The organism is Curtobacterium citri (genome assembly GCF_030362955.1).
Taxonomy (GTDB): Bacteria; Actinomycetota; Actinomycetes; order Actinomycetales; family Microbacteriaceae; genus Curtobacterium; species Curtobacterium citri.
The window spans coordinates 1-57,281 of record NZ_JAUCML010000003.1; the positions used below are offsets into that span (position 1 = coordinate 1).

Consider the following 57,281-nt stretch of genomic DNA (forward strand, 5'->3'; position numbering starts at 1 on the left):
CCCCCCCCGGCGCCCGCCCCCCCGCCCCGCCCACCCCACCCCCCGGCGGCCCCCCCGCCCCCCACCCCCGGGGCCGCCCCCCGCTTCTCGTTGTGCGGGGTCAGGACGGTCTGCGGCGAGCGCTGCACGGCCACGAGCGGCCGACCGGCCCGCCGGTCAGCCTCCGTAGTCGGCGTACCGCGTCGTCTCGACGACGTTCCCGAGCACGAACGGGTGCGTCCGACCGTGCTCGACTGCCCACTGCACCCACGCCGTCTGCACGGGCATGAGCAGCCACACGGCCGCGGTGACACCGAGCACGCCGGCGAGGGTGAGTCCCATCACGGTGTGCTCGTCGACGCGGCTCGCGCCTCGACGGGCGACCGCGACGGCGAACCCGACGAGGGCGATGCCGACGGTCAGGAGCGTCGTCCCGAGGGCCGGCGACGACCGGAAGTCGAACTCCTGCCCGGCGTGGACGAAGGTCGTGCTCCAGCTCGAGCCGGGCTGCTGGAACAGGACGCAGAGCACCACGATGAGGACCAGCCAGCGGGCGTCCTTCGTGAGCTGCGACGGCTCGGGCCGCGGGCGCAGCACCGGTTCGGTCAGCTGTCGTTCGTCCCCCATGACGTGACCGTAGCACCGCGGGAGGCGCACGGCGGGGGTGATCCGCGCCTCCCGTCCGAAGCCGCACACCGAGACTCGGCCGAGCGGACAGTCCCGTCCTGCACAGGGGACGGAAGTGTCCGCCTGGCCGAGTCTCGGTCGACCGGGCTCGCGCTACCGCAGGTGGCGCTCGGCCGCCTCGACGACGTTCTTCATGAGCATCGCGCGGGTCATCGGGCCGACGCCGCCTGGCGTGGGCGACAGGAAGCCGGCGACCGACGCGACCGACGGGTCGACGTCACCACGGAGCTTCGCCTTGCCGGTCGTCTCGTCGACGATCCGGCTGATGCCCACGTCGATGACCGCTGCCCCGGGCTTGACCCAGTCCGGGCGCACGAGTCCCGCGACCCCGGCCGCCGCGACGATGATGTCGGCGCGACGGCACTCGGCGGCGACGTCCTCGGTGAGGGAATGGGTGAGGGTTGCGGTGGCCTCGAGCCGGGTGAGCAGCAGGCCGAGCGGACGCCCGACCGTCAGGCCCTGGCCGATGATCGTGACGTGCCGACCCCGGATCGGGACCTCGTACGCCTCGAGCATCGCGACGATGCCCCGCGGGGTGCACGGCAGCGGCGCGTCGATCGTGCCGGCACCACCGGGGACGGCGAGCACGAGCTCACCGAGGTTGGTCGGGTGCAGGCCGTCGGCGTCCTTCGCCGGGTTCATCAGCTCGAGCATCGGGATCGGGTCGATGCCCTGCGGCAGCGGGAGCTGCACGATGAACGCGGTGACCCGGGGGTCGTCGTTCATCTGCAGGATCGCCGCGCGGATGTCCGCTGCACTGGCCGACTCCGGCAGGTCGATGCGGATCGAGTCGAGCCCGATCAGCGCCGAGTCCCGGTGCTTGCCCGCGACGTACGACACCGAACCCGGGTTCTGCCCGACCATGATCGTGCCGAGGCCGGGCCGGAAGCCGTGGTCGTGCAACCGGTCGATGCGGACCTTCAGGTCGTCGAGCGTGCGGGCGGCGAGGGCGGTGCCGTCGATGCGGACGGCACTGCCCTCCCCCGCCCAGAGCGCCCGCGGCAGGTCTGCCACGGCGCCGCTCACGCGTAGAGCGGGAACGCGTCGGTGAGGGCCTTCACCCGGGCCGAGAGCGCGGCGATGTCCGGCTCCGGCATGAGGGTCAGCGCGATGACGTCCGCCACCTCGGTGAACTCGGCGTCGCCGAAGCCGCGGGTCGCCAGCGCCGAGGTGCCGATGCGGACACCCGAGGTGACCATCGGCGGCCGCGGGTCGAACGGCACCGAGTTGCGGTTCACGGTGATGCCGACCTCGTGCAGGAGGTCCTCGGCCTGCTTGCCGTCGACCTCGGACTCGCGCAGGTCGACGAGCACCAGGTGCACGTCGGTGCCACCGGTGAGGACGTCGATGCCGGCGGCCTTCGCGTCGTCCTGCGTGAGCCGGTCCGCCAACGCCTTCGCGCCACGGAGCGTGCGCTCCTGGCGGTCCTTGAACTCGGGCGTCGCCGCGAGCAGGAACGCGGTGGCCTTGGCGGCGATCACGTGCATGAGCGGGCCGCCCTGCTGGCCCGGGAACACCGCGGAGTTCAGCTTCTTGAAGAGCGACTCCTCGTTGGACAGGATGATGCCCGAACGGGGACCGGCGAGCGTCTTGTGCACCGTCGACGACACCACGTGGGCGTGCGGCAGCGGCGACGGGTGCAGGCCCGCGGCGACGAGCCCGGCGAAGTGCGCCATGTCGACCCAGAGCGTGGCGCCGACCTCGTCGGCGATCTCGCGGAACTTCGCGAAGTCGAGCTGACGCGGGTACGCCGACCAGCCGGCGATGAGCACCTTCGGCTGGTGCTCGATCGCCTTCGCGCGGATGTCGTCGTAGTCGACCTCGAAGGTGTCCGGGTCGACGCCGTAGGACACGGCGTTGTAGATGCGGCCGGAGAAGTTCAGCTTCATGCCGTGGGTCAGGTGGCCGCCGTGGGCGAGCTCGAGACCGAGGATGGTGTCGCCGGCGGAGGCGATGGCGTGCAGGACGGCGGCGTTCGCACTGGCGCCGGAGTGCGGCTGCACGTTCGCGTACGCAGCGCCGAACAGGGCCTTCGCGCGGTCGATGGCGAGCTGCTCGGCGACGTCGACGAACTCGCAGCCGCCGTAGTAACGCTTGCCCGGGTAGCCCTCGGCGTACTTGTTCGTCAGGACGGAGCCCTGCGACTCGAGGACGGCGCGCGGCACGAAGTTCTCGGACGCGATCATCTCGAGGGTGTCGCGCTGGCGACCGAGCTCGTTCTGCAGGACCGCGGCGATCTCGGGGTCGACCTCGGCGAGGGGGGCGTTGAAGCTGGTCGGCGTGGCGTTCGTGGGCTGCGTGGACGCAGCGGGCAGATCGGTGATGGACACGGGACTCCTCGTTGTCTGATCGCCGCGCGGACGCGACGAGGTGGACGGATGGGCACTGCCCAGGCGTACGGCAGCGCTCCGTGTCAGGTGTCGCTCCCCGATGGTGACCCATCCAACGCCAGTCGCGACCCGTCGATCGTACCGAGCGTGCCGGTTCGTGTCACCCTTGGTGCATGACCCTGAGCAGCCCGGAGCTCGACGAGCGCACCGATCTCCGCGCCCGGTACGACGTCCCGTGGACCACGGTGGTCTGGGACGACCCGGTCAACCTCATGTCCTACGTGACGTACGTCTTCCAGAGCTACTTCGGCTTCGGGCGCGAGCACGCGGACCGCCTCATGCGCCAGGTGCACGTCGACGGTCGGGCGATCGTCGCGACCGGGGCCCGTGAGGCGATGGAGCGGCACGTCGAGGCGATGCACGGGTTCGGCCTGCAGGCGACCGTCGAGCGTGCCCCCGGAGCGGACGCGTGATCCCGTTCGTGCGGCGTCGGGACGGCGTGCACCTCGGGCTGTCCTCCGGCGAGCGCTCCGTGCTGGCGAGCCTGGTCGAACAGCTGCAGCAGGTGCTCGGCGGCGACCTCGACGAGGACCCGGTCGCGACGCGCATGTTCCCGGTCGCCTACCCGGAGGACGCCGAGGCGAGCGAGGAGTTCGCGCGGTACACCCGCTCGGACCTCCTGACGCAGAAGACCACGAACGCGGGCGTCGTCCTCGCGTGGCTGACGGGCGCCCGTGACGGCGCGCTCGAGCCCGAGGACGAGCAGGCGTGGCTCCGCTGCCTCACCGACCTGCGGCTCACCATCGCGGAGCGGCTCGGCATCGTGGACGCCGAGACCGAGGAGTCGTCGTCCGGCGGGTCGACCGGCGTCGGACTCCGCGACGTCTACGACTGGCTCGGGTACGTGCAGGAGCACCTGGTCACGACGCTCACGTCCGCACGGTGACCGTCAGCGTCCGGGCGTCCACGGCAGCCGATCTGGAGGCCCTGCTCGCGTTCTCGACATCGGCTCCGGTCTCGTGGACCCGTCCGGACCGGTACCGGCAGGAGTCGCTGACGGGCAACCACCGACCGGAGTGGTCGTTCCTCGCGGTGCGCGACGGCCGTCCCGTGGGTCGGGCGCTCTGGTGGGGCGGCGCCGACGCCGGTGCTCCGTCGACCCTGGACGACCTCCTGGTGGCACCGTCGGACGACGACGACCGGGTGACGATCGCGGCGGCCCTGATCCGGGTGGGTACCGCGTCGTTCGGCGCCGTGCCCGAGTGGATCGTCGACCTGGCGGTGGACTGGCACGACGACCCGGAGGCGGTCGCGGCGGTGGCCTGGCGCACCGAGGCGGCGCGGCAGGCGGGGCTCGCCCGGTCGACCGAGCGGGTCAGCGTCGCTTGGGAGCACCCCACGGCCGCCGTCGCGCCCACGACGCCGCGCCTCCGGTTCCGCGGCGGCGACGACGACGAGTTCACCGACCTGTTCGCGCGGGTGACCGTCGGATCGCTCGACGCCCACACCCGCGCGACCGTCGCGGAGCTCGGGGTGCGCGGCACCGCGCTCGACGACCTCGACTTCTACCGCTGCCTGCCCGGTCGGCGCGAGGACTGGCGCATCGCCGAGGACGACGACGGCCTCGTCGTCGGCTTCGTGCTCGCGACCCGGACCGCCTACGACGCAGCGGTCAGCTCCATCGGCGTCCTGCCGCAGCACCGCGGGAAGGGCATCGTCGACGGGCTCCTCGCCGAGGCGCTCCGCATCCACACCGCCGCCGGGGAGCCGCGGGTCGTGGCGACGACCGACGCGGACAACGCCCCGATGCGGCGGGCGTTCGAGCGCGCGGGCGCCACCGTCACGAAGCGGCGGATGGTGTTCGAGCGCTGAGGATCGCTTTCAGAAGGCAACCTTGCAAGTTGCCCTGCTGAGGCGTACCGTACCGGTGTGGAACCGGACTTCGCGCTCGCCGACGACCTGCTGACCCTGCACGGCCGCATCCGTCGCACGCTCCTGACGGGCAAGGCCGACGAGGTCACCGCATCGCAGACCGCAGCGCTCGGTCGGCTGCTCCGCCACGGCGAGAGCACGGTCGCCGACCTCGCCCGGGCCGAGGGCGTCCGCCCGCAGTCGATGGGTGCGACCGTGCAGGCGCTCGTCGACCTCGGCCTGGTCGACCGCCGACCGGACCCCGCCGACGGCCGCCGCACGCTCGTCCGCGCGACCGAGACCGGGTCCCGCGCGCGTGAGGACGCCTGGACCACCCGCACGCGCGTGCTCGCCGACCGGCTGTCCGCGCTGCCCGAGGACGACCGCGCGGCCGTCGCCCGGGCCCTCGCGATCCTCCTGCCGCTGACCGACGACTGACCCACACCCACGACCGACCTGCACCGTTCCGACCCCGGGAAGAAGCCCACCACGTCCACCTCGACCTCCCCCTCGCCCACCGTCGCCCCCGGGGACACCGGCAGCGGCTTCGGCCCGAAGCTCCTCGTCCCCGTCCTGGTCGGTCCGCTCCTCAACCCCATCAACACGACGATGGTGTCGGTGGCCCTCGCGCCGATCTCCCGTGACCTCGGCATCGGTGCCTCCCAGGCGATCTGGCTCGTCGCCGCGCTGTACCTGGCGAGCGCGATCGCACAGCCGACGATGGGCAAGCTCGCCGACCGGTTCGGCCCGAAGAAGGTCTTCCTCACCGGACTCGTCATCGTCGGGGTCGCCGGCCTCGTCCCCGAGTTCCTGACCGGCTTCGGCGGGGCGGTCACCGCGCGGGTGCTCATCGGCATCGGGACCTCGTCGGCGTACCCGGCGGCGCTCACGACGCTGCGGCAGCACTCGGCACGCATCGGGAAGCCGACACCGCCCCTAGTCCTCGGGGCCCTCTCGATCACCTCGCTCGTGTCCGCGGCAGCCGGACCGCCCCTCGGCGGCGCCCTCATCGCGGCGTTCGGGTGGCACGCGATCTTCCTGGTGAACGTCCCCCTCGCGGTGTTCGGCATCGTCGTCGCGGCGCTCTGGCTGCCGTCCGACCGGCTCCGCCCGCGCGACGCCGACCGGCTCCCGGTCCGCACCGCGCTCGACCCGCTCGGCATGGTCCTGATGACCGGGGCCGTCTCGGCGCTCCTGGTGTTCCTGCTCGACCTGTCCGCCGGGCTCTGGTGGCTGCTCGCGACCGCGATCGTGCTCCTCGTCGCGCTCGTACTGTGGGAGCTCCGGGCGACGAAGCCGTTCGTCGACGTGCGGCTGCTCGTCCGGAACGGGGCGCTGTCACGCACGTACGGCCGGCTCTTCCTGACGTACCTGCTCGCCTACACGATGACCTACGGGTTCTCGCAGTGGGTGCAGGACGTCGCGGGCTACTCGAGCGACGTCGCCGGGTACCTGCAGCTGCCGGCCGCCGTCGTCGCCGGGGTCGTCTCGTTCCTGGTGGCCCGGAAGACCGCGGTCCGCCGGCCCCTCGTCGTCGCAGCGCTCACGCCGCTCCTCGGCGCCGGGCTCCTCCTGCTCCTGCACGCGGGGTCGCCGCTCGTGCTGCTGATCGTCGTCCCGGCGCTGTTCGGGGTGCCGCAGGCCCTCGCCTCGGTGTCGAACCAGGCGGCGCTCTACAAGGTCGTACCGTCCGAGTACATCGGCACGGCTGCGGGCCTGTCCCGCACGAGCATCTACATCGGGGCGATCGCGGCGTCGTCGCTCATCGGCGGGGTGTTCGGCCAGGCCCCGACGACCCCGGACCTGCACGTGCTCGGCTGGGTGATGCTCGGCATCGCCGTGCTCCTCAGCGTCCTGACGCTCGCCGACCGGGCGCTCGCCCGGGCGGACGCCGCCTGACGCAGCCCGCTGAGCAGGCGGACGCCGGCGCCGTGCGCCGGTAGCGTGACGGGCATGACGCACGGCGGCGGGTTCGACAGCAGCACCAGGGCCGGCGCGGTCTGGAACGTCGTGATCTGCGGGATCATCTGCATCGCCGCCCCGGTCTTCGCGGTGGTGAACGCCGGACGCGGTGCGACGTACGTCGGCATGGCGGTGGCCGTCACGGTGCTCGCGGTCTGCCTCGAGGTGTACTTCGTGCGCCGGCTCCTCGCGCACCGACGCTGACGACACCGGCCACGCTCCGAAGCGACCGGCGGCCGGCGCACCGGACGCACCCCGCGCCTCCCGTCCGCCCGACGCCCGCCGGAACGTGCCGACCCGGGCCGGTACCCTGATGCCGTGACCGACCCGATCCCCACGCACTGGACCCTCACGCTCGTCTGCGACGACCAGCCCGGGATCGTGCACGCCGTGTCCGGAGCCGTCGTCGCGGCACACGGCAACATCACCGAGTCGCAGCAGTTCTCGAGCGCCGACACGAACTCGTTCTTCATGCGGCTGCAGGTCATGGCACCCGTCGACCGCGAGACCTTCGAGCAGGCGCTGGCGCCCGTGGTCGAGCGCTACGACGCCCGGGTGCAGCTCGACGTCGTGGGTCGCCCGATGCGCACGCTCGTGCTCGTGTCGAAGGCGGGGCACTGCCTGAACGACCTGCTGTACCGCCAGCGCGGCGGGCAGCTGCCGATCGAGGTCCCGCTCGTCCTGTCGAACCACGGCGACCTGGCCGGCCTGGCGGCGTTCCACTCCGTGCCGTTCGAGCACCGGCCGGTCACCGACGCGGCCTCGAAGCAGGCCATGGAGCAGCGCATCCTCGAGGCGGTCGAGGAGCACGACATCGAGCTCGTCGTCCTCGCCCGCTACATGCAGATCCTGTCGCCGGAGCTGTGCGCCGCGCTCGCGGGCCGCGCGGTCAACATCCACCACTCGTTCCTGCCCGGCTTCAAGGGCGCGAACCCGTACCGGCAGGCGCACGCGCGCGGTGTGAAGCTCATCGGGGCGACGGCGCACTTCGTCACGAGCGACCTCGACGAGGGGCCGATCATCGAGCAGAACGTCGTCCGCGTGGACCACACGAAGGACCCCGCCGAGCTGGTCTCCATCGGCCAGGACGAGGAGTCCCGCACGCTCACCCAGGCGGTGCGCTGGATCGCCGAGGACCGCGTGCTCCTCGACGGCGCCCGCACGATCATCTTCAAGTAGGCACAGCGCATGACGAACGCACCGCAGAGCCCGGTCGACTGGGGCGAGGTCCCGCCGCCGGTCGACGCCGACCGTCCCCGCCGTCGTGTGTCCGGGTGGACGGTGCTGCGGATCGTCGTGTGCGCGTTCGGCCTGTTCTCGCTGGCGTTCTGGGGGTACTGGTCGTGGATCCTGCCGTGGCCGGGCTACCTCTTCGCGATCGGGACGCCGCTGTTCGCGGCCGTCGTGTGGTACCTGTTCCGGTCGCCGCGGTCGCCGATCGACACGGACGTGGTGGGCAAGGTCATCGTCGAGACCGCCCTGGTGATCGCAGCCGGCGCGTGCTGGGTCTCGATCGGCCTGCCGCTCGTGGGCCTCGTGTTCGTCCTGGTCGCGGCGCTGTCCGGGGTGGTCGCGTTCCGTCGGGAGACGGCGTGAGCTCGGGCTCCGGTCTGGAGGCGCGGCGCACGCTGGTCCGCGCCCGTCACCTCGTCGACGTGTCCGGCACCACGACCGACGGCTGGGTCCTGCTCGCCGGTGACGTGATCGACGCGGTCGGGTCCGGCACCAGCGCGGTGCCCGCGGCGGACGAGGTCGTCGACCTCGGCGACGCGGTGCTGACGCCCGGCTTCGTCGACCTGCACGGGCACGGCGGGGGCGGAGCGGCCTACGAGGACGAGGCGTTCGACGCCGCCCTCGCGGTGCACCGGGCACACGGCACGACCCGCTCGGTCCTCTCCCTCGTCGCGAACCCCGTGCCGGCACTCGCCGCGTCGCTCGAGCACATCCGCGCCGTCGCTGCGGGCGACCCGCTCGTGCTCGGCGTGCACCTCGAGGGACCGTTCCTCTCCCCGCACAACAAGGGCGCGCACAACGAGTCGTTCCTGGTCGACCCGACCCCGACCGCGGTGGACGCCCTGCTCGAGGCCGGCGCGGGGCTCCTCCGCCAGGTGACGATTGCGCCCGAACTGCCGGGAGCGCTCGGCGCCGTGCGCCGGTTCGTCGACGCCGGGGTCACGGTCGCCGTGGGGCACACCGTCTGCTCGTCCGACCATGCCCGGGCCGCGTTCGACGCCGGCGCGACGGTCCTGACGCACGCGTTCAACGCGATGCCGGGGATCCACCACCGGGCGCCGGGGCCGATCGTCGCCGCCGTGGCCGACGAGCGGGTGACCCTCGAGCTCATCCTCGACGGCGTGCACGTGGACCCGTCCGTGGCCGCGATGCTGTTCGACGCCGCACCGGGCCGGGTGGCGCTGATCACCGATGCGATGGGCGCGGCCGGCTCGGCGGACGGCTCCTACCTGCTCGGGTCCCTCGCCGTGACCGTCTCCGACGGTGTCGCCCTCGTCGCGGGCACGGACACGATCGCGGGGTCGACGCTGACCCAGGACACCGCGCTCCGGAACGCCGTCGACGGCGCGGGCCGGACCCTGCCGCAGGCCGTCGCGGCCCTGACCAGCGTGCCCGCCGCCGCGCTCGGGCTCGGCGACCGCCTGGGTCGACTCGCCCCCGGGTACGCCGCCGACCTCGTCGCGCTGTCCCCGTCGCTCGACGTGCGTCGGGTGTGGGGCGCCGGACGCGAGCTGACTCCACCCGACGCTTGACCACTGGGTTCGTGCGGCGGGACCATCACCGCATGAGCCTCTACATCGCCTGTCCGGTCGAGAGCGTCGAACGTGCGACCGCCTTCTACACCGCGCTCGGCTGGTCCCTGGTCGAGTCGATGTCGCGCGACGACGTCTCGTGCATCGCGTTCGGCACCGACCAGTTCCTCATGCTCAGCAGCCGCGAGGTGTACGCCAGCGTCGGGGGCACCGAGGACCTGGTCGGCGGACCGGACACCCCGTCGAAGGTCACGCTGTCGTTCGACCTCGACAGCCGCGAGGCCGTCGACGAGCTGGTCGAGCGTGCCCGTGTGGCCGGTGGGCGGATCGGCGACACCGACGAGTACCCGTTCATGTACCAGCGGCAGTTCGACGATCCGGACGGGTACCACTGGTCGCCGTTCTGGATGGACCCCGCCGCGACCCCGGGCTCCTGAGGCCGGCACGCACCGGGGGCTGCACGGCGTCACTGGTGCAGGAAGTCCTGCCGGGGCTGCGTCGGCACCGGGGTGAGCGAGATCCGCAGCACGGGTCCGCTGTCCTCGGCCGTCGATCCCTCGACGACGACCTCGAGCGCGTCCGGAGTCCGGGTCCACCGCGTCACGGTGCCGGAGCCGAGCACCTCGACGTCGCTGACCGCCCGGTCCAGCAGCGCGCTCGCAGACCGCAGTGACCGCAGTCGCACGACCCCGTCACCGGGCTGCGCGAGCACGACCGCGTAGAGGTGGTCACCGGTCACGTCGTGCCGCACCGTGAACCGCACGTCCTCCGCCGTGTACACCGGAGCGGCCTCGTCGACGAACGAACCCGCGGTGACCTCGGTCGGCCCCTCCGACGGCACGACCCACGGCCGCGTGCCGTAGACGGCTTCGCCGTGCAGTGCGAGCCACCGACCCATGCCCTCGAGCAGGCGCTGCTCCTCGACCGGGATCGTGCCGTCCGGCTTCGGCCCGACGTTGAGCAGCAGCACCCCGCGCTTGGACACGACGTCGACGAGCTCGGCGACGAGTTCCCGCACGCTCTTGTAGTCGTGCCCCTCCACCCAGCACCACGAGGTCCGGGACACCGACGTGTCGTTCTGCCACACCACGGGCTCGATCCTCGCCGTCGCTCCGCGTTCGATGTCGTACACGGCCGTCCCCGGTGCGAAGGCGTCCCACTTGTGGTTGATGACGACCTCGCGGCCCCACTCGGCCGCCCGGTTGTAGTAGTAGGCGGCCAGCGTCCGGAGCACCGGCGCGAACGCGGGCTGTTCGATCCACCAGTCGAACCAGAGCACCTGCGGCCGGTAGCGATCGATGACCTCGACGGTGCGGAGCAGCCAGTCCTCGAGGAACCGCTCGGTCGGGGCGGTCTCCTCGCGCTGCGCCGGCCCGTAGAAGTCGTTCCACCGGGGGTCGAGCACGTCGGACTCGAACCGCGCACCGCCGTTCATGAAGAACCAGTGCTCGGCGCGGTGCGACGACGCGCCACGCACCATCCAGGCGTCGTCGACGGCGCGCGAGAGGTCCCCGAACACGTCGCGCTCCGGGCCCATCCGCGCGGCGCTCCACCGCGAGCGGGCGGTGTCGTACATCGCGAACCCGTCGTGGTGCTCGGCCACGGGCACGACGAACTGCGCTCCTGCCCGTCGGAAGAGCGCTGCCCAGGCGGTCGGGTCGAAGTGCTCCATCGTGAACGACGGGATGAAGTCCTTGTACCCGAAGTCGCGCTGCGGTCCGTACGTCGCGACGTGGTGCTCGTACGCCGCGGTGCCCTCCCGGTACATCTCGCGGGAGTACCACTCGTTGCCGAAGGCCGGGACGGAGTACACGCCCCAGTGCAGGAAGACGCCGAACTTCGCGTCCTCGTACCAGCGAGGCGGCTCGTAGGCGGCGAGGGACTCCCACGTCGCGTCGAACGGACCGGCGTCGACGACGGCCCGGACGGCGCGGAGGGCCTCGGTGTTGTCGCTGACGTCGACCGGGTCGGGGAGCGACTCCGGGTCGAGGCGGGCGGGGCGGTCCGGCATGGGGCACTCCTTCGTGCGTCGGATGCTGCACCCCCTGCCTACCCGACGCGGTCGGGAGCCGGTCGGCTCAGCCCCGCGGACCGGTCAGGGGAGCTCGACGGTGACCGATGCCGTGGACGGTCCGCCGCACTGCTCGGAGCCGCCCGTCCGGACCCACCGCAGGTCGACGCTCCGCTCCACGAGCACCCGGTCGTCGGCGCCGAACAGGGCAACGCGGCCGCGTTCCGCCGTCGCCATCGACGTCGACACGATCCAGACGTCCCCCTCGTGCGTGGTCGACGGCAGCAGGGTCGAGGTCGGCGCGGGTGGTGCGTCTGCTGGACCGGCAGGGGTCGCGTCCCCCGGCTCGTCCGGCTGCACCGGCGCAGCCCGGACCACGAGTCCGGGGGTGCAACCGCGCTCCTGGCAGAAGCCGACGCCCTCCACACCCGATGCCGGCTCCGCGGATCCCGGCACGCGCACCTCCACCGTGTCGGTCCAGCCGACGGCGGTGCACGCCACCGGGAAGAACCCCGAGCAGCCGCTCAGCGCCACCGCGAGCACGACTCCGGGCACGACCATCCCGGCCGCCAGCCCGGTCCCCGCTCGCCGTCGCACGCCTCCATGGTCGCCGATGCCGCGGCGGCGCGTGGTCACGATCACGCAACCGTCCTCAGGCGGCGACCACCGAGAGCAGGCGGAGCCGGTCGTGGCTCTCGGTGCCGGGGACCGCGGTGTAGACGAGCAGCACGTGCGCCTGCTCCGGGTCGAGCAGCACCTGGCAGTGCAGCTCGAGCCGGCCGACGACCGGGTGGTCGTACCGCTTCACGGTGCCGGGCCGGAGTCCGACCTCGTGCCGGTCCCAGAGCGCGCGGAACTCGTCGGAGCGATCGAGCAGGTCGTCCGCGAGCCGGGCAGCGGCGGAGTCCGGACCGCGCCGTGCGACGACCTCGCGGAGCGACGACGTGTACAGCCGGGAGGTTGCCTCGCGGTCCTCGACCGGGAACAGGTCGCGCGCGCCCGGCTCGGTGAACCAGCGCCACCCGCTCGACCGCTCGTGGCCGGTGCGCTGGCTCGCGTCGCCGAACAGGGCGGTGGCGAGCGGCGTCTGCTGCAGGGTCTCGCCGAGCTCCGAGACGACCTCGGCCGGGGTGTCGACCAGCCGGTCGAAGATGCGCATCATGCCCGGGCCGACGTGGTCGGTGCCGACGCCGGACTCGGGCGGACGGTGTCCGGCGAGGCGGAAGAGGTGGTCGCGCTCCTGCCGCGTCAGGTGGAACCCCTGCGCGATCGCGGCGACCATCTGCTCGGACGGCTGCGGTCCGGTCCCCCGCTCGAGCCGGGCGTAGTAGTCGGCGGACATGTGGCAGAGCGAGGCGACCTCCTCGCGCCGGAGGCCCGCGGTCCGGCGCCGCTGCCCGGGCGGGAGGCCGACGTCGGACGGTTGCAGCGCCTCCCGTCGGCCGCGCAGGAAGGCGCCGAACTCCGATCGATCCGTCATGCGTCCATCCTCCGGGTCCGCGGCCCCCGCAGCCACGGTTCGTCAGGTCCTGGTTCACGGTGCGGCGGCGTCGCAGGCTGAGACCGGCCCGGTCCGCGGGCGACGACGACGAGGAGACCACCGTGCCGAGACGACCCATCGAGATCACCCTCCCCCGCCTGGACGGCACCCGTGCCGTCGTGACGGGCGGCAGCGACGGCATCGGACTCGGCATCGCGACCGCACTGGCCGGCGCCGGCGCCGAGGTCGTGCTGCCGGTCCGGAACCCCGCGAAGGGTGCCGCCGCACGCGACCGTGTCCTCCGCACGCACCCCGACGCGCGGGTCTCGCTCGGGACGCTCGACCTGTCCTCGCTCGCGTCGGTCGACGCCTTCGCCGGCGCGATGGTGGCCGACGGCACCCCGGTCGATCTGCTCGTCGGCAACGCCGGCGTGATGACGCCGCCCGAGCGGCAGACCACCGTGGACGGCTTCGAGCTGCAGCTCGGCACGAACCACCTCGGGCACGTCGCACTCGTCCGCGGGCTCCTGCCGCTGCTCCGCGCAGCACGGGGGCACGTCACGTCCCAGATCAGCGTGGCGGCACGGACCGGTCGGATGAACTGGGACGACCCGAACTGGGAGCGCCGCTACGACGGCATGCGCGCCTACCAGCAGTCGAAGCTGGCGTTCGGCCTGTTCGGGCTCGAGCTCGCCCGGCGGAGCCACGAGCACGGGTGGGGCGTGACGAGCAACATCGCCCACCCGGGCGTCGCACCGACGAGCCTGCTCGCCGCCCGTCCGGAACTCGGTCGGAGCGGCGACACCGCGTCGGTGCGGGTCATCCGCTGGTTGTCCGGGCGCGGGCTGCTCGTGGGGACCCCGCGCACCGCCGGACTGCCGGCACTCGTCGCCGCGACCGACCCGGCCGTGCGCGACGGCGGCTTCGTGGGCCCCACCGGCCCGGGCGGTGCCGGCGGTGCACCGGGGACGCTCGACCCCTGGAAGCCGCTGCGCAGCGCCGAGGACGCCCGACGCGTGTGGGAGCTGTCGGAGCAGCTGCTCGGCGCACCCGTCCGCTGACGACACGCGAGCGGTCCGCCTGCCAGGCTGTGCGCATGAGCGTCATGGTCAGCGTCTCGGAAGCACAGCGGACGCGCACGAGCGAGAAGTACACGGCCCACCCGCCCGAGGTGCTGCCGATGTTCGTCGCGGAGATGGACTCGGTGCCGGCGGAGCCCGTGCGCGAGGCCCTCGAGCGCGCGGTCCGCGACGGTGACACCGGCTACGTCGGCCACACCCGGGTGCTCCCCGAGGTGTTCGCCGACTTCGCCGGACGCCGGTGGGGGTGGGACGTCGATCCCGACCTCGTCCGGACGACCACGGACGTGTCGGTGGCCGCGGTCGAGGTCCTCCGGCGCGTGGTCGAGCCGGGCGACCAGGTCGTCGTCATGCCGCCCGTGTACCCGCCGTTCTGGGAGTACGTGCGCGAGGCCGGGGGCACGGTGACCGAGGTCCCGCTCCGCGCGCCCGACGGTGACCCCGACCCGTTCGACACGACGGCGGGCTGGCGCATCGACCTCGACGGCATCGCTCGGGCGTTCGCCGGCGGTGCCCGCACGGTCCTGCTCTGCAACCCGCACAACCCGCTCGGCCTGGTGCACGCACGGGACGACCTCGTCGCGCTCGCACGGCTGGCCGCCGAGTGGGACGCGGTCGTCGTGTCCGACGAGATCCACGCGCCGCTCACCCACGCCGACGCCGCCTTCACCCCGTTCCTGACGTGCGGTCCCGAAGCGGTCGAGCACGGCGTCGCCCTGACGAGCGCGAGCAAGGCGTGGAACCTCGCCGGGACGAAGTGCGCGCTCATGGTCGGCGCATCGGAACGGGCCCGTGCCTGGTTCGACGGGCTGCCGGTCGAGGTCGTCGAGCGGACCGGGATCCTCGGCTACACCGCGAGCGTCGCCGCGTTCCGGGACGGCGAACCGTGGCTCGCGTCGCTGCTCGGCGAGCTCGCGACGAACCGACGGGTGCTCGCGGAGGAACTCGGTGCAGCCCTGCCCGGCGCCGGGTACCGGCAGCCGCAGGCGTCCTACCTCGCCTGGATCGACCTGCGCGCCCTGCCGTGGGGCGACGGGCCCGCCGTGGTCCTGCTCGAGCGGGCGGCGGTGGCGCTGTCCGACGGGCGGGACTTCGGGCGCCAGGGCGCCGGCCACGTGCGGCTCAACTTCGGCTGCTCCGAGGAGACGCTGCGCGAGGGGCTCACCCGGCTGGCCTCAGCCCGCTGAGCGCGGCCCGCCGGGCGCGCCGCCGTTCACTCGAAACGCTGCCACTCCGGCTTGTTCGCGTACGTGTACCGGTAGTAGTCGGCCAGGCGAAGGCCGGCGGCCGCCTCCTCGTCGACGACGACGGTCGCGTGCTCGTGCAGCTGCAGGGCCGAGCCGGGCACGAAGGACGACAGCGGGCCCTCGACCGCAGCCGCGACGGCGTCGGCCTTCGCGGAGCCCTGCGCGACGAGGACGAGCTCACGCGCCTCGAGTATCGTGCCGAGCCCCTGGGTCATGCAGTGCGTCGGGACGTCGTCGAGGGAGTCGAAGAAGCGCGCGTTCGCCTCACGCGTCGACGGCGCGAGCGTCTTGATGCGGGTGCGCGACGCGAACGACGAGGTCGGCTCGTTGAACCCGATGTGCCCGTTCGCGCCGATCCCGAGGACCTGCACGTCCACACCCCCGGCCGCGCGGATGGCGGCGTCGTACTCCTTCGCCGCGAACGCCAGGTCGCCGGCGCGGCCGTCCGGCACGCGGACGCGCGACGGGTCGAAGCCGAGCGGCTCCACGACGTCGCGCTGGATCACGGACGCGTAGGACTCGGGGTGCTCGAGCGGGATCCCGACGTACTCGTCGAGGGCGAACCCGCGCGCGGCCGCGAACGAGACCTCGCCGGCCTCGACCCGACGGCGCAGGTCTGCGTAGATGCCCTGCGGGCTGGAGCCGGTGGCGAGTCCCACGACGGCGGACGGCTTCTCGGCGACGACCGAGGCGATCTTGGCGGCGGCGACACGACCGACCTCGGCCGGCGTCGGCAGGATGATGATCTCCACGCGGCCACCCTACTGGTCATGACCAGTCGGCGACAGGGGTGATCGGTAGCGTGGACCCATGCCGACCCCTGACTTCGTCCTGTCCCTGCGCGAGAAGATCGGCACCGACCTGCTCTGGTTGACCGGGGTCACCGCCGTGGTCACCCGTGGCGAGGGCGCCGCGCGCGAGCTGCTCGTCGTCCGACGCGCGGACACCGGCGCGTGGACGCCGGTGACGGGGATCGTCGACCCGGGCGAGGAACCGGCGGTGGCCGCCGAGCGCGAGGTCCTCGAGGAGGCCGACGTCGTCGCGGTCGCCGAGCGCCTGGCGTGGGTGCAGACCCTGCCCGAGATGACGTACCCGAACGGCGACCGCGCGCAGTACCTCGACCTCGTCTTCGCCTGCCGGTACGTCTCCGGGGACCCGTTCCCGGCGGACGGCGAGAACACCGAGGCGACCTGGGCCCGGCTCGACGCCCTGCCCGCGATGTCCGCGGACATGCGCGCACGTGTCGAGGCGGGCCTGGCCGACGAGCGCGAGGCGCGCTTCGAGCGCTGACCGCAGCGGACGGGAGGCGCGTGGCGGCCCCGCCACGCGCCTCCAGGCCGGCGGGGTGCACGGGCAGGGCCCGGGCCGAGTCGCCGGTCAGGCGAGCGGCGCGACCGCCACCGGCGCGCCGAGCAGCCGCAGGGCCACGGCGTCGCCCGTGGTGCGGCGGTCGCCGACCTCGTGCTGCACCGTCACGACCGTGTCGTCGTCGAGTCGGACCGTCGTGCGGCGGATCGAGCCGAGGAAGCTCGACGCGACGACCGTGCCGGTGACGCCCTCGGCGGCGAACGCGACGTCCTCGGGCCGGACGAACGCGGTCACCGGGCCGTCGGCGGTCCCGGCGTCGAGGGCCGGTACCCGGAACCCGTACACGAAGACGTCGCCGTCGCGCAGGTCCCCGCGCAGCCGGTTCGACTGGCCGACGAAGTCCGCGGTGAACGCCGACACCGGGTGGCGGTAGAGCTCCTCCGGCGTACCGACCTGCTCGATGTCGCCCGCGTTCATGACGGCGATGCGGTCGGAGACGGCGAGCGCCTCCTCCTGGTCGTGGGTGACGAACACGGTGGTGATGCCGAGGTCGGTCTGGATGCGCCGGATCTCGTCGCGCAGGGAGACGCGCACCTTGGCGTCGAGCGCGGAGAGCGGCTCGTCGAGCAGGAGCACGCGGGGCCGGGTGACGAGGGCGCGGGCGAGGGCGACGCGCTGCTGCTGACCGCCGGAGAGCTGGTGCGGCCACCGGTCGGCGAAGTCGACGAGGTGCACCATGTCGAGGGCCTCGACGACCCGCTCGCGTCGTGCGGCCGCAGGCACCCGACGCATCTCCAGGCCGAAGGAGACGTTCTGCCGCACGGTCATGTGCGGGAACAGCGAGTACTGCTGGAACACCATCCCGATGTCCCGCTGGTCGACCGGGACCGAGGCGACGTCCGCGCCATCGATGCGGATGGCGCCGCCGTCGATCGTCTCGAGCCCGGCGAGGGCCCGGAGCGCAGTGGTCTTGCCGCAGCCGGACGGGCCGAGCAGCGACACGAACTCGCCGGGTTCGATGCGGAGGGACAGCCCGGCGAGTGCCCGGTGCGTGCCGTAGTGCTTCTCGACCGCCTCGAGTTCGACGGTCGCGCCCTCGGTCGAGAGCGAGGCCGGGGCGGCGGGGGCGGTCGTGGTCATGCGGACTCCTTCGGGGTGCGCCGGCGGCCGGTCCCGACCCGGCCGATCAGCACGAGCAGGACGAACCCGAACAGCAGCGCGGCGAGCGAGAAGACCGCTGCGACGTACGGGTCGGTCGACTGCACGAGCAGCAGTGCGGTCTGGAACGTGGTGCGGGAGAGGAACGAGGCGAGGGTGTACTCGCCGAGGACGACCGTCACGGTGAGGAAGCACGCGGCGGTGATGCCGCGGCGGAGGTTCGGCAGCAAGACCCGCCACGTCACCGTCCACCACGAGGCGCCGAGGGACCGCGCCGCCTCGGACAGCACCGTGACGTCCACCGCGGTCAGCGCCGCCGCGATCGGACGGAACGCGAACGGCAGCGACACGACGCCGATCGCGAACGCCAGGGTCCAGGCGCCGGAGCCGAAGACCTGGGCCACGACCCGGTAGACGGGGATGAACCCGACGACGAGCACCACGACGGGCACGGTGATCGGGACCAGGCACACGAACTCGAGCACCCGACGCAGGCGGGGGTAGCGCAGTGCTGTGACGATCTGCGCCGGCAGGAGGACGAGCAGCACGATCCCGACGGTGATCACGGCGATGAGCAGCGACGCGGCGAGGCCGTCGAAGACCGGCTGGTACGTGACGGCGTTCGCCGGGTCGACGATCGCGGCGTAGTGGTCGAGGGTCAGGGCACCGTCGGTGCCCTGACGGAACGTGAACTGTGCCAGGGCGACCAGCGGGACCGCGAACACGAGTCCGACCAGGGTGAGCACGACCGCTGCGGTGCCCCGCGACGGGGCGACGCCGAAGCGGCGGGGGCGAGCCGAGCCTCCCGGCCGGGTCGCCGGACGCACGACGGCGCTCACCGCTGCCACCGGGCGGCCCGGCGCTGGAGCAGCGAGTACAGGGCCATGACGACCGCCATGACGACGACCATGCCGAGCGCGAGCACCCCGGCGACGTTCTGCAGGCCGATGATCGTCTCGCTGGTCAGCTGCGCGCGGATCGTCAGCGGGACGATGCCGCCCTGGGAGATGAGCGCGGCGGCGGTGGCGAACGACGAGAACGCGTTCGCGAACAGCAGCAGCAGCGAGCCCCAGAAGGCCGGAGCGAGGACCGGGACGGCGATGCGCCGCCAGTACGTCGCGCGCGAGGCCCCGAGGGTGGCCGCGGCCTCGCCCCACTGCGCCTGCACGCCCTCGAGGGCGGGCATGAACGTCAGGACCATCAGCGGGACCTGGAAGTACACGTAGGGGATGACGAGCCCCGGGACCGTGTAGAGGAAGGTGCCGTCGGCGTTGAGGTCGATCCCGAACGTGGACACGAGCCACGTCGTGACCAGGCCCTGCGCCCCGATCGTCGCGATGAAGGCGAAGGCGAGCATGACACCGCCGAACTGCGCGAGGACGCTCGCGGCGGCGTCGATCACCGAGCGGACGAGTCCGTCCGGGCGGAGCGCTGCGAGCGCCCAGCAGACGAGCGCACCGACGACCGCGCCGATCACGGCGGAGACGGCCGACAGCCCGAACGAGCCACCGAAGGCGCGCAGGACGGACGGGTCGGCGAAGGCCGCGAGGTTCGCGACGGTGAACGCACCGTCGCCGGTGAGGAAGCCGCTGCCGACCGCGATCACGGCCGGGACGGCCAGGAACAGCAGCACGTAGGCGGCGAACGGGGTGAGGCCGAGCCAGGCGATGCCGGCGCGGCGGCCCCGGCCGTTCCGCGGGTGCGCGGCGACGGGAGTGGGCTGCGGACCGGGGTCGGGCTGCGGACCGGGGGCGGGGGTGCCGCCGGCATCGGCCACCGAGCCGGCGGCGCTGGTGGCCGCAGCACTGGTCGCTGCGGGGGCGGGTGCCTGCCCCGGCACGGTCGCGCTGCCGCCGCTCGGGGCCGATGCGCGGGCCACGGGATCAGGACCCCATGGTGGCGGACCACTTCGCCGCCAGGACCTTCGCGGCCTCGGTGACCTGCGCGTCCGTCAGCTCGACGTAGTCCTTCGGCATGCCGCCGGCGGCCTCGAGCGCGTCCTTGTCGACCTTGCCCGACTGCTCCATCGCCGCGAGGGTCGACGGGAAGGCGCCGGCCTGCAGGTACAGGTTCTGCGCGTCCGGGCTGGCGATGTACTCCTGCCAGAGGCGCGCCGCCGCCGGGTGCGGGGCGTCCTTGTTGATCGCCTGCGAGTAGTACGAGCCGAGGGCCTGGCCCTCGGGGACGACGGTCTTCCAGTTCTCGTTGCCGGAGGCACCGGCGGCCGGGCCCCACGCGAGGTTGTTGTACGACCACTGCACGACGACCGGGGTCTCGCCCGAGGCGACCGTGGCCTGCGACGGCAGCACGTTCTGGAAGTTGCCGGCCTGCTTCAGCTTGCCGAAGAAGTCGACGCCCTTCGTGATGTCGTCCGCCGAGCCGCCGTTCTCCAGCGCCGCGAGGTACACCGCGCTCGCCGCCTGGTTCGCCTGCGTCGGGTCGCCGGCGATCGAGACCTTGCCCTTGTACTCGCTGCCGAGCAGGTCGTTCAGGTCCTTCGGGGCGTCCTGGATCTTCGACGAGTCGTACCCGATCGACATCAGGCCCGTGTAGTCACGCGTCCACTTGCCGGCGGCGTCCTTCAGCGTGTCCGGGATGTCCGACCAGTTCGCGACCTTGTAGTCGGTGAGCAGGCCGAGGTTCTGCTGCATGACCGCGTTGCCGAGGTCGAGCACGTCGGGGGCGGTGGACTGCCCCTGCTGCGACTTCACGGCGGCGACCTCGTCGGCGCTCGAGCCGTTCGGGTTCGCGGAGTTGACCTTGATGTCGTACTGCTTCTCGAAGCCGGCGATGATCTTGCCGTAGTTCGCCCACGTCGGCGGGAGCGCGATGACGTTGAGCTGGCCCTCGGCCTTCGCGGCCTTCACGAGGGCGTCCATGCCGCCGGCGGACTCGGCGCTGGTGGCCGTCTTCCAGTCGGTGTCGCCGGAACCGGTGCTCGTGCTCGCCGAGCTCGTGGCCGAGCAACCGGCCAGGGTGACGACTGCTGCTGCGGCCAGGGCGATGCCGGCCAGGGTGCGGGTGTGCTGCACGGGGTGTGCCTTCCGGGTGCTGTGGGGGTTCGGGTGTCCGGGGGGTCCGGGTTCGGCACGATCGTGGACGCGGCCGGTTTCGGGGTCGTGCTGCGGCGGTGAACGGTGGCGGAACAGCGGGTGCGGCTGTACGGTTTCGCTGCCGGGGACGGTCCCCGGTGATGGTCGGTCGCGTCTGCGGCGCACGCTGCGGTCGCGACCGCGGACAGCCGGGAGGCACGGGTGCAGTTCACGACGACGGTCCTGCAGGCGAGGAAGACGGCCACCGGTCTGCCCGTTCCCGAGGAGGTCGTCGACGCCCTCGGCTCCGGGAAGCGCCCCGCCGTGGTCGTCACGATCGACAGCGGCTACACCTACCGGTCGACGGTCGGGGTGATGGGCGGACAGTTCCTGGTGCCGCTGTCCGAGGCCCACCGCACCGCAGCGGGCATCGCCGCCGGGGACACCGTCGAGGTCACGCTCGAGGTCGACACCCTGCCGCGGACGGTCGAGCTGCCGTCGGACCTGGCGGCGGCGTTCGACGAGGCCGGGGTCCGGGCGGCCTACGAGACCCTGTCGGCCTCACGGCAGCGGGCGCTCGTGGACCCGGTGCTCGCGGCGAAGGCGCCGGAGACGCGCCAGCGCCGGGTCGACAAGGCCGTGGAGTCGTTGCGTGCGTAGACGGGGTGGGTCCACCCCGCCTCAGCCGCCGAGCTCGACCAGGACGCGCGGGATCTCGGCGAGGAGCTCACTGGCCAGGTAGCCGAGCGGCCCGACCTGCACGGCCAGGCGGTCCCCCGCGGCGGCGTGCACGTAGGAGGCCCACGCCACGGCCTGAGCCGGCTCCGCACCGCGCGCGAGCAGCCCGACCACCACGCCGGACAGCACGTCGCCGCTGCCGCTCGTCCCCAGGCCGCCCGAACCGGTGCCCTTCACCCAGGCACGACCGTCCGGCGCGGCGATGACGTCGGACAGCGCCACGACGGCGCCGTACCGCTCGGCGATCTCGCGGGCGTCGGCGACGTCGTCGTCCCCGCAGTCCCGCCCGAGGAGGCGCTCCGCCTCGCCGCTGTTCGGCGTCATCACGAGCCGACCGTGCAGGGGCGCGAGGCGGTCCTCGACGTCCGCGGCCACGCCGAGCGCGAACGCGTCGAGGACGACGAACGCCTCCGGACCGACCGCATCGGCGATGCCGGCGACGAGGTCACGGGCGCCGTCGGGCTCGTCGAGCCCGGGGCCGACGAGCACGGCGTCGGAGGACCCGGCGGTGTCGGCCACCGCGGCGAGCGCACCGACGGCGACGTGCCCGTCCGCGTCCTCGGCGAGCGGGAGCACCCCGGACTCCGGCACGGCGACGGCCACGTGGTGCGCGACGCTCGCGCCGACCGCGAGCGTGAGCCGACCGGCACCGACCCGGAGCGCGGCGAGCGCGGACAGCATGGCTGCGCCGGGCGTGTACGAAGCACCGCCGATGACGAGCACCTGCCCGCGTCCGTACTTGCCGGCGCCGGGCTCGGGCAGCGGCCACTCCCGCAGGACGTTCGGCGTGATGTGCTGCGGGGCCTCAGGATCACTCGACACGGACGTCGTCCTTCCGGCCGCTGTGCTCGGTCACTTCGTCGTCGTCGAGGTGTCCGACGGCGGAGAACTCCTCGAGCGTCCACGGCGCACCGGGGCCGTCGCGGTGGAGCCGGGTGAGCGAGGCGTTCGCGACGGTGTGGTCCTCGGCGAAGGCCATGAGCGCGTGCTCGTCGAGGTCGAGGCACACGGCCATCGCGAGCATCACGACCGCGTCGTGTGCGGCGACGAGGAGCCGCTCGGTCCCCTCGAGCCGGTCGACGTCGGTCATCACCGAGCGGAGCCGGAGCATGACGTCCGCCCACGACTCCCCGCCCGCGGGCCGGTGGTAGTACTTGCCGAGCCACTGTCGGCGGCGCTCCTCGTCCGGGTAGCGGTTTCGCACGCCCTGTCGGGTGAGCAGGTCGAGGACACCGAGCTCCCGGTCGCGCAGCCGTTCGTCGGTTCGCCTCGGCGGCTCGGTCAGGCCGTCGGCCTCGAGCGCGATGCCGATCGTCTGCTGCGCACGACGGTAGGGCGACACCCACAGCGCGACCGGGACGTCGTCGACGCCGCGGTCGGCGAGCTCCTGCCCGAGCGCCCGCGACTGCTCCTCACCGAGGGGGCTGAGCGGGACGTCGGCATCGCGGTGGTCGACCTCGATGACGTCCGCGCCCGCGGCGTCCGCACGGGCGGCGGCGACGTTGGCGGTGGACTCCCCGTGGCGGACGAGCCAGATCTCGGTGACTGCCATGGGCGCGACGCTAACCCGAGGCCCCTGGGCCCGCTCCCGGTCAGGCAGCCGGTCGGGCGCTCCTGATCGGTCGCACCGGACACGGCAGGCCGGCGGCCCGGAAGCGGCGGACCAGGGCGTCCGGGTCGAACAGGTCCCGCCACTCGAGTCGCACGACCGCCCGGACCCCGGGGACCGTCAGCAGCCCCTCGTGCCGACGCTTCTCGTCGAGGAACACCTCGGTCGGGCTCCTGCCCGCGAGGTACCGCTCCTGCGTGTACTTCGCACGGCCGTCGATCTCGACGACGACGCCCTGGTCGGGGAACCAGAAGTCGACGGCGTACCGACGGCCGTCGACCACGAACCCCTGCTGCAGCGCCGGCTCCGGCAGACCGAGCTCCAGGAAGACGACGCGGGCGAACGACTCCGCTGCGGATCCGGACCGGCCGTCGGCGAGGTCGATGACCTGGTCGGCGCGTCGGCGCCCGCGAGACCGGTGGTGGACCGCTGCCCGGAGGCACCCGGTGCCGATGCCGCTGCGGAGGGCCGCATCGGCGACGACCACCGCGGTCCGGAGGTCGTCGGACATCGCGATGTCGACCACCGTCCGCGGCACGGACGTCACCGCGACCCCGTCCGCCTCGACCCGTTCGGCCGGCGGCACCGGACGCGTGTGCAGGACCAGGGTCGGTGTCCGGCCGCGGTACATCGACTCCGGCACGGTGGCGTGCACCGGGGCGTTCCACCCGGACAACGCCGGGAGCCCGTGGACCGCGGCGGCCGACACGTGCGAGGCGACGGCGGGGGTCCCGAGCCGTCCGAGCCGTGCGTACACGCGTGTGACGTACCGCTGCCGAGGGCCCGCGCCGTCCCACCGGACGCCTTCGACGAAGGCGTTCGGGCCGACGCGGACGAGCCGATCGGAGCCGCTGGACCGGACGCGGCGACGCAACGTGGTCGGATCGCAGCCGACCTCGCGGGCCGGACCCGCACGGAGGATGGGGAGTGGTCGTTCCATGCCGGGAGCGTGCCCGGTCTCCACCGCGGGACCGGGGCCGGCGGGGCGGACTGTGGACGGGCCTCCCGTCCGCTCGCCCTGTGCAGGACGCCCGTTCCTTCCCCTGACGGCCGCGATGGGAAGTGAGAACGGGCGTACCTGGTCGTCCTGTTCGACCAGGTACGCCCGTTCCCCTCAGGTACGCCCGGATCGACCGGGCACGACACCGCGAGCGATCAGGAGCGATCAGGAACGACCGGGCACGACACCACGGGCGATCCACGAGCGGCGCAGACCGCCGCCCGCCACGCAACGCGGCGCCGAGGGAACGCACCCGTGCTCCCCCGGCGCCGCAGCCCCTCCGGGCCGGCGGCACCGGACCCGCTGCCACGGGCCCGGCGCCGCCGCCTCAGCCCCGCCGCACCCGCAGCGTGACGATCTCGAACGGACGCAGCGTGAGCACGACCGGCTCCCCGGCAGCCCACGTCCCGTCGCCGACCGGCCGCTCGAGCAGGTCCACCGCGTCGACCGCGGCGACGTCGAACCCGAACGACACCCCGACGTCCGTCGCCCGACCGCCCGACGCCTCGTACAGCCGCACGACGACGTCGCCCGAGCGGTCCTCGGCGAGCTTGACGGCCTCGACGAGCACCTGCGGCGAGGACACGACGACCAGCGGCGACACCTCGGCCGAACCCGGCACCGAGCGCACCGGCAGGTTGAGCCGGTACCCGGAGTCCGCGGCGTCGAGCACCGAGGCGCCGACGCGCAGCACCGTCCGGAACACGTGGTGCCCCTGGTCGGCGTGCGGGTCCGGGAACGTCGGCGCGCGCAGCAGTGACTCACGCACGAGCGTCGTCGTCCCGCCGTCCGCACGCGTCGAGCGCGTGATGTCGTGCCCGTACGTGGAGTCGTTCGCGACCGCGACGCCGAACCCCGGCTCCGCGACGTGCACCCAGCGGTGCGCTGCGGTCTCGAAGCGGGCCATGTCCCACGAGGTGTTCTGGTGCGTCGGCCGGTCGATGTGCCCGAACTGGATCTCGCTCGACGCCACCGACGCCCGCACGTCGAGCGGGAAGGCGAGCTTGAGGAGCTTCTGCCGCTCGTGCCACTCGACCTCGGTCTCGATGTGCAGCTCGGGCTGCCCCGCGGTCGCCGAGTACCGGGTGGTCACCGACGACGAGCCGAAGGGGCGCGTCACGACGAGCGCATCGCCGAGCACCTCGACGGAGGCCGCCGCCAGGACGGTCCCGTTCCGCTGGTAGGCGCGGTCGATGTCCCACGCCTCCCACTGGTTCGGGGTGTCCCGGAAGACCGTGTACTGCGCGGCGACGGCGTCCGGTGCGACGGCGTCGCGTCCGGAGGCGTGGTCGACGAGCGACACGACGTGCCCGCTCGCGTCGATGGTCGCCGTGACGACGCCGGTGTCGAAGACGAAGCGGTCGCCGTTCCGGACGGGAGGCACGGCCTCCTCCGCCAGCGCGGCGGAACCACCCAGGGCGGTCACCCCGCCCGCCGTGACGGGCGAGGCGTTGAAGCGCACCACGGTCCCGACCTCGGCGCTGCCCCCGGACCCGACCGCACCCGCGCCCTGCGGCGCATCGAGCCCGCTGCCGGCTCCCCCGGCGAACGCGGTCGCCGACGCCCCGACCCCGGCGAGCGCCGGCGCCCCACCGCTCGCGAGTGCGGTCGTGGACGACCCGATCAGTCCCTCGAGGACCTCGGCGACCCGGGCGTACTCGGCCTCGGCGTTCTCGTAGACCCAGGCGATCGACGACCCCGGCAGGATGTCGTGGAACTGCTGCAGCAGCACGGTGTGCCAGACCGACTCGAGCTCGTCGTACGGGTACTCGGCGCCGAGCCGCACGGCCGCGGTCGCCGCCCAGAGCTCGGCCTCGCGGAGCAGGTGCTCGGATCGGCGGTTGCCCTGCTTCGTGCGGATCTGCGACGTGTAGGTGCCGCGGTGGAACTCGAGGTACATCTCCCCCGACCACACCGCGGGCTCGGGCAGGACGCGCTCGAGCTCCTCGAACACCTGCTCGGGGGTGCCGAGGTCGACCCGCGGCGAGCCGTCGAGGTCGTGCTGACGTCGGGCCGCCGCGACCATCTCGCGGGTGGGTCCACCGCCGCCGTCGCCGAACCCGTACAGCAGCATCGACGTGTTCGCGACGCCGCGCTCCTTGTTGCCGCGTTCGCCGCGGAGCAGGTCGGCGGCGGAGACGTCCGAGTTGTAGGTGTCGGCCGGCGGCAGGTGCGTCAGGACGCGGGAGCCGTCGATGCCCTCCCAGTGGAAGGACGTGTGCGGGATGACGTTCGTCTCGTTCCACGATGGCTTCTGCGTGACGAACCACTTCGAGCCGGCGGCCCGGACGATCTGCGGCAGCGCGCCGGTGTAGCCGAACGAGTCGGGCAGCCAGGCCTCGGGGGTGTCGACACCGAACTCCTCGAGGAACAGGCGCTTCCCGGCGACGAACTGGCGCGCGAGGGCCTCACCACCGGGCAGGTTGGTGTCCGACTCGACCCACATGCCGCCGACGGGGATCCAGCGCCCCTCGGCGACCCGCTGCTTGATGCGGGCCCAGATCGACGGGTAGCCGTCGCGGATCCAGGCGTACTGCTGCGCGGACGAGCACGCGAAGGTGAAGTCGGGGTCCTGGTCCATCAGGTCGAGCACGTTCGAGAACGTCCGGGCGCACTTGCGGATCGTCTCGCGGACCGGCCAGAGCCAGGCGGAGTCGATGTGCGCGTGTCCGACGGCGACGGCGCGGTGCGCGGCGGCGCTGGCGGGCACGGCGAGGGCCGGGGCGAGCACGGCGCGGGCGTCCGCGGCGGTGCCCGCGACGTCGTCGGGGTCGAGGGCATCGGCGGCGCGCTCGAGCACGCGGAGCAGGTCGGCCCCGCGGGTGCCGTCGGTCGGCAGCTCGGCCATCAGGCCGCGGAGCACCCAGACGTCCTGCTGGAGCTCCCACACCGTGTCGTCGCGCTCGACGAGCTCGAGCGCGCGCAGCCGGTAGATCGGCTCCGTGCCGGCCGTCGTCCGGGACCCGAGCGGTGTCGCGCCCTGGAAGTCGTCGCCACCGATGTCCGGGTTCGCGGCGGCCTCGACGTACAGCTCGAAGGAGCCGCCGGGGCCGACCTCGACGGGCACGGTGTCGTTGCGCGGCTCGATGCCCTTGATCGTCGAGCCGTCGGTGCGCCAGGCGAGGCCCTCGGCCTGGAAGCCGGGCTGCCGCTTCGAGAAGCCGAGGTCGACGCGGAGCTCGACGGTGGTGCCGGGGTCGGTGCCGAAGTCGTCGGGCACCGTGCCGCGGACCCGGAACCAGGTGGTGCCCCACGGCCGGCCGCCCCACGCGCTGCCGACCGTGAACGGCGTGTAGTCGGCGGTGACGGCCTCGGCGAACGGGACGGGCTCGTCCGGCACCTCCCAGGCGTCGATGGTGACCGGGGCCGAGCGGCGGTGCACGGCGGGGTCGATGCGGTCGCGGACGAGGCGGGCGATCCGGGCCTCGACGAGCGGTTCGTCGTGGTGCATGGAGTGGTTCCTTTCCAGCAGGGGTCGGCGGGCAGGGCGGTACCGCGGCACCGTCTCCCGTCGAGCGGTGGGGTCAGCCCTTGATGCCGCCGGCGAGGGCGTTGCCGCCCCCGAGGCCGCGGGACACGAGCACGTAGAGGGCGATCACGGGCACGGAGTAGACGATCGAGAAGGCGGCGAGCTGCCCGTAGGCGACCGCGCCGTTCTGCCCGAAGAAGTTGAAGATGCTCACCGCGGCGGGCACCTTGTCGGGCGAGAGCAGCAGGACGAACGGGACGAAGAAGTTCCCCCAGGCCTGGATGAACACGAAGATGAACACGACCGCGATGCCGGGGCGCATGAGCGGCACGACGATCCGCGTCAGCGTGGTGAACATCGAGGCGCCGTCGGTCCACGCCGCCTCCTCGAGGGAGATCGGCACCGAGTCCATGAAGTTCTTCGCCATCCAGATCGCCATCGGCAGGCTCGTCGCGGCGAGGAAGAAGATGCAGCCCCACACGTTGTCGATCAGGTTGAGCGACACGAACAGCGCGTAGACGGGCACCATCATCGCCGTGATCGGCAGCCCGGTGCCGAACAGGATGCTGTACAGGAACGGCTTGTTGACGCGCATCTTGTAGCGGGACAGCGGGTACGCGGCGAGCAGCGCGAACACCACGGTGACGACCGCGGTGCCGCCGGAGAGCAGCAGGCTGTTCGCGAGCGGGATGAACGACAGCTCCGGGGTGAGCACCTGCGTGAAGTTGTCGAGCGTGAACTGCGTCGGCAGCTTCACCGACAGCGACGCCTGGGTGTCCACCGACGCCAGCACGAGCCAGAGCAGGGGCACCGCGAAGCAGAGGGCGATGACCAGCAGGACGACGTTCGACACCCAGCGCATGGTCCGTCCGCGCGGGGAGGTCATGTGCAGTGCGCCGGGCGCGGTCACCGAGCGGGTGACGTTCGCGATGGGACGGTCGGCGGTGAGGGCCATGGTCAGTCCACCTCGGGCTTGAGCGCGCGGATGTAGATGATCGAGAACACCGCGCCGACGATCAGCAGGATCGTCGCGATCGCGGTCCCGAAGCCGAGCTGCGAGAACTTGAACGCCTCCTGGTACGCCAGGATCGGCAGGGTCGACGAGTTCGTGCCGGGGCCGCCGCCCGTCATCACGAAGATGAGGGTGAAGACCGACAGCGTCTGCAGCGTCGTGAGCATGAGGTTCGTCGAGATCGAGCGGCGGATGACCGGCAGCGTGATGTAGACGAGCCGCTGCCACCCGGTGGCGCCGTCGACCTCGGCGGACTCGGTGATCTCCTCGGGGACCTCGGACACGGCGGCCGAGTAGACGAGCATCGAGAAGGCGGTCCCGCGCCAGATGTTCGCCAGGATCACGGCGAGCATCGGGTACGTGTAGAGCCAGTTCGCCCCGGTGATCCCGATGGACGCCAGGAAGGTGTTGAGCGTGCCGGTGTCGTTGAAGAACGCGTAGGCGGCGAACGAGGCGACGATCTCCGGCAGCACCCAGGCGGCGACGACGAAGGTGCCGACGATCGCGCGGACGACCCGGTTCGCGCTGCGCATGAGGAGCGCGAGCCCGAGGCCGAGCACGTTCTGTCCCACCACCGCCGAGGCGAGGAGGAACACGATCGTCAGGACGACGGACTTCGGGAAGTCCTTGTCCTGGAAGAGCTCGACGTAGTTGCGGAAGCCGACGAACTGCTGGTCAGCGGCGCCGACGCCGGTCAGGGCCGAGTCGGTGAACGACCCGTAGAACGACGAGATGACGGGGCCGAGCAGGAAGACGACGAGGAGGACCACCGCGGGCAGGAGCGGGACGACCCGCGTCGCGTTCCGGAGCGGTCGCCGCTTGCGCGGCACGGGTGGCTCGGTGCGCTTCGGCGCACCGGGCGCCGACAGTGTCGGCGCGAGGGGTGTTGTGGACACGCTGGATGCCTTCCGGGTGCGGAGGGGTTCCGAAGGTGGGGAGGGACGGACGGGAGGCGCGGTGCACGACGTGAGTCGCGCCTCCCGTCCGTCAGGTGGTCGCGCCGCTAACCGGCGTCGACGGTGTTGTCCTTGCCGACGACCTGTTCGACCGCCTGGTCGTAGTCCTTCGCGGCCTCGGCGGGCGTCTGCTGCCCGGTCATGACGGACTCCATCGCGACCTGGATCGCGTTCGAGACCTGCGCGTAGTCACTCGTCGCCGGGCGGAAGTTCGTGTGCTCCACCAGGCCGGAGAAGAACTTGAACGTCGGGTTGGCGTCCGTGTACGCGGTGTCCTCGGCGACGTCCTTGCGGACGGCGATCTGGCTGTTCTCGGTGTCGTACTTCAGCGAGCCGTCCTTGTCGAGGAAGGTCGTGATGAAGTCGAACGCCGCCTGCGGGTTCTTCGACTTCGAGCCGACCGCGAGCGTCCAGCCGCCGGACATCGAGTTGTAGCCCGGCTCCTGGCCGTTCTGCGTCGGGAACGCTGCCTGACCCATGACGTCGTTCCACTCCTTCCACGGAGCGGTGCCGGACTCGAGCCACGTGCCGGACTGCCACGAGCCGTCGAGGTCGATGGCGAGCTTGCCCTCGGGCAGCCACGTCTGCGCGATCGTCGTGCCGACGTTCGTGTCGAGCGCCTGCTGCGGTGTCGGGCCGAGGCCGCCCTGGTAGACGTCCTTCACGAACTTGAGGGAGTCCTCGAACTGCTTCGAGCCGACGACCCACTTCTTGTCCTTGTAGAGGGTGTTGCCGTCGCCGTCCGCGCCGTACAGGAGCATCTCGAAGCCCTGCATGGTCGAGGCCTCGCCCTGCGCCTTGCCGGAGTAGATGTTGAACGGGATGACGCCCGCGTCCTTCTCCTTGATGGTCTTCGCGGCGGCGAGCACGTCGTCCCAGGTCTTCGGCTCCCACGGGACGGGCAAGCCGACCTTCTTGAAGATGTCCTTGTTGTACCAGAGGGCCCGGGTGTCGGTACCCATCGAGACGCCGTAGATCTTGCCGTCGTCGCCCTGGCCGGCCTGCTTCGCGTTGTCGTAGAACTGGTCCCACTCGTCCCACTTGTCCGTGTACTTGTCGAGGGGCAGAAGGTAGCCGGCCTCGGCGTCGGACTTGATGAGGAAGGTGTCCTCGTACATGACGTCGGGGGCCGTCGCGGGCGCCTTGTTCATGAGCGCGAGCTTCGTGTAGTAGTCGTTGCCCTGCGCCTGGATCGGGACGAGGGTGACGGTCTTGCCCGGGTTCGCCTTCTCGTACGCGGTCTTGACCTCCTTCATCTGCGCATCGAGCTGCTGGAAGGCACCGAACTTCTGGTACGCGATCTTGATCGTGTTGCTCGAGGCGGACCCCGAGCTGGAACAACCCGCCAGTCCGACCGCGGCGACTGCCACGGCTGCGAGACCGGCGATGATTCGGGTGCGGCGTTTCATCGGTGCTCCTTTGCACGGGATGTCCGCGGGCTCCGTCACCCGCGCGCAGGATTAGTACAGCGTGTGGACTTATTCGTGTCAAGAGCTTTCGGTCACGGCTCCGCAACGGTGCCGAGCTCGGGAGCGCGCCCCTCGTGCCCGGGGCGGGGCGCCCACCTGGTCGGAACGGGCGTACCTGGCCGGAACGGGCGTACCTGCCGTGACGGAACGACCAGGTACGCCCGGAACCGCTCCCCATCGCACCCGTTGTGGGAAGGAACGGGTGGCGCACGCACGACGCCCCCGCTGCCGGGAGGGCAGCGGGGGCGTCGTGGGACGCTCGGCGTCAGGCGCGCGCGGCTCCCGCACGGCGCCGACGCACCACGAGGACACCGGCACCGGCCGTCACGAGCAGGAGCGCCGCGGCGATGCCTCCCGCCAGGTCGGCACCCGTGAACGCGAGCTCGCCGGTCGCGGGGTCGACCGTGACCTCGGTCCACCCGAGCACGGTGCCGTCGAGCGCGGCCACCACCAGGCGGTGGGCACCGGCCGACACGTCGGCGGGGACGAGGACCGTGACCGTACCGTCCGCCGCGACCGTCGGGGTGCCGAGCAGTCGGGCGTCCGAGAACAGCCAGACGGCCACCGGCTGCCCGGCGTACCGCGTGCCGACGGTGATCGTCACCGAGGACCCCGCGCGCACGGTGTGCGGTGCCGAGACCGAGCCGCGGTTCGCGTCGGCCAGGGCCTCGGTCGGAGCGACCGGAGCGGTCGTGGTGGAGGGCACGGACGGGGTCGGGGTCGGTGCGGACCCACCGGTCCCGGGCGTCGGGGCGGGCGTGCTGCCGTCACCCGGGGCGGGCGTGCTGCCGTCGCCCGGAGCGGGCGTGCCGCCGTCGCCGTCACCCGGCTCGGTCGTCGCGTCGCACGGGTGGGTCCCGGTGCGGAGCGAGGCGCCGTTCGTGTCGTTGTCGTCGGCGTAGAAGGTCGCCCGCGCACCGTCGACGCAGCGGCCCGAGATCGCGAAGCCCTCGTTCGCGAGCGTCCGGTCGGCGTTCGCCGGCGCCTCGTACAGCGACGCGAGGGCGAAGGCGCCGTCCTGCACGTCGAAGAGCGCCGTGCGACCGGAGCACGCCTCGTCGCAGACCACCCAGAGGGCGTCGAGCGTCGGGTCGAACTGCACCTCGGCCACCAGCGAGAACGGGGTGCTGATCGTCGCGACGCGCTGGAACGACCCGTCGTCCATCAGGGCGTAGGCGTACACGCTCGCGGTGCCCTCGACACCGACGAAGAAGAGTCCGTCACCGTGCCCGGGGTAGGACGCCGGGGCGTAGGCCGCACCGGTGTGCTGGTCGACGAAGCCGCGCTCGGTCAGCCAGGCGTCCGGCACCCAGGTGACACCCTCGAGTCCGGCGTTGGCACCGAGCCCGGGGAAGTCCGCGGCGAGGTTCCACTCGTCGGTCGCCCGCAGCGTGGACTCCGCCCCGGCGGTGGTGGCGAAGCGCAGGACCGCGGGGCGGCTCACCTTCGACACGTCGTTGTCGCGCTCGGTCGACACGTAGACGGCACCGGGGTCGTCCGCGGTCACGGTGACGCCCTCGGCGTCGGGGGTCCCGGTGCCGTCCGCGTAGCGCAGGTCGGTGCCGGCGGCGTTCGTCGGCGCCCAGCCGCCCTCGCCGTCCGGCGCGAGGTGGTACAGCAGGCCGTCGCCGTTCTGCACCGCCCAGAGCTGCCCGTCGCGCGAGGTCGACGAGGTCGTCCAGTCGAGTCCGCTGAGGTCACCGGTGAAGGTGCCCTCGGCGTCGAGCACCGTCTCGTCCGGTCCGCCCGGCCACGCCTCGGCGGTCACGACGCCGGCGAAGCGGTTCGCCGCACCCTTGGTCGGCTCGGCCGTCTCGGCGAACTCGCCCGTGCCGTCGGGGTTGCGCCCGTACGTCGTCGCCGCGTGGGCGGTCCAGGAGTACGCGTCGACCCGGACCCCGCGGGGGTCGGAGAGCCGCACGCTGTCGGCCTTGCCGAGCCCGAAGCCGAACTGCGCCTCGTCGAGCACGGTGAAGCCGCCCGCTGCGACCGTGGTGCCGGCCGGGATCGTCCAGGCGTGGTCGTCCTCGCTGTCCCGCAGCACGTACCCGCCGAGGTCGACCGTGGTCGTCCCCACGTTCGTCAGCTCGACCCAGTCCCCCGGGGTGCCGTCCTGCGACTCGACCTCGTTGATCCGCACGGGCGAGGAGCAGTCGTTCGGGGCGCCCTTCGTCGACGCGGTGGTGTCGACGAGCGTGCCGGAGCCGTCCGGGCAGCTGCCGTACGTGACGACCGCGTGCGAGGTCCACGCGTACCGGAGGGTCAGCGTGCCGCTCGTGTCGTAGAGCCGCACGGCGTCGGAACCGCCGAGCCCGAAGCCGAAGCCCGTCCGGGTCGTGGTCTCCTCGTCGACGACGAGGTACCCGCCCGCGGCGATGGTCGAGCCGGCCGGCAGCGTGTACGCCGTGTGCGTCGAGTCGGAGTCGAGGAAGCGCCAGCCGCTCAGGTCGATCGGCGCCGACGAGGTGTTGACGAGCTCGACCCAGTCGTTGTCGTCGCCGTTCGACTCGACCTCGTTGATCGCGAGGCCGGTCGCGGGGCCGCTCGTGACGCGGGCGCCGACGGTGGGGTCGTCGTCGCCGACGGCAGCGAGGGCGGGGCTGGCGGTCAGGACGCCGGCGGCGAGGGCGAGGCCCGTCGCGATGCCGGCGCCGACCCGCAGGGCGGGTGTGCGCATGCAGAGTCCTTCTCGGGTTCGGGGGGAGACCTGCACGACTGTTCAGGACCCGGGCGTCCGTGCGGTGACCGCCCGGTGAACGACGGGTGTCGCGGGAGCGGTCGCCGACCGGTCGACAGGAAGCGCGCGTCGACAGGAGGCGCGTGGCGGACAGGAGGCGCGTGGCGGACGGGAGGCGCGTGCCGGCGCCGCACCGCGCCTCCCGTCCGGCGGTGGTTCCCGTCTCCTCCCAGCAGCCGTCGGGAGGATGGTGGGGACCACGCGAGGCGCGCGTCCGGTCGGAGAGGACATCGTGTCGAACGAGAACAGCCAGGCCGCAGTGCAGTCGATGATCGACCGGGCCGGGCGGATCACCGCTGACGAGGCCGAGGCGCTCGACGTGACCTGGAAGGCGGACGAGGGCATCGTCGTGCCGGAACCGAGCGCGTCGCTCGCGATCCAGGGCGGGGCGGACGGCCGGATGGTGACGAACGCCGACCTCCTCGCCGCGTGGCAGCACGCGCTCGAGGCGGCGGGCGCAGCCGGCCGTGTCGACGAAATCGAGGCGGCGCAGGAGGCCGGGCGTGCGGTGAAGCACTCGGACGCGCACCTGCGTGACCGGGCCGGCGCCGAGGAGGCCGTCCGGTCGGCGGTGCTCGCGACCGGGGTGCGCGACCTGCTGTCCGACGACGAGTACGCCACGCTGACCGCCGCCTGGCGGAAGGTGCTCGGCGAGGTCTGAGGGGCGACTGCCCCGGGTCAGGGGCGGGCGACGCCGCCGAAGTCGGGCGAACCGTCGGGTGCCGCCGGCAGCGGTGTTCCGTCGACGTAGCGCGGCCACGCGAGTGCCCGGGCCCCGTCCGGCCGACGCTCGTAGAGCAGGCCGTCGCTGCCGCAGACCGTCGCGGCCTCGTCGTGTGTCCGTCGTCCGTCGGCCGCCGGCGCGGTGGGATCCACTGAGACGGCCGGAGCCGCGGCGACCGCGGGGCCCGCGGGGACGGCCGGAGCCGCGGAGACGGCGGGAGCAGCCGGGACGGCGGGAGCAGCCGGGACGGGCGTGCCCGTCCAGCCGCCGGCGACCGGCGTGGCTGCCGCCAGCTGGCTCCGCCACGCCACCGAGGGGGCGTCAACGGACGCACCGGCACCCGGGCCGCCGTGGTGCCGCGGCCGGAACAGCGCGTTGCTCAGCGGCACGACGACGGTGCCGAGCAGGTCGAGGATGACGACCACCCACACGAGCCGCCAGTACCCGCTGGCGAGGTCGGCGTCCGGGGCCAGCAGCGGCACCGAGAGCAGCAGGGCGAGCAGCGCGATGACGCCGACGGTCACCTTCGCCACGAGCTGCAGCAGCGGGGTCGGGTAGCGGCGGTGGATGACGAGCAGCAGGTGCACGTGCAGCAGGGCGAACCGTGCGACGAACACGATCCCGAGCCACTGCCAGAAGTGCTCGCCGACGAGCCAGATCCCGTCGCCCCCGTACGGGTCGGTCGGCACGACCCAGACCTTGAAGAGGCCGGTCACGAGCAGGTACATCGACACGACGATGCTCGCGAACGCGAACGTGCCGGACCGCCGCGAGGACACGTCGGCGTCGTACCAGGACAGCAGCGCGAAGACGACGACCACGACCACCGTCAGCAGGAGCTGCACCGCGACCCGGCCGAAGTCCCCGAGGAGCACCGCGACGATGCCCACCAGTCCGGCCGCGACCACGGCGCCGATGATCGTCCGGAAGACCATCGGGCGGACCCGGGCCCAGCGTGGGTCGATCGTCCCGGTCGGGTCGTCCGTGATCGTCATGCGGCCCTCCGTCGCGTGCGTGTCCCCGAACCCTAGCGAGACGGGCCGTGGCGGCGCAGCACCGCGAACGGGGGCCCGACCATCCGGGCCGTCAGCGCCGGATGAGCAGGGCGCTCGCTCGGGGGGAGAGCGCGGCGTCGAGCACCAGGCAGGCCGCGCCGACCGCCGTCACGTCCGCGCCGCGACCGCTGTCGACCACCGCGACCGGGTGCTTCGGCACGAGCAGCGGTGACGCGACCACCGCCGCACGGGCCGCGGGCAGCGCGACCGGCGCGATGCGTGACCAGAGGGGCCCGCCGAAGACGACCCGGTCGATGTCGAGCAGGTTGACGATGACGACCACGGCCCGTCCCATCACGGCGCCGGCCTCGGCCGCGAGTCCCACCGCGACCTCGTCGCCGGCCTCGATCGCGGCGCCGAGGGCGTCCCACGCCCGCTGCACCGCGGCGATGCCGTCCGGCTCGCCGGGGCCGAGGCCGGTTTCGTCGTCGCCGAGCCGCAGCCCGCGGGCCCGCGCCACCTGCACGAGCCGGTCGGGCGCGACGGTCCCCCCGACCTCGCCCCGGCTGCCGGCACCGTCCGGTGTGCCCGCCAGCGCACCCTGGTCGACCATGATGTGCCCGGCGTCGCCCGCGTTCGACCCCACGCCGCGCACGGGTTCGTGATCGACGACGAGCCCCACGCCGAAGCCCGTGCCGAAGTACACGAACGCGAAGTTCCGCGCCGACGACTCCCCCGCCAGGAACATCTCCCCGACGACCGCGGCCGTGACGTCCTTCTCGAGGAGCACCGGGAAGCCGGTGGCCTCGGCGAGCGCGTCGCGGAGCGGGACGTCCCGCCAGCGCGGCAGGAACGGCGGGTCGAGCACGACGCCCGCGTCCACGTCGATCGGTCCCGGGCTCGCGATGCCGACCCCGAGGACGCTCTCCACCGCCACCCCGGCGTCCGCCACGAGACCGGCGATGGCGGTGGCGATCGTGCGGACGACCTCGGTGGGGTCGTCCGCCGACGGCGTCGACGTCGTGGTCTCGGCGACCACCCGGCCCGCCAGGTCGAGGAGCACGTACGTCACCACGGCCGGGTCGACGTGCACCCCGACGGCGTAGCGGCTGGTGGCCTCGAGCCGCAGGATCGTCCGGGGCTTGCCCCGTCCAGCGACGACCGTGCCGGACTCGGCGATCATGCCCGCCTCGATGAGGAACCGCGTGACGTTGGACACCGTCTGCGCGCTCAGGCCCGTGCGGGCGGCGAGCTCGACGCGGCTCAGCCCGTCCGGCGAGCGACGGACTGCGTCGAGGACGACGGTGCGGTTGAAGCCGCCGATCGAGGGCAGGTTCGCCCCACGCCGATGCTCCGCCATGTCGCGACCCTACCGCCGCGGACGGGCGTGCAACGTTGCTGCAACGGACCCTGCTGCGTCCTGGCACCCCGACGGGGTGCACCGCTAGCCTGAGCGGCATGACGGACCTCCGCCTCGAAGCCCTCTCCGCGTCGACCGCCGCCGCGGCGAACTCCCTGACGCTCAAGCCCGGGCAGGAGCAGTTCGTGCAACCGACGACGTACGGCGTCGCGGAGTCCGACGTGAAGCCGAGCTCGGCGTGGACCCGCGTCGTGCTCGACGGCGACCGCGTGGTCGGCATGATCATCGGCACCTTCGACGAGGAGAACCGCGAAGAAGAGCTGCGCAGCGCCATCTGGCGCGTCAACGTGGCCGCCGACGCGCAGGGCAGGGGCGTCGGCCGGTTCGCCGTGCACGGCCTGGCGGACGAGGCCCGGAGCCGTGGCTTCGAGCGCCTGACCGTGGTCTACGAGCCCGGCGGCAACGGTGGCCCCGAGGCGTTCTTCCGCGCCCTCGGCTTCGAGACCGTGCGCGACACCCAGTACGGCGACCACTTCGCCGTGCTCGCTCTGTAACCGCCCGGGTGACGGAGCCGGACTTCGGCGCAGCCGTCGCCGAGGTCGTCCGGCTCATCCCGCCGGGCTGCGTCATGACCTACGGCGACGTCGCCGCAGCGCTCGGGTCCCGTGCCTCGCGCGCGGTCGGCAAGGTGATGGCGCACGAGGGTGCCGACCTGCCCTGGTGGCGCGTGGTGCGGTCCGGCGGGCTGCCGCCGCTCCGGCACGAGGCACGCGCGCTCGAGCACTACCGCGTCGAGGGGACGCCGCTCGTGCACGGTCCGTCGGCCTGGAGGATCGACATGGGTCGTGCGCGCTGGTCACCCGCCACGGACGCCGAAGATCCGTTCTGACCTGCTCGCGCAGGGCACGTCACGCGGGTCGCTTCAGACGTCGAAGCGCGTGCCCTTCGGGTTCGACGGCAGCAGGAACAGCACGAGCAGCACGAGTGAGCCGATACCGACGAGCACGTGCAGGAACTGCCAGAAGCCCGACCGGTTCGCGTCGTGGAGCCGACGGGCGCCGAGCGCGAGCGAGCCGACCAGCGTCGCCAGACCCCAGAGCACGAAGAGGTACGAGCCGACCGGGTTCTCGAACGCAGCGCTACCGGGCGTGAACAGCTGCGGGACGAGCTGCAGCACGAGCCCGACCACGAACGACGTGACCCACCACCACCAGAACTCCGCACGCGACGCCCGCCCGGTGAACACGGTGTACTTCTGCCAGAAGCGCCGGAACGCCGCGGAGAAGGGTGCGCCGTACCAGGGATCGCGCAGGGCGACGCCGCCGGGCTGCACGCTGTCGTTGCTCATGGGAGCAAGCCAACCACGTGCAGCCCGCTGCGTCAGAAGGCGCCGCGAGGGCAGGCGGGGCGCCGGGCTTCGTTTGCAGCCCGGACACCACGCCCTGACGTCACGCGCACGCCCAGAAGCTCGCTGAGCTCTCCTTGTGCCCGTGAGCACAGCCGAACAGGCTGATCGCGCTCGCGAGCGGCGTGATCTCAGCTCGCTGAGCACGACCCTGCATCTCGATGATCGATCCCATCAGTTCACCTCCCTTCTGTGGTGTGGTTCTCCGGCGCGGTCCGCGCCGGAATCCAGGCGAGCGGATCCGGCGTCGTCGGGAGACTCAACAACACACCGGCACTTCCGGTCGCGAGGTCGCTGGAGAGTCGGAGGCACCCGTCTCCCGCCATGTGGACTTCGCCACGCCAACTGAAGGACCGGCGCGCCAGTCGTTCGTGCAGGCTGACCACCAGTTCGCCGACCTCAGGGTGGAGTCCGATCGCACTCCGCAGTGCGAGCAGCAGCCCGGCACTCCCGTGGAAGAGCCCGTCGAAGACCTGCACACCGCCCGCGCAGGACTCCACCAGCCGGTCGATGTTCCGCGTCCACAACGCGTCGTGTTCGCCGACGAGTCCTCGACGCCGCATCGTGGTGAGTGTCAGGAGGACTCCGGCTGTCCCGTTCGCAAGGTAGGGGAACACTCGGTCCCCATCGGTCTCGCGGAGCCCGATGGTCCCGGCAGACGACCGCCTGATCTGGTCGCAGTCCCGGCCCAGGGCACGGCGCGCCGCCTCGTCCGCGGAGGCCGAGCGAGCGCTGTCCGGCGAGAGGGCGAGCGTCAGCGCGATCCCCGTCCAGCCGCCGAGCAGACCCGGAGACGCGTCGAGCGCGATGGTCGCGGAGCCGCTCGACACTCTCCCGAGAACGATGTCCTGCAACTCGCAGGCGAACTCCGCGTCCAGCGCTCGCAGCGCCAGTGCGGCACCGCTCAGGCCCGTCGCGAGCGAGCAATCGTCCGACGCAGGAGCCAGGAGACGTACTCGCTCGAGGAGCTCGTGCGCTTCTTCCGTCCGACCCGCCGCCGCCAGGACGTAGGCCGCACCCGACAGTCCGTCGAACGCCCCGATCCGGTCGGTGCCCTGTGCCGCGCCCGCGAGGAAGTCGAGGTCAGCCGGCTCGGGCACCTCCCCCAGGCGAAGCTGCGCGAGGAGGACGCCCGCGAGCCCGAAGGCGCACGACATCCTCGCGAACCCCTCGGTCCCTCGAGGGTCGCCCGGGAATCGTCGTGACGCTCCCGGCCTGCGGCTCTGCCGGATTCCCCTGCGCAAGGCGGGAGCCAGTCCGGAGGTCTCGATCGTCGAGACCTCGACACCCTGGACGGCGAATGCCCGTCTCCCTCGTGCACCACCAGCTCGGGCCTCGCCCTCCGCCAGGAGTTCGGCGAGCTCTGCGGTGCCCTGCTCGCGGACGCGTTCGAGGGTCGACTGCCAGTGGTGCGGAGCCAGGAGTTCACGCGCGAAGCTCGGATCGAACATCGATGCGACGGTCCTTGTGAACGCATACCAGTCGCTCGCGGCCGCGTCGAGCCCGTCCGGTGCTCGGTACCCGAGAGCGTTGAACGGCGAGCGCCCGCGTTCGTGCGGCTCGCGGTGGTCCTCCAGGTCGATGAGTCTGACGCGGAGCGCAGGGGACAGCATCACGTTGCTCGGGTGCAGGTCACCGACCACGACCCCGCAGTTGTGCGCGAGCTCGACGGCCTCGAACAGCCCGCGTGCGATCTCGGTGCTCGCGTCCGCGTACGTGGCGGCGACGGCGCCGCGGTGTCCCCGCGCCCTGAGTTCCGGCAGCTCCGCGACGGTCCTGGCGGACAGGGTCTGTCCGCCGAGGAACTCCATCTCGAGGAACGCATGCTCCAGGACACCGAAGAGTCGGAGCGGTTCCGGCGCGATCCCGGTGCCGTCGAGGACCTGCAGGTTCCGGTGTTCGGTCTGCAGCCGCTGTCGTGCGGAGCGTCCGTTCGCGTCGACCCCGGCCGACCGGCGCGCTTCCTTCAGCACGGTCAGCTTCCCGTCCTCGCCCGCCGCCAGGTACACGCCGCCGGCGTTCGAGAACTGCAGCGGCTCGATCGACCGGAAGTCGAGCAGGGGGTTGTCGGTCGGACTGCGTCGGTAGTCCGCGATCGCCTCTGCCACGCAGTCCGGGACGTGCACCCCCGCTGGTTCATCGAAGCGCGGACCACGGACGTCCTCGACGAGCATCCCGTTCGCGTCCGGCCGAGCGGCGACACGCCGTCCTCCACGCTCGACGTAGAGCGGCTCGAATCCTCCGTAACGGAAGTGGACCGGCCCGGCCCGGAACCGGACGTCCGAGAGGATGTACGGCCCCTCGAAGGATCGGAGTGCCGCGTGCAGCTCCTCCGCCAGGCTGTCGAGTTGATCGTCGGACGTCGGGTAGATCGTGACGGCCTTGCCCGACGCAGAGCGATCGGCGTTCTTCGCATTCCTCGCGATCAGGCCGAGGACGCTCGGGACGTACTTGAACGCGACGTCTGCACGGAAACAGATCTCAGCAGCGAGGCGGAGCGCTTCCTCGTACGCCTCTGGGCAGAGCGACAGGTGGATCTTCCAACCGTGGGTCCGACGGCGGACTCCGGCGGGGAACACACCGGTCCATGCGAGTCCCGGCGCCGAGCGCCACGAGGTCGGCGCCGCCAACGAGATCCGGTCGGATCGTTCGTGGTCGGGCTCGTAGAACGGACTCGAGTCCGAGCAGAACGTTGTGAAGTCCACGAAGTCCCCATTTGACATGTCACCGGCCGGTATCCTGACCCTACAACGAGGAATCGAGGCAGATGACCATGACGAGGACCTCCACCGAACCGCTGGACGTCCGAGGCGTCGAGCTCGCAGTGGGCCGCGGACCCGTGAGGAAGCAGCTCGTGTCCGGCGTCTCGTTCACGTCGGACCGCGGGACGATGACCACACTCGTCGGGAGGTCGGGCTGCGGCAAGTCGACGCTGCTCCGGTGCCTGGCCGGGGCGGTACGGCCGTCATCCGGGAGCGTCCGCATCGCCGGAACTGACCTCTGGCCGCATCCGCGACGCCGCGACCGAGGCGACCGGGAGGGCGCAGTCGGCATCGTCCTCCAGTCGGACAATCTCGTTCCGTCGCTCTCCGTCCTGAACAACGTGGCGCTCCCTGATCGGCTCCGCGGCAGGCGGGACTGGCGCGCTCGGGCCGAAGCTGCGCTCGATCGGGTCGGGCTCGAGGGGCGCGGGCGCGGTCGGCCCGACGACCTGTCCGGGGGTGAGCACCAGCGTGTCGCGATCGCACGGCTGATCGCGTCCAGACCGGCAGTCGCTCTCGTCGACGAACCGACCTCCTCCCTCGACGAGGTCACTGCGGAGAGCGTCGCAGGTGCGCTGCAGGAACTCGCGAACACCGGGACGGCGGTCCTCGTGGTCACGCACGACCTCCGGCTCGCGACGAGGGGAGACCAGACCTTCACGATCGAGGGCGGACTCCTCCACGACAGGAGTGGTCAGGACAGCGCGTCCCTCCGCTCCGCGCTCGAGGACGTCCGGTGCTGATCCGGCTCGTGTTCGTCGTTGCCGAGACGTTCGGCACATGGCGGTCGGCCCGCGACTGGGCCGGGTACGCGGCGCAGGTCGCCCTGACCTCCTTCGTCGTGTCGGTGATGTGCGGTCTGGTCGAGACGGCGAGCGGACTGGGGGGCGACGTCGGCGCATCGCTGCGTTCCTTCACCACTCCGGGCGTGCTCGCTGCGGCGGTCTGCGCGGCGGTCGTCACGGGGAGCTCGGCCAGATCAGCGCACGCAGCCCTGCGCGATGGTCGGACGGTGTGGGCGGCATCCGGTGTGGGCCGGCCCCTGGCGCGCGTCGTCGTCCTGGCGCAGACCATCACCGTCAGCAGTGTCTCGACCGTCCTCGGCCTGGCTGGCGCTCACGCTGCGATCACGGGCGTCGGGACCCTCGTACTGGGCACCACCGAGATCCCCCTGCGGTTCGGTGCCCCGACGTGGGTCGCGGCCTCGGTCATCGTCGGCGCGACCCTGGTGCCCAGCGCAGTGGACGCGATCCGCCGACCTGTCGAAGCGGGGCCCTCGAGAGGACACCCGTCCCGGACCGTGGCGCTGTCGGTCGCCGCGATGACCTGGACGGGCACCGCCGCCTGGCTCGCACTCGTGCCGGTCAGCTCCGTGCGGGCGCTCGAGCAGCGAATCGCCCTCTCGATCGTGTCGCTCGCACTCGCCGTCATCGTCACGTCAACGGTCGTGAACACTCTCAGGAGCCGCATCGCATCGGCTCTCTCCCGACCTGACACGGTCGGCACGGGCCTCGTCTGGGTGCTCGGACTCGGTTCGGCAGCGGGGGCGCTGCGGGCATCGACCGCGGCGCTGGGCCCGATCCTCGCATCCGTGTCACTGACCGGCGGCGCTGTCGCAGTGTTCACGCTCGGCGACATCGCGAGCGCACGCCTCACCGGAGCGGGCGAGACGTCCACCGTCAACGTCAACTCGATCCTCCTGACGTTGACACCCGTCCTCCTGCTCGCTGTCGGGGCGAGCATCATCGCCTCGGCGACCGGGGATCCACGGCGGAGGACGGCGACGAGGGTGCTGCTCGCCGCTCGAGTCCCCCTCCGGACGCTCGTCGCGGCGGCCGCGCTCGGGGCCGCGACCTCAGCCGTGCTCGCGGCATCGCTCAGCCTTGCCGTCGTCCTCGCCGCCTGCACACCGATCGTCATCGCTGCGGGTCTGGACGTCCGAGCCCTCGTCAGCGCCGTGTGCAACCCGGTCGAGGCGGGACTCCTGCTCCTCATGGGCGCGCTGCTCGTGATCGCTGCGGCCGTGAGGACGGCGGCAGCAGGTGTCCACGTACCGGCACGCGGATGACGCGCCCGATGGTGCCGGGCGCGTCATCCCTGCACCATCGGGCGGTCCCGTCCCGCTCGCGGCTGCAGCCCGGTCCGTCAGACGAGCGAGTCGCGCCAGGCCGCGTGCAGCTGCGCGAAGCGCCCGGTCCCCGCGATGAGGTCGTCGGGCGTGCCGTCCTCGACGATCCGGCCGTACTCCATCACGAGCACCCGGTGGGCGATCGCGACGGTCGACAGTCGGTGCGCGATGATCACGGCCGTGCGGTCCGCGAGCAGGGTCTCGAGCCCCTCCTGCACGAGCCGCTCCGACGGGATGTCGAGCGACGCCGTGGCCTCGTCGAGGATGAGCACCTTCGGGTCGGCGATGAACGCCCGGGCGAACGACAGCAGCTGCCGCTGCCCGGCCGACACCCGACCGCCGCGCTTGTTCACGTCGGTGTCGTACCCGTCGGGCAGGGCCTCGATGAACGTGTGCGCGCCGACCGCCTCCGCCGCCCGCACGATCTCGTCGCGCGTCGCCCCCGGCTTGCCGAGCGCGATGTTGTCCGCGACCGAGCCGGAGAACAGGTACGCCTCCTGCGTCACCATGACGATCGCGCGCCGCATGTCCTTCGGGTCGATCTCCCGCAGGTCCACCCCGTCGAGCCGCACCGAGCCCCGCGACGGGTCGTAGAACCGCGCCATGAGCTTCGCGAGCGTCGACTTGCCGGCACCGGTCGACCCGACGAGCGCGATCGTCTGCCCCGCCGGGATGTGCAGGTCGAACTCGGGGAGCACGACCTTGCCGGCGTTGTAGGCGAACTCGACGTCGTCGAAGTCCATCGCGCCCGTCGCCTCGGGCAGGCGCACCGGCTTCGCGGGGTCCGGCACCGACGGCCGCTCCTCGAGGACGCCGGAGATCTTCTCCATCGCCGCCGAGGCCGACTGGTACCCGTTGTAGAACATCGCGAGCTCCTGGGCCGGGTCGAAGAACCGCTTGGCGTACAGCGCGACCGCGAGCAGTGCGCCGACCTCGAGCGAGCCCCCGACGATCCGGAAGCCACCGACGATGACGACGGCCGCGAGCGTGGCGTTGCCGATGAGCACGAGCACCGGGTCGAACGTCCCGAACAGGTTGAACACCTTCGTGTTCGCGACGCGGTAGTCCTCGACGTAGCGGCCGTACTCGTCGCGGTTGCGGGACTCCTTGCGGAACGCCTGCACCGCCCGGATGCCGGTCATGGTCTCGACGAAGTGCACGATGACGCGCGCCGAGGTCACGCGGGTGGCCCGGAACAGCGTCTGCGAGTTCGTCTGGAACCAGCGGATCAGGAACCAGAGCGGCACGAGCGACACCGCGAGCACGAGCCCGGACGTCGGGTCGAGCAGCACGAGCGCGATGCCCGTGAACACCATGTAGAGCACGCCCTGGATGAGCTGGTTCAGGCCGGAGTCGAGCAGCTCGCGGATCGAGTCGAGGTCGCTCGTCTGCCGCGAGATGATCCGCCCCGAGGTGTACGTCTCGTGGAACTCGAGCGAGAGCCGCTGCGTGTGCAGGAACACCCGCTTCCGCAGGTCGAACAGGATCGCCTGGCTGATCCGCGCCGCCAGCACGGTGTACCAGGCGGTCAGGACGGCGCCGAGCACCGCGACGACGATGTACGTCGCCACGACGCCGAACGCCGGCACCCAGTCGTTCTCGTCCATCACCCGGGGCAGGGCGTTGTCGATGCCCCACGCGATGAGCGCCGGACCGGCGACGGTGCCCGCGGTGGACACCACCACGACGACCCCGAGCAGCACGAGCCGTGCCTTCAGGGGCGCGGCGAGCGACCCGAGCAGAGCGAGGGAGCGACGCCGCAGGCGCTTGCTCTCCGCCTTGGTGAAGTCCTCGCGCTCCTCGCCGCGCACGCCCTGCGTGGTGATCGACGCGGTGATCGGGGCGGCAGCCTGCGCGGCCGCGGCCTCGTCGAGGACGGGGTCCGCGCCTCCCGACCCGACTGCCGTGTCCACGGGCGGTACCTGCTCCTGCTGGCTCATGCCATCGCCTCCTCTCGGGCGGGTGCGTCGTCCTCGTCGAGCGACGAGATGACGTAGCGGTAGTGCTCGTTGGTGGCCATCAGCTCCGAGTGGGTGCCGACGGCGGTGATGCGGCCGCCCTCCATGAGCGCCACCCGGTCGGCGAGCGTCACGGTGGAGGGGCGGTGGGCGACGATGAGCGACGTCGTGTCCGCGAGGACCCGTCGGAGCCCCGCCTCGACGCGGGCCTCGGTGTCGACGTCGAGCGCCGACAGCGGGTCGTCGAGCACGAGCACCGACGGCCGGGCGGCGATGGCCCGGGCCAGGGCGAGCCGCTGGCGCTGGCCGCCGGAGAGCGACAGGCCCTCCTCGCCGACGCGGGTGTCGACGCCCTCGGGCAGGTCGTCGACGAACGACGCCTGCGCGATGTCGAGGGCCTCGCGCAGGATCCGCTCGGCCTCGTCCCCGGACAGGTCCGGACGTCCGAGCAGCACGTTGTCCCGCACGCTCGTCGAGAAGAGCGTGGCGTCCTCGAACGCGACACCGACGTGCCGACGGAGCTCGGCGCGGGACAGGTCCCGCACGTCGACGCCGTCGATCGTGATCGAGCCGCCGGTGACGTCGTAGAGCCGCGGCACGAGCGACAGCAGGGTCGTCTTGCCGCTGCCGGTCAGGCCGACGAGCGCCATGGTCTCGCCGGGCTGCAGCTGCAGCTCGACCCCGTCGACCAGGTCGGGGTACGCGTCCGTGGCGTCCTGGTACCGGAAGTGCACGGCGTTGAACGACAGCGCCCCGTGCGGCTCGGCGATGGTCCTCGGCTCCGCCGGGTCCTCGATCGTGTTCTCGGAGTCCATGACCTCGAAGAACCGGTCGACGGCGGTCCGGGTGTCGAACGTCATCGACAGGAAGAAGCCGATCGACTCGATCGGGAACCGCAGCACGGTCGCCGTCGCGAAGAACGCGAACAGCTGTCCGACGGTGAGCTCGCCCTGCGACGCCAGCCAGATGCCGGCGAGCAGGCAGAGCGCGAACGCGACGTCCGGCACCAGCAGCAGCCACAGCCAGATGCTCGCGATGGCCTTCGCCTTCTCGATCTCGGTCCCGCGCAGCGCCTCGGCCTGCTCGCTGAACTCCTCGAGCTTGCTCCGACCGCGACCGAACGCCTTGAGCACGCGGATACCGTGCACCGACTGCTCGACGCTGGTCGCGAGGTCGCCGACCTGGTCCTGGCTGCGCCGCGCGACCACGGAGTACTTCCGCTCGAACAGCAGGCCGTTGATCCACAACGGGATCGACGCCACCAGGAAGATCAGGCCGAGCAGCCACCCGAAGGTGAACAGCACGACGAAGCCGACCGCGATCGTGACGATGTTCACCACGAGCAGCACGACGCCGAACGCCAGCCACCGGCGGATGAGCGACAGGTCGGACACCGAGCGGGACAGCAGCTGCCCGGACTCCCAGCGGTCGTGGAACGACACCGGCAGGTCCTGCAGCTTCGCGTACAGCGCGTTGCGCATGCTCGTCTCGATGCGCGTCGACGGGCGCATCACCAGCCGGCGGCGCGACGCGATGAAGAACGCCTCGAGCGCGCCGAGCGCGAGCACGCCGAGACCGGCGGGCCAGATGAGCGCGGCGTCGCGCGACGACAGCGGACCGTCGACGAGCCACTGGAGCACGTACGGGATCGCCAGGGCGACGAGCGAGGCGCCCATCGCTGCGGCCATGCCGCCGAGCAGCCGCCAGCGGTACGGCTTGACGTACGGGTAGATGCGCGCGATGGCGCGCAGGGTCGAGGGGCGGTCGGTGGACGGGAGCGCCTGGTCGGGCGTTGTGGACATGCGGTTGCGTCCTCGTGCGTCGTGCCGCGTCCGCTCGGTCGGGTCGCCGGTCCCGTCGACGGGTCACGTCGGCGGGTGGCGGTCCGGCCGGGAGGCACGGTGTGGCCTTGCGTGGGTCGTCGGCCGGGCGCGTGGTCGCGCGCCGTCGCCGTCACTCGCGTGACGTCGACCGGGCCGGTGGGCACCGGGGACGCGGGTCCCCGGGTTCTCAGCGGACGGTCCGCGCTCGCCGACAGGTCGTCGGGCGCGGGGCCGTGGGAGGGGCCTGGCTAGGCGGCGGCCGCGGCTCGGTACCGCAGCGGCAGGGCCGCTCCGGTACGGGGTCGCGGAGCGGGAGTGGTCCCCACGAGGGACACGAGACCCGTCCGGGCAGCCGTCGCCACTGTTCCGGTCGTCGCGTCCATCGTCACTCCAGTCGTCGTCTTCGTCACCGTTGTGTCCGCCGGCACGGCCGATCCGGTTGCGATCGTCGGTACTCGGTGCGGAGCCTTACAGACTATTCACAGTCGCTGCTGTCGCGCAATGGCTCCGGCGTTGTTGGACGCCGTCGATCTGAGCACGGCTCAGTGCGCCCGGTGGGCCCAGTAGGCCCAGTGGGCTCAGTGGAAGAAGTGCCGCTCACCCGTCAGGTACATCGTCACGCCCGCTGCCTGCGCCGCCGCGACCACCTCGTCGTCCCGCACGCTGCCGCCCGGCTGGGCGACGGCACGGACACCGGCGTCGAGCAGGACCTGCAGCCCGTCGGCGAACGGGAAGAAGGCGTCACTCGCTGCGACGGACCCCGCGGCCCGCTCCCCGGCACGATTGACCGCGAGGTGGCAGGAGTCGACCCGGTTGACCTGGCCCATGCCGACACCGACGCTCGCGCCCTGGTCGGCGAGCAGGATGGCGTTCGACTTCACGGCGCGGCTCGCCTTCCACGCGAACGCCAGGTCGGCCAGGGTCGCGGCGTCGGCGGGCTCGCCGGACACCAGCGTCCAGGTGGACTGGTCGAACGCGGTGAAGCGGTCGGCGTCCTGCACGAGGAAACCGCCGGAGACCTGCTTGACCTCGCGGGTCGCGAGCGCGAAGTCCGCCGGCAGCGTGAGCAGGCGGATGTTCTTCTTCTGCGACAGGATCTCGAGCGCCTCGGGGTCGAACGCCGGTGCCACGACCACCTCGGTGAAGATGTCGCGGACCGTCTCGGCCATCTGCTTCGTGACGGGGCGGTTGGCGGCGATGACCCCGCCGAACGCCGACAGCGGGTCGCAGGCGTGGGCGGCGGCGTGTGCCGAGGCGATCGGGTCGACGGCGTCCGCCGGGGCGATCGCGATGCCGCACGGGTTGGCGTGCTTGATGATCGCGACGGCCGGGGTGTCGAAGTCGTACGCGGCACGGACGGCCGCGTCGGCGTCGACGTAGTTGTTGTACGACATCTCCTTGCCGTGCAGCTGCGTCGCCTGCGCGATGCCCGCTCCCCCGGCGGTCGTGTACAGCGCCGCGGCCTGGTGCGCGTTCTCGCCGTAGCGGAGCGTCGCGGTCAGGTCGGCCTCCAGGCGGAGGGAGTCGTCGAACGACCCCGGCGTCTCGACGTCGCCCGCACCGGTGCCGTGCCCGGCGGCCCCGGCGGACCCGACCACGTCGGACGCGAAGTACGCGGCGACCGCGGCGTCGTACGAGGCGGTGTGCGCGAAGGCCTGGGCGGCGAGCCGCTGCCGGAGCCCGAGCGTGGTCCCACCGGCGCGGACGGCCTCGACGACCTCGGCGTAGGACGACGGCGACACGACGATCGCGACGTTCGGGTGGTTCTTCGCGGACGCCCGGACCATCGCGGGGCCGCCGATGTCGACGTTCTCGACCACGGTCGCGGGCTCGGCGCCCGAGGCGACCGTCTCGACGAACGGGTACAGGTTCACGACCACGAGCTCGAACGGCGCGATCCCGAGGTCGGCGAGCTGCTGCTCGTGCGACTCGAGGCGCAGGTCGGCGAGCAGGCCGGCGTGGACGGCCGGGTGCAGCGTCTTCACGCGGCCGTCGAGCGACTCGGGGAAGCCCGTCACGCTCGACACGTCGGTGACGGCGTAGCCGGCGTCGCGGATCGTCTGCGCCGTGCTGCCCGTCGACACGAGCTCGACGCCGGCGTCGGCCAGGGCGCCGGCGAGCTCGAGCAGGCCGGACTTGTCGCTCACCGAGACGAGTGCGCGCCGCACGGGCACGACGTCGCGGTGGCGGTAGAGGCTGGGGTCGGCGGCGTGCACGCTCATGCGCTCGGGGTGCCCTTCAGGTCGGTGGTGCCGTTGGCGATGTCGAGGATGGTCTGGACGAGCAGGCGGCGTTCGACCGGCTTGATGCGGTCGTGCAGCGTCGACTCGGTGTCGCCCGGCAGCACCGGGACGCGCTCCTGCGCCAGGATCGGTCCGGTGTCGACGCCGTCGTCCACCTGGATGATGCTCGCGCCCGTCTGCTCGACGCCGGCGGCGAGGGCGTCCCGGACGCCGTGCGCACCGGGGAACTCGGGCAGGTACGCCGGGTGGGTGTTGATGATCGCCGGGGCGAACTCGGACACCACGGCGTGCGGCAGCAGGCGCATGAGGCCGGACAGCACGAGCAGGTCGGGCGTCCACGGGCGGATCTGCGCGGCGAGCTCGGCGCCCCACTCCTCGCGCGTGGCGAACCGGGAGAACGGCACCGTGAAGGTGGGGATCGAGAACTCCTCGCCCAGGCCGAGGCCCTCGGCGTCACGGTCCGCCCCGATCGCGACCACGCGGGCGGGGTACTCGGCGTCGGTCGTCGCCTCGAGCAGGGCTCGGAGGTTCGAGCCGGTACCGGAGATCAGGACGACCAGTTCGAGCACGGGGTCCAGCCTAGCGGCGGACGACCGCCCCGCCGATCGCCAGCAGCGGGAGCGCCTGCGCTGTCGCGGACCCCGGGGCGCAGCCGTAGACGACCAGCTGCAGCCCCGGCGACCCCTGCACGGCGAAGCTGTGCGCGTCGAACTCCAGCCCACCGACCTCTCCGTGCACGAACCGCTTGGTCGTCGCGGCCTTCCGCTGCACCCGCTGCGCACTCCAGCGTTCCTCGAACTCGTCGCTGCGTCCGCGCACCTCGGCCACGACCGCCAGGAGGCCAGGGTCGGCTCCGTGCTCGGCGGTCGCGGCGCGCAGGCTGGCGACGGTCGAGTCCGCGGTCCTCGACCAGTCCACGTGGAAGTCGCGAGCAACCGGATCGGTGAAGGTCATCCGGACGAGGTTGTCGAACCGGGCGAACGGTGCGTGGACGCCGCGGGCGAGGGCGTTCGCTGCGAGGACGTCGTGGGCCGGGTCGATCACGAACGCCGGGTGCGCTGACCACGAGTCGAGGAGCTGACCGAGCGCCGGTGAGACCGAGCCGGGTGCGCGGGACCGCCGCGGCGGCGGGACGAGCCCGGCGAGGGTGAAGAGGTGGTCGCGCTCGTCGCCCTCCAGCTCGAGCCCGTCGGCGATGCCGTCGAGCACCGCCGACCCGGGGCTGACCTCGCGCCCCTGTTCGAGGCGCGTGTAGTAGTCGACGCTGAGGCCACCCAGCACCGCCACCTCCTCTCGCCGGAGGCCGGCCACGCGGCGGAGCCCGCCATAGGGCAGGCCGAGCGCCTCCGGGGAGAGACGACCGCGGATCGCCCGCAGGTACGCGCCCAGGGCAAGGTCGGCAGAGGACGACGGCACGCTGACAGGGTAGTTCCGACGGCGACCGCCTCCCTGGTCGTGGCACACCCCGGAACGACGCGGCACGGGAAGCCCTGCACACGAGACGGACGCTGGCTCCGTGAACGACGACACTCCCACCACCCCCCACCCCTACCTCGGCCTCTGGGTCACGGCCGACGGCCGCGTCCGTCACGAGCTCCGCACCGGAGGCCGGTACGTCGAGGCCCGCGGTGACCGCGAGGCCGCGTACACCGGCAGCTACGAGGTCGCCGGAGCCCACGTCGAGTACCGGGACGACACCGGCTTCACCGCGGACGGCGACTTCCGCGACGACGTCCTGCACCACGGCGGCATGGTGCTGCGACGCCGGAAGGTCGTGCTCGTCACAGGTGCCTCCAGCGGTATCGGCAGGGCGACCGCGCTCCGGCTCGCCTCGGCCGGTCACCCCGTCGTCCTGGGGGCTCGCCGGGTCGACCGTCTCGGATCCCTCGTGACGGAGATCGAGGGCGCGGGCGGCCAGGCCCTGGCGGTACCGACGGACGTCACCGACCTCGCCTCCACACAGGCGTTCGCCGACGCGGCCACCGCGCGGTTCGGGCGCATCGACGTGGTGGTTGCGAACGCCGGCGTGATGCCGCTCTCGCCCCTGTCCTCCGGGCTCGTCGAGCAGTGGGACCAGATGATCGACGTCAACGTGCGCGGGCTCCTGCACAGCATCGCGGCGACCCTCCCGACGATGCTCGCGCAGGGCGCCGGCCACTTCGTGACGATGGCGTCGATCGGTGCCCACAGCGTCACGCCGACGGGGGCCGTCTACTGCGGCACGAAGTACGCGGCACGGGCGATCACCGAGGGCCTCCGCCTGGAGTCGCCCAGGGGGATCCGGGTGACGACGATCTCACCGGGCGTGACCGAGTCGGAGCTGGCCTCCACGATCACCGACGCGACGGCCGCCGCCGCGATGGAGGCCTACCGCGCCGACTCCGTCTCCGCCGACGCCATCGCCCGCGCCGTGGAGTACGCCGTGGCCGAGCGGCCCGACGTGGACGTCAACGAGATCGTCGTGCGACCCGCGGCTCAGCGCTGACCGGTTCGACGGCGCGACCCGAGGAGCGCTAGGCGTCGTGCTTCGGACGGCGCCACCAGGGCAGCTCGTCCTCGGCGATCTGGTCGGTCTGGTCCCAGCGGGTGCCGCCGGTCGCGGGCGATGCCGGCCCGTTCGTCGCCGGGCTGGGCTCGTCGGCGTCGTCGCGGCCGGCGACGAACTCCTCGGTGCTCCACGGGAAGGCGGGCTGCTGCTCGGTGCCGGGTGCGTGCGGGAGCGTCTCGTCCACCGGTCGCGGTCCGTCGTCCCTCGTGCTGCCCGCGCCGGTTCCGCCGACGCGGTCACGCAGGTCGCCGGCACGGTCGCGCAGGTCGCCGGCGCGCGCCCGGACGTCGTCGGCGGCGCCGCGGAGCCGGTCCCGCAGCCCGCTGATGCCGCCACGTGCGGGGGCGGCCGGTGCGGGAGCGACCCGCTCGGCGGCGACCGCGTCGGTCCGCGCCCAGTCCGGCAGCGGCACGTCGTCCGGTTCCGCGACGGGTGTGCGGCGGGCGATGACAGGCTCGTGCTCGTGCTCGTGCTCGTGCTCGTGTTCCTGCGACGAGGAGGGCTCGCGCGCACCGTCGTGCGCTGTGTCGGTGTCGGTGTCGGTGTCGGTGTCGGCGATCGGCTCCGTCGGGTGGTCGTCCGACGCGGCCCCGGCAGCACGGGTCGACGAGTCGTGGGCCTCCTCGACGGTGAACCGGTGGGACGCTGAGGCGCGTCCGGCACCGGCCTCGTCGAGTGCGGCGACGAGCGAGCCGGCGCGGGCGTCGTCGGCAGCGTCCTGGTCGGCCTCTATCCAGCGGTCGCGGCCCCGGGAGCGCTCGGGCAGCCGCACGAGGTCGCTCCCCACGGCGAGCGCCACCGCGGCCGGCACGCCGACCTCGAGGGCCGCGAACACGCCGACGAGCAGGCCGTCCGGCCCGGCCTGGGTGAGTCGGCCCGGGCCGAGGGACCCCGACGTGAGCGCCGTGGCCACCCCGGTCAGCACGCCCGCCACGACACCGGTGGCCGCTCCGGCGAGCGCCCGGCGGAGCGGGCTGTCCGCCGAGCCGAGCGCGCGCACGAGCGCGGGCCGCATGAGCCCGGCCACGACGAACCCGGCGACGACGGGCACGAGCACCCCGAGCAGGCCGAAGGTGTGTCCGGAGGCGGGCAGGGCGCCGAAGACGGGGATCCCGGGGATGGGGCCGAGGACCGTGCCGATCGGCGAGACGTTCGACCCGGTGCCGATGGCGAACCCGGGGCCGACGAGCCAGGCGACGGCCCACCCGACCAGGTCGGGCAGGAACGCGAGCTGACCGACGGTGAGCGCGATGCCGCCGATGACCCCGGCGTGCGAGCGCTCGTACAGGGCGATGACCTCGGCGAACGAGGTGACGAACAGGAGGGCGACGACCACCCCGGCGGCCGCGACCACGACGGCGGTCACCGCGGTGCCCGCTCGGAGGGCGAAGCCGGCGGTGGTGCGCCACAGCACGGGCACCCGGCCGACCTGGTCGAGCAACCGGCCGGTCAGCGGGTCCGCCGGCAGCCCGCGGCGCATGCGGCACACCTCGGCGGTCACGAGTGCGGGGACGGCGAACCAGAGCGCCGGGAACACGATCGCCTGCCAGACGACCGGCTCGGTCGCCGCGGAGGTGGACGAGAGCGCGATGGCGAGTCCGAGCAGGGCCACGCCCGCGGTCCCGACGAGCAGACCCGTCGTGCGGTGCTCCGTCTCGGCGAACCGTCGACCGGCCCGCCCTCCGAGCCAGGCCGTGACGACCGCGAAGCCGAGGGCCGCGAGGGTCACGTGGATGGGGTCGCCCGCACCCTCGATGCCGGACGCGCCGGCCGTGGCGGCACCGAGGTGGAACGTGACGTCCACGCCGTGTCCGACGAGCCAGACGCTGCCCGCGGCCTTCCAGAAGACGTCCCAGTCGACCTGCAGCCCGTACTCGAAGCCCCAGAGCAGGGTCAGCGGCACGAGCGCGATGCCGATGCCGACACCGACCGTCACGATCGCCTCGACGGCGGCCAGCAGTGCGGTTCCCAGGCGGTTCATCGCAGTCAGGGTACGTGCCGTGCCCTGCTCACCGGGCGAGCCGCGCGGCACCTGTGGAGACTCACGACTCCCCACAGGAAGGACGGGAGGCACGGTGCAGACCCGCACCGTGCCTCCCGTCCGTCTCCTGGTGACGGAACACCGCGCGCTAGCGCGCGGCGACCACCTCGCGCAGCAGCGCGGCCGTCTCGGACGGCGTCTTGCCGACCTTGACGCCCGCGGCCTCGAGGGCCTGCTTCTTCGCCTCGGCCGTGCCGGCCGAACCGGACACGATGGCGCCCGCGTGGCCCATCGTCTTGCCCTCCGGCGCGGTGAAGCCGGCGACGTAGCCGACGACCGGCTTCGTGACGTGCGCCTTGATGTAGTCGGCCGCACGCTCCTCGGCGTCGCCACCGATCTCGCCGATCATGACGATGGCCTCGGTCTCGGGGTCGGCCTCGAACGCGGCGAGCGCGTCGATGTGCGTCGTCCCGATGACCGGGTCGCCGCCGATGCCGATGGCGGTCGAGAAGCCCAGGTCACGCAGCTCGTACATCATCTGGTAGGTCAGGGTGCCGGACTTCGAGACGAGACCGATCGGGCCCTTGCCGGTGATCGTCGCCGGGGTGATGCCGACGAGGGACTCTCCGGGCGTGATGATGCCGGGGCAGTTCGGGCCGATGATGCGGGTCTTCCCGCCGAGGGCCTTGGCGTGCGCCCAGAACGCGGCGGAGTCCTGCACCGGGATGCCCTCGGTGATGACGACGACGAGCGGGATCTCGGCGTCGATCGCCTCCATCACGGCGTCCTTCGCGAACGCCGGCGGGACGAAGACGATCGAGACGTCGGCACCGGTGGTGTCGATGGCCTCGCGCACCGAGCCGAACACCGGGAGCTCGACGTCGCCGTGCGTGACGGTCGTGCCGGCCTTGCGGGCGTTGACGCCACCGACGACGTTCGTCCCCGCCTTCAGCATGAGCGCCGTGTGCTTGGTGCCCTCGCCGCCGGTGATGCCCTGGACGATGACCTTGGAGTCCTTGTTGAGGAAGATCGACATGGTCAGTCCCTTCAGGCCGCTGCGGCGGCGAGTTCGGCGGCCTGCTCGGCCGCATCGTCCATGGTCGCGGCGACGGTCACGAGCGGGTGCGCCGCCTCCGCCAGGATCCGACGACCCTCTTCCACGTTGTTGCCGTCGAGGCGCACGACGAGCGGCTTGGTGGCCGCGTCGCCGAGGATGCCGAGTGCGGCGACGATGCCGTTCGCGACGGCGTCGCAGGCGGTGATGCCGCCGAAGACGTTCACGAAGACGCTCTTGACCTGCGGGTCGCCGAGGATGACGTCGAGGCCGTTCGCCATGACCTCCGCCGATGCGCCGCCGCCGATGTCGAGGAAGTTGGCGGGCTTGACGCCGCCGTGGCGCTCACCGGCGTACGCGACGACGTCGAGCGTCGACATGACGAGCCCCGCGCCGTTGCCGATGACGCCGACCTGGCCGTCGAGCTTCACGTAGTTCAGGCCGTGCTGCTTCGCCTTGGCCTCGAGCGGGTCCTCGCTCGCGGTGTCCTCGAGCTGCGCGTGGCCCTCGTGGCGGAAGTCGGCGTTCTCGTCGAGCGAGACCTTGCCGTCGAGGGCGAGGATCTGGCCGTCGCCGGTGCGGACCAGCGGGTTGACCTCGACGAGCGTGGCGTCCTCGCCCGCGAACACGTCGTAGAGCTTCTCGAAGACGTCCGCGACCTGGTCCTGCAGCTCCGCCGGGAAGTTCGCCTGGCGCGCGATGTCGAGCGCGGCCTCCTTGTTGATGCCCGTGAGCGGGTTCACCTCGACGCGTGCGAGCGCCTCGGGCTTCTCGACCGCGAGCTGCTCGATCTCCATGCCGCCCTCGACGCTCACGAGCGACAGGTACGAGCGGTTGGCCCGGTCCAGCAGCACCGAGAAGTAGAACTCCTCGGCGATGTCGGCGCCCTGGGCGACCATCACGCGCTGGACGGTGTGGCCCTTGATGTCGAGGCCGAGGATCGCCTTCGCGTGCTCGAACGCCTCGTCGGGGGTCTTCGCGACCTTGACGCCGCCGGCCTTGCCGCGTCCGCCGACCTTCACCTGCGCCTTGACGACGACCACGCCGCCGATCCGCTCGGCCGCGGCCCTCGCCTCTTCCGGGGTGTCGGCGGTGATGCCCTGCAGCACAGGGACGCCGTAGGACTCGAAGAGGTCCCTGGCCTGGTACTCGAAAAGATCCACGCTGTTCTTCTTCCCGCACGGTTCGTGCGATCGGCATCGGTCATCGGGTCGCACTCACCATCGAGGGTCGCTCGATGTCGAGACAACGGCCGCGCCCACCATACTGCCGCAGCGTGGACGCGGGGTGCGCGGCGGCGAGGCACCGCTCGGGGCCCGGTCCCCGCGGTTGGCCGGGGGACGCAGCGGCCGGGTGATCGGACAGGGAGCACGGGGCACGGTCGACGGGTGCACAAGGAACTCCGTACCCGCGCCGCCGACGTCTTCGGCTGGGACCTCCACCCTGAGCAGGAGCGGGTCGTCGACGCCGTCCTCGACGGCCGCGACGCGCTGGCGCTCATGCCCACCGGGTCCGGGAAGTCCGCCATCTACCAGGTCGCCGCGCTCGCGCTCGACGGGCCGGTCGTCGTCGTCTCCCCGCTCGTCGCGCTGCAGGAGGACCAGGTCGTCGGCATCGAGGACCACCCCGACGCCCCGCGCGCCGTGACCATCAACGCCACCCGGGGCAGCCGGCAGCTCGAGGACGCGTGGGACGCCGTGGCGTCCGGCGAGGCCCGCTACGTGTTCCTGGCCCCCGAGCAGCTGGCGAAGGACGAGGTCGTCGAGAAGCTGCGGGACGCCGGCGTCGCGCTCGTCACCGTCGACGAGGCGCACTGCGTGTCGAGCTGGGGGCACGACTTCCGCCCGGACTACCTCGTGCTCGGCGAGGTCGTCGAGCGGCTCGGGCGCCCGCCGGTGCTCGCGATGACCGCGACCGGGTCGACGCCGGTCCGCACCGAGATCGTCGAGCGGCTCGGCATGCGCGACCCGCTCGTCGTCGCGACCGGCTTCGACCGGCCGAACCTGCGCTTCGAGGTCGTCCGGCACAGCGACGACGAGTCGAAGCACGAGGCCGTCGTCGAGCAGGTCGCCGGGCTCGAGGGCGTCGGCATCGTCTACGTCGCGACCCGCGCCGAGACCCTGGTCTACGCGGACGAGCTCGTCGAGAGCGGCCGCCGGGCCAAGCCGTACCACGCCGGTCTGCGGGTGCGGGACCGCGAGCAGGTCCACCACGAGTTCCTCGACGGCGAGCTCGACGTCGTCGTCGCCACGAGCGCGTTCGGCATGGGCATCGACAAGCCCGACGTCCGCTTCGTCGTGCACGCCGACGTCCCCGAGTCGGTCGACGCCTACTACCAGGAGGTGGGCCGCGCCGGCCGCG

53 protein-coding genes and 1 riboswitch (1 of these 54 running past the window's edge) are annotated in these 57,281 nt (G+C 72.6%); of the genes, 21 read left to right on the top strand and 32 right to left on the bottom strand.

Features of this window, described 5'->3' with window-relative positions:
- Positions 1-156 precede the first annotated feature (156 nt).
- From QUG92_RS04800 to glyA, 3 genes are all read right to left on the bottom strand, one after another.
- Positions 157-606, bottom strand: coding sequence for a hypothetical protein (locus QUG92_RS04800; RefSeq protein WP_289457911.1), 450 nt, complete (start codon positions 604-606; stop codon positions 157-159).
- A 153-nt stretch (positions 607-759) separates the two neighbouring features.
- Entirely contained in the window at positions 760-1,692 is a 933-nt protein-coding gene (locus QUG92_RS04805; RefSeq protein ID WP_289457912.1) for a tetrahydrofolate dehydrogenase/cyclohydrolase catalytic domain-containing protein, read from the bottom strand.
- Positions 1,689-2,996 (bottom strand): serine hydroxymethyltransferase, encoded by a 1,308-nt coding sequence (gene glyA, locus QUG92_RS04810; protein ID WP_434533040.1) that lies wholly within the window; start codon positions 2,994-2,996, stop codon positions 1,689-1,691. The genes QUG92_RS04805 and glyA overlap by 4 nt, the downstream gene beginning before the upstream one ends.
- A 50-nt stretch (positions 2,997-3,046) precedes the next feature.
- A riboswitch (ZMP/ZTP riboswitch) is annotated at positions 3,047-3,132 on the bottom strand.
- A gap of 37 nt (positions 3,133-3,169) precedes the next feature.
- Between glyA and clpS the strand changes: the two genes are divergently transcribed.
- The 10 genes from clpS (at position 3,170) to QUG92_RS04860 (ending at position 10,071) form a co-directional block, all read left to right on the top strand.
- Positions 3,170-3,469, top strand: coding sequence for an ATP-dependent Clp protease adapter ClpS (clpS, locus tag QUG92_RS04815; RefSeq protein ID WP_069713277.1), 300 nt, complete (start codon positions 3,170-3,172; stop codon positions 3,467-3,469).
- Complete coding sequence (locus QUG92_RS04820) at positions 3,466-3,942, top strand: DUF2017 family protein (protein WP_289457913.1); 477 nt, start codon at positions 3,466-3,468, stop codon at positions 3,940-3,942. The genes clpS and QUG92_RS04820 overlap by 4 nt, the downstream gene beginning before the upstream one ends.
- Positions 3,939-4,868 carry a GNAT family N-acetyltransferase gene (locus QUG92_RS04825; RefSeq protein ID WP_289457914.1) on the top strand — a complete coding sequence of 310 codons (930 nt, stop codon included), beginning with the start codon at positions 3,939-3,941 and terminating at the stop codon, positions 4,866-4,868. The genes QUG92_RS04820 and QUG92_RS04825 overlap by 4 nt, the downstream gene beginning before the upstream one ends.
- Positions 4,869-4,925: 57 nt before the next feature.
- Positions 4,926-5,345, top strand: coding sequence for a MarR family winged helix-turn-helix transcriptional regulator (locus QUG92_RS04830; RefSeq protein WP_069713274.1), 420 nt, complete (start codon positions 4,926-4,928; stop codon positions 5,343-5,345).
- Between the two features lie 135 nt (positions 5,346-5,480).
- On the top strand, positions 5,481-6,806 hold the full coding sequence (locus QUG92_RS04835; RefSeq protein ID WP_289458377.1) for an MFS transporter: 1,326 nt from the start codon (positions 5,481-5,483) through the stop codon (positions 6,804-6,806).
- A gap of 54 nt (positions 6,807-6,860) precedes the next feature.
- Positions 6,861-7,073, top strand: a complete 213-nt coding sequence (locus QUG92_RS04840; protein ID WP_141719001.1) for a hypothetical protein — start codon at positions 6,861-6,863, stop codon at positions 7,071-7,073.
- A 114-nt stretch (positions 7,074-7,187) separates the two neighbouring features.
- Positions 7,188-8,048, top strand: coding sequence for a formyltetrahydrofolate deformylase (purU, locus tag QUG92_RS04845; RefSeq protein WP_259346100.1), 861 nt, complete (start codon positions 7,188-7,190; stop codon positions 8,046-8,048).
- A 9-nt stretch (positions 8,049-8,057) separates the two neighbouring features.
- A complete protein-coding gene (locus QUG92_RS04850) occupies positions 8,058-8,465 on the top strand; it encodes a YrdB family protein (RefSeq protein ID WP_182046129.1) in 408 nt (135 codons plus the stop codon).
- Positions 8,462-9,634, top strand: coding sequence for an N-acetylglucosamine-6-phosphate deacetylase (gene nagA / locus QUG92_RS04855; protein WP_289457916.1), 1,173 nt, complete (start codon positions 8,462-8,464; stop codon positions 9,632-9,634). Before QUG92_RS04850 ends, nagA begins: the two co-directional genes overlap by 4 nt.
- 32 nt (positions 9,635-9,666) lie before the next feature.
- On the top strand, positions 9,667-10,071 hold the full coding sequence (locus QUG92_RS04860) for a VOC family protein (protein WP_069713271.1): 405 nt from the start codon (positions 9,667-9,669) through the stop codon (positions 10,069-10,071).
- A gap of 29 nt (positions 10,072-10,100) precedes the next feature.
- On the opposite strand, the gene QUG92_RS04865 is transcribed toward QUG92_RS04860, so the two are convergent.
- From QUG92_RS04865 to QUG92_RS04875, 3 genes are all read right to left on the bottom strand, one after another.
- A complete protein-coding gene (locus QUG92_RS04865) occupies positions 10,101-11,645 on the bottom strand; it encodes an alpha-L-fucosidase (protein ID WP_182046127.1) in 1,545 nt (514 codons plus the stop codon).
- An 84-nt stretch (positions 11,646-11,729) separates the two neighbouring features.
- A complete protein-coding gene (locus QUG92_RS04870; RefSeq protein WP_289457917.1) occupies positions 11,730-12,287 on the bottom strand; it encodes a hypothetical protein in 558 nt (185 codons plus the stop codon).
- A gap of 10 nt (positions 12,288-12,297) precedes the next feature.
- The gene (locus QUG92_RS04875; RefSeq protein WP_289457918.1) at positions 12,298-13,125 is read right to left on the bottom strand and encodes a helix-turn-helix transcriptional regulator; all 828 of its coding nucleotides are present in this window, start codon (positions 13,123-13,125) and stop codon (positions 12,298-12,300) included.
- Positions 13,126-13,247: 122 nt separating this feature from the next.
- Here QUG92_RS04875 and QUG92_RS04880 point away from each other — a divergent pair, with 122 nt between their 5' ends.
- A complete protein-coding gene (locus QUG92_RS04880) occupies positions 13,248-14,186 on the top strand; it encodes an SDR family oxidoreductase (protein ID WP_182046124.1) in 939 nt (312 codons plus the stop codon).
- Positions 14,187-14,221: 35 nt separating this feature from the next.
- Positions 14,222-15,391: a MalY/PatB family protein gene (locus QUG92_RS04885; RefSeq protein ID WP_289457919.1), complete on the top strand. Its 1,170-nt coding sequence runs from the start codon at positions 14,222-14,224 to the stop codon at positions 15,389-15,391.
- A gap of 26 nt (positions 15,392-15,417) precedes the next feature.
- Here the strand turns inward: QUG92_RS04885 and nagB are convergent, their stop codons facing one another.
- Positions 15,418-16,203 carry a glucosamine-6-phosphate deaminase gene (gene nagB / locus QUG92_RS04890; protein ID WP_069713265.1) on the bottom strand — a complete coding sequence of 262 codons (786 nt, stop codon included), beginning with the start codon at positions 16,201-16,203 and terminating at the stop codon, positions 15,418-15,420.
- 58 nt (positions 16,204-16,261) lie between these two features.
- On the opposite strand from nagB, the gene QUG92_RS04895 reads away from it, so the two are divergent.
- Complete coding sequence (locus QUG92_RS04895; protein ID WP_182046121.1) at positions 16,262-16,741, top strand: NUDIX hydrolase; 480 nt, start codon at positions 16,262-16,264, stop codon at positions 16,739-16,741.
- Between the two features lie 87 nt (positions 16,742-16,828).
- Here QUG92_RS04895 and QUG92_RS04900 read toward each other — a convergent pair whose 3' ends face one another.
- From QUG92_RS04900 to QUG92_RS04915, 4 genes are all read right to left on the bottom strand, one after another.
- A complete protein-coding gene (locus QUG92_RS04900) occupies positions 16,829-17,899 on the bottom strand; it encodes an ABC transporter ATP-binding protein (RefSeq protein WP_289457920.1) in 1,071 nt (356 codons plus the stop codon).
- Positions 17,896-18,756: an ABC transporter permease gene (locus QUG92_RS04905; protein ID WP_289457921.1), complete on the bottom strand. Its 861-nt coding sequence runs from the start codon at positions 18,754-18,756 to the stop codon at positions 17,896-17,898. Before QUG92_RS04905 ends, QUG92_RS04900 begins: the two co-directional genes overlap by 4 nt.
- On the bottom strand, positions 18,753-19,586 hold the full coding sequence (locus QUG92_RS04910) for an ABC transporter permease (RefSeq protein WP_289458379.1): 834 nt from the start codon (positions 19,584-19,586) through the stop codon (positions 18,753-18,755). Before QUG92_RS04910 ends, QUG92_RS04905 begins: the two co-directional genes overlap by 4 nt.
- A 214-nt stretch (positions 19,587-19,800) precedes the next feature.
- Positions 19,801-20,949, bottom strand: coding sequence for an ABC transporter substrate-binding protein (locus QUG92_RS04915; RefSeq protein ID WP_289457922.1), 1,149 nt, complete (start codon positions 20,947-20,949; stop codon positions 19,801-19,803).
- A gap of 222 nt (positions 20,950-21,171) precedes the next feature.
- Between QUG92_RS04915 and QUG92_RS04920 the strand changes: the two genes are divergently transcribed.
- Positions 21,172-21,609 (top strand): YdeI/OmpD-associated family protein, encoded by a 438-nt coding sequence (locus QUG92_RS04920; protein ID WP_289457923.1) that lies wholly within the window; start codon positions 21,172-21,174, stop codon positions 21,607-21,609.
- A gap of 21 nt (positions 21,610-21,630) precedes the next feature.
- Here the strand turns inward: QUG92_RS04920 and QUG92_RS04925 are convergent, their stop codons facing one another.
- From QUG92_RS04925 to QUG92_RS04960, 8 genes are all read right to left on the bottom strand, one after another.
- Positions 21,631-22,509: an NAD(P)H-hydrate dehydratase gene (locus QUG92_RS04925; protein WP_289457924.1), complete on the bottom strand. Its 879-nt coding sequence runs from the start codon at positions 22,507-22,509 to the stop codon at positions 21,631-21,633.
- Entirely contained in the window at positions 22,499-23,239 is a 741-nt protein-coding gene (locus QUG92_RS04930) for a histidine phosphatase family protein (protein ID WP_289457925.1), read from the bottom strand. Before QUG92_RS04930 ends, QUG92_RS04925 begins: the two co-directional genes overlap by 11 nt.
- A 40-nt stretch (positions 23,240-23,279) precedes the next feature.
- A complete protein-coding gene (locus QUG92_RS04935; protein ID WP_289457926.1) occupies positions 23,280-24,236 on the bottom strand; it encodes a hypothetical protein in 957 nt (318 codons plus the stop codon).
- Positions 24,237-24,624: 388 nt separating this feature from the next.
- Entirely contained in the window at positions 24,625-27,747 is a 3,123-nt protein-coding gene (locus tag QUG92_RS04940; RefSeq protein ID WP_289457927.1) for an alpha-mannosidase, read from the bottom strand.
- A gap of 73 nt (positions 27,748-27,820) precedes the next feature.
- Positions 27,821-28,651 (bottom strand): carbohydrate ABC transporter permease, encoded by an 831-nt coding sequence (locus tag QUG92_RS04945; protein ID WP_182045455.1) that lies wholly within the window; start codon positions 28,649-28,651, stop codon positions 27,821-27,823.
- 71 nt (positions 28,652-28,722) lie between these two features.
- Complete coding sequence (locus tag QUG92_RS04950; RefSeq protein WP_182045440.1) at positions 28,723-29,673, bottom strand: carbohydrate ABC transporter permease; 951 nt, start codon at positions 29,671-29,673, stop codon at positions 28,723-28,725.
- A gap of 107 nt (positions 29,674-29,780) precedes the next feature.
- Positions 29,781-31,142, bottom strand: coding sequence for an extracellular solute-binding protein (locus QUG92_RS04955; protein ID WP_289457928.1), 1,362 nt, complete (start codon positions 31,140-31,142; stop codon positions 29,781-29,783).
- A 325-nt stretch (positions 31,143-31,467) separates the two neighbouring features.
- Positions 31,468-33,879: a lamin tail domain-containing protein gene (locus QUG92_RS04960; RefSeq protein ID WP_289457929.1), complete on the bottom strand. Its 2,412-nt coding sequence runs from the start codon at positions 33,877-33,879 to the stop codon at positions 31,468-31,470.
- 292 nt (positions 33,880-34,171) lie between these two features.
- Between QUG92_RS04960 and QUG92_RS04965 the strand changes: the two genes are divergently transcribed.
- Positions 34,172-34,600, top strand: a complete 429-nt coding sequence (locus tag QUG92_RS04965; RefSeq protein ID WP_141718953.1) for a hypothetical protein — start codon at positions 34,172-34,174, stop codon at positions 34,598-34,600.
- Between the two features lie 17 nt (positions 34,601-34,617).
- Here the strand turns inward: QUG92_RS04965 and QUG92_RS04970 are convergent, their stop codons facing one another.
- Both QUG92_RS04970 and QUG92_RS04975 read right to left on the bottom strand, forming a co-directional pair.
- Complete coding sequence (locus QUG92_RS04970) at positions 34,618-35,658, bottom strand: hypothetical protein (protein WP_289457930.1); 1,041 nt, start codon at positions 35,656-35,658, stop codon at positions 34,618-34,620.
- 91 nt (positions 35,659-35,749) lie between these two features.
- Entirely contained in the window at positions 35,750-37,018 is a 1,269-nt protein-coding gene (locus tag QUG92_RS04975) for an ROK family transcriptional regulator (RefSeq protein WP_182045436.1), read from the bottom strand.
- 98 nt (positions 37,019-37,116) lie between these two features.
- On the opposite strand from QUG92_RS04975, the gene QUG92_RS04980 reads away from it, so the two are divergent.
- On the top strand, positions 37,117-37,572 hold the full coding sequence (locus QUG92_RS04980; protein WP_182045435.1) for a GNAT family N-acetyltransferase: 456 nt from the start codon (positions 37,117-37,119) through the stop codon (positions 37,570-37,572).
- A gap of 8 nt (positions 37,573-37,580) precedes the next feature.
- The gene (locus QUG92_RS04985; RefSeq protein WP_182045434.1) at positions 37,581-37,907 is read left to right on the top strand and encodes an MGMT family protein; all 327 of its coding nucleotides are present in this window, start codon (positions 37,581-37,583) and stop codon (positions 37,905-37,907) included.
- A 33-nt stretch (positions 37,908-37,940) separates the two neighbouring features.
- Here the strand turns inward: QUG92_RS04985 and QUG92_RS04990 are convergent, their stop codons facing one another.
- The 3 genes from QUG92_RS04990 to lanKC all read right to left on the bottom strand — a co-directional run bounded on the left by QUG92_RS04990 (position 37,941) and on the right by lanKC (position 41,128).
- The gene (locus QUG92_RS04990; RefSeq protein ID WP_182045433.1) at positions 37,941-38,366 is read right to left on the bottom strand and encodes a DUF805 domain-containing protein; all 426 of its coding nucleotides are present in this window, start codon (positions 38,364-38,366) and stop codon (positions 37,941-37,943) included.
- 100 nt (positions 38,367-38,466) lie between these two features.
- Entirely contained in the window at positions 38,467-38,598 is a 132-nt protein-coding gene (locus QUG92_RS04995; protein ID WP_289457931.1) for a hypothetical protein, read from the bottom strand.
- Between the two features lie 4 nt (positions 38,599-38,602).
- Entirely contained in the window at positions 38,603-41,128 is a 2,526-nt protein-coding gene (gene lanKC, locus QUG92_RS05000; protein WP_289457932.1) for a class III lanthionine synthetase LanKC, read from the bottom strand.
- A gap of 185 nt (positions 41,129-41,313) precedes the next feature.
- Between lanKC and QUG92_RS17095 the strand changes: the two genes are divergently transcribed.
- A complete protein-coding gene (locus tag QUG92_RS17095) occupies positions 41,314-41,928 on the top strand; it encodes an ABC transporter ATP-binding protein (RefSeq protein ID WP_353062757.1) in 615 nt (204 codons plus the stop codon).
- Positions 41,922-43,253, top strand: a complete 1,332-nt coding sequence (locus QUG92_RS05010) for a hypothetical protein (protein ID WP_289457934.1) — start codon at positions 41,922-41,924, stop codon at positions 43,251-43,253. Before QUG92_RS17095 ends, QUG92_RS05010 begins: the two co-directional genes overlap by 7 nt.
- A 77-nt stretch (positions 43,254-43,330) precedes the next feature.
- Here QUG92_RS05010 and QUG92_RS05015 read toward each other — a convergent pair whose 3' ends face one another.
- The 5 genes from QUG92_RS05015 to QUG92_RS05035 all read right to left on the bottom strand — a co-directional run bounded on the left by QUG92_RS05015 (position 43,331) and on the right by QUG92_RS05035 (position 50,753).
- A complete protein-coding gene (locus QUG92_RS05015) occupies positions 43,331-45,139 on the bottom strand; it encodes an ABC transporter ATP-binding protein (protein ID WP_182045454.1) in 1,809 nt (602 codons plus the stop codon).
- 110 nt (positions 45,140-45,249) lie between these two features.
- Positions 45,250-47,073: an ABC transporter ATP-binding protein gene (locus QUG92_RS05020; protein WP_289457936.1), complete on the bottom strand. Its 1,824-nt coding sequence runs from the start codon at positions 47,071-47,073 to the stop codon at positions 45,250-45,252.
- Positions 47,074-47,672: 599 nt separating this feature from the next.
- Positions 47,673-49,316 carry a bifunctional phosphoribosylaminoimidazolecarboxamide formyltransferase/IMP cyclohydrolase gene (gene purH / locus QUG92_RS05025; RefSeq protein ID WP_289457937.1) on the bottom strand — a complete coding sequence of 548 codons (1,644 nt, stop codon included), beginning with the start codon at positions 49,314-49,316 and terminating at the stop codon, positions 47,673-47,675.
- Positions 49,313-49,906: a phosphoribosylglycinamide formyltransferase gene (purN, locus tag QUG92_RS05030; protein ID WP_182045430.1), complete on the bottom strand. Its 594-nt coding sequence runs from the start codon at positions 49,904-49,906 to the stop codon at positions 49,313-49,315. The genes purH and purN overlap by 4 nt, the downstream gene beginning before the upstream one ends.
- Before the next feature lie 10 nt (positions 49,907-49,916).
- A complete protein-coding gene (locus QUG92_RS05035) occupies positions 49,917-50,753 on the bottom strand; it encodes a helix-turn-helix transcriptional regulator (protein ID WP_289457938.1) in 837 nt (278 codons plus the stop codon).
- A gap of 100 nt (positions 50,754-50,853) precedes the next feature.
- Between QUG92_RS05035 and QUG92_RS05040 the strand changes: the two genes are divergently transcribed.
- A complete protein-coding gene (locus QUG92_RS05040) occupies positions 50,854-51,822 on the top strand; it encodes an SDR family NAD(P)-dependent oxidoreductase (RefSeq protein WP_289457939.1) in 969 nt (322 codons plus the stop codon).
- Between the two features lie 28 nt (positions 51,823-51,850).
- Here the strand turns inward: QUG92_RS05040 and QUG92_RS05045 are convergent, their stop codons facing one another.
- The 3 genes from QUG92_RS05045 to sucC form a co-directional block, all read right to left on the bottom strand.
- Positions 51,851-53,866: a cell division protein PerM gene (locus tag QUG92_RS05045; RefSeq protein WP_289457940.1), complete on the bottom strand. Its 2,016-nt coding sequence runs from the start codon at positions 53,864-53,866 to the stop codon at positions 51,851-51,853.
- Between the two features lie 148 nt (positions 53,867-54,014).
- Positions 54,015-54,902: a succinate--CoA ligase subunit alpha gene (gene sucD, locus QUG92_RS05050; protein ID WP_182045426.1), complete on the bottom strand. Its 888-nt coding sequence runs from the start codon at positions 54,900-54,902 to the stop codon at positions 54,015-54,017.
- 11 nt (positions 54,903-54,913) lie between these two features.
- Complete coding sequence (gene sucC / locus QUG92_RS05055; protein WP_289457941.1) at positions 54,914-56,083, bottom strand: ADP-forming succinate--CoA ligase subunit beta; 1,170 nt, start codon at positions 56,081-56,083, stop codon at positions 54,914-54,916.
- Between the two features lie 225 nt (positions 56,084-56,308).
- Here sucC and QUG92_RS05060 point away from each other — a divergent pair, with 225 nt between their 5' ends.
- Positions 56,309-57,281: the 5' portion of a RecQ family ATP-dependent DNA helicase gene (locus tag QUG92_RS05060; protein WP_289457942.1), read on the top strand. It continues 659 nt past the right edge of the window; the window shows 973 of its 1,632 coding nt (coding positions 1-973); its start codon is at positions 56,309-56,311; its stop codon lies off the right edge, out of view.

What these genes read in the sequence shown, in the direction of transcription:
- QUG92_RS04875 (WP_289457918.1), bottom strand. Translation starts at nt 13,125, where the DNA reads ATGACGGATCGATCGGAGTTCGGCGCCTTCCTGCGCGGCCGACGGGAG.
- QUG92_RS04990 (WP_182045433.1), bottom strand. Translation starts at nt 38,366, where the DNA reads ATGAGCAACGACAGCGTGCAGCCCGGCGGCGTCGCCCTGCGCGATCCC.
- sucD (WP_182045426.1), bottom strand. Translation starts at nt 54,902, where the DNA reads ATGTCGATCTTCCTCAACAAGGACTCCAAGGTCATCGTCCAGGGCATC.
- QUG92_RS04995 (WP_289457931.1), bottom strand. Translation starts at nt 38,598, where the DNA reads ATGGGATCGATCATCGAGATGCAGGGTCGTGCTCAGCGAGCTGAGATC.
- QUG92_RS05020 (WP_289457936.1), bottom strand. Translation starts at nt 47,073, where the DNA reads ATGTCCACAACGCCCGACCAGGCGCTCCCGTCCACCGACCGCCCCTCG.
- QUG92_RS04960 (WP_289457929.1), bottom strand. Translation starts at nt 33,879, where the DNA reads ATGCGCACACCCGCCCTGCGGGTCGGCGCCGGCATCGCGACGGGCCTC.
- QUG92_RS04955 (WP_289457928.1), bottom strand. Translation starts at nt 31,142, where the DNA reads ATGAAACGCCGCACCCGAATCATCGCCGGTCTCGCAGCCGTGGCAGTC.
- QUG92_RS04900 (WP_289457920.1), bottom strand. Translation starts at nt 17,899, where the DNA reads ATGACCACGACCGCCCCCGCCGCCCCGGCCTCGCTCTCGACCGAGGGC.
- QUG92_RS04895 (WP_182046121.1), top strand. Translation starts at nt 16,262, where the DNA reads ATGCCGACCCCTGACTTCGTCCTGTCCCTGCGCGAGAAGATCGGCACC.
- QUG92_RS04865 (WP_182046127.1), bottom strand. Translation starts at nt 11,645, where the DNA reads ATGCCGGACCGCCCCGCCCGCCTCGACCCGGAGTCGCTCCCCGACCCG.
- QUG92_RS04935 (WP_289457926.1), bottom strand. Translation starts at nt 24,236, where the DNA reads ATGGAACGACCACTCCCCATCCTCCGTGCGGGTCCGGCCCGCGAGGTC.
- QUG92_RS04885 (WP_289457919.1), top strand. Translation starts at nt 14,222, where the DNA reads ATGAGCGTCATGGTCAGCGTCTCGGAAGCACAGCGGACGCGCACGAGC.
- clpS (WP_069713277.1), top strand. Translation starts at nt 3,170, where the DNA reads ATGACCCTGAGCAGCCCGGAGCTCGACGAGCGCACCGATCTCCGCGCC.
- QUG92_RS04975 (WP_182045436.1), bottom strand. Translation starts at nt 37,018, where the DNA reads ATGGCGGAGCATCGGCGTGGGGCGAACCTGCCCTCGATCGGCGGCTTC.
- QUG92_RS04980 (WP_182045435.1), top strand. Translation starts at nt 37,117, where the DNA reads ATGACGGACCTCCGCCTCGAAGCCCTCTCCGCGTCGACCGCCGCCGCG.
- QUG92_RS04860 (WP_069713271.1), top strand. Translation starts at nt 9,667, where the DNA reads ATGAGCCTCTACATCGCCTGTCCGGTCGAGAGCGTCGAACGTGCGACC.
- QUG92_RS04850 (WP_182046129.1), top strand. Translation starts at nt 8,058, where the DNA reads ATGACGAACGCACCGCAGAGCCCGGTCGACTGGGGCGAGGTCCCGCCG.
- QUG92_RS04800 (WP_289457911.1), bottom strand. Translation starts at nt 606, where the DNA reads ATGGGGGACGAACGACAGCTGACCGAACCGGTGCTGCGCCCGCGGCCC.
- purH (WP_289457937.1), bottom strand. Translation starts at nt 49,316, where the DNA reads ATGAGCGTGCACGCCGCCGACCCCAGCCTCTACCGCCACCGCGACGTC.
- QUG92_RS04840 (WP_141719001.1), top strand. Translation starts at nt 6,861, where the DNA reads ATGACGCACGGCGGCGGGTTCGACAGCAGCACCAGGGCCGGCGCGGTC.
- QUG92_RS04970 (WP_289457930.1), bottom strand. Translation starts at nt 35,658, where the DNA reads ATGACGATCACGGACGACCCGACCGGGACGATCGACCCACGCTGGGCC.
- QUG92_RS04940 (WP_289457927.1), bottom strand. Translation starts at nt 27,747, where the DNA reads ATGCACCACGACGAACCGCTCGTCGAGGCCCGGATCGCCCGCCTCGTC.
- QUG92_RS05045 (WP_289457940.1), bottom strand. Translation starts at nt 53,866, where the DNA reads ATGAACCGCCTGGGAACCGCACTGCTGGCCGCCGTCGAGGCGATCGTG.
- QUG92_RS04945 (WP_182045455.1), bottom strand. Translation starts at nt 28,651, where the DNA reads ATGACCTCCCCGCGCGGACGGACCATGCGCTGGGTGTCGAACGTCGTC.
- QUG92_RS17095 (WP_353062757.1), top strand. Translation starts at nt 41,314, where the DNA reads ATGACCACACTCGTCGGGAGGTCGGGCTGCGGCAAGTCGACGCTGCTC.
- QUG92_RS04930 (WP_289457925.1), bottom strand. Translation starts at nt 23,239, where the DNA reads ATGGCAGTCACCGAGATCTGGCTCGTCCGCCACGGGGAGTCCACCGCC.